Here is a 57,671-nt window from a genome sequence, read left to right on the forward strand (position 1 = left end):
TCGTTTGTTGTACAGCAAAGCGCAAGCAGCACAAGCACGATTTACAGCAACAGACATTCAAGCAGAAACGCAGATCGTTTTAGTGAAAATCTACGATGCGCAAAATGAAGTTTATGTGAGAAAGTTCCCATTTAAGAACTAAATCCTTCAACTTATACATTAAAAATCGGTCTCAAATTGGGACCGATTTTTTTGTTTTGAAAACTGTGGGAAAACAAGGGTGCTTTGGCAATTCAAACATTAATCGGAAGTCGTATTTTATTCTTCGAGACAGCAATCAGAGTTTGCTTTTGTTGTAGAAGTGCGTCAGGGGCCGGGTGCTTGTTCCTTATTAGGAACAGAGTTCTTTGAGATTTTACAAAGCAGATTATTCTTTTAAAAATTACGGTTTTTCCGTACTGAAAATTTCTGGGAATTTCGTAATAGGGAATGTCCCCACACCCTCCCGCCCCACAAGGCGAAGCACGGAAAAAAAATCGAGATTGGGTTACGGGAAATCCGCATATTTTTTGGAAGTAGTGAGATTGGAGTATTAAGATTGGAGTATTGAGTATTAAGACAGCGCGACATTCACCCTTTTACGTATCCTTTTTTTAGAAACTAGTCCCGATGGCTATCGGGATCGCGACGTTCACCACTAGACGTATCGTTTTCCCCAACCCAACCCACGTAATATCGGTGCCTGAGCCTGTCGAAAGCTAGTGCGATTTTTTAGAGGCTTGACACGTTCTGTGTTTTCCTCAACGGTACCCTATTGCGCAAAATTCTGTGAGGTTCAGTGTTTTCTGTGCGCTTAAAAAGCTGGTACGTGAGTTTGTCGAAGGCTAAGGGAGATTTTTGTATTAAGATTCGAGTCCCGATAGCTATCGGGATAGACTCAGCGACGTTCACCACTTAACGATTCATTTTCCCGCCCTTACCCGCGAATCGTCGGAGCCTGAGCCTGTCGAAGGCTAACCGCAAAGGACGCAAAGATTTACGCAAAGGTCGCAAAGAGGTTTTTGTTAGTATTAAGATGGGAGTATTAAGTATTAAGACTCAGCGACGTTCACCACTTAACGTATCGTTTTTTGGGTAAGTTAGTCCCGATAGCTATCGGGATAGACTTCGATGATTTTGCCATGTAACGTATCAGTTTGCCCAACCCAAACCACGTATCGTTGGTCTCTGACTGGGTCGAAGGCAGCTTGTCAAAGGCCAATCTTTCAATCTTTCAATCTCGAAATCTTTAAAATTTACGGTTTTCCCGTAAAATTTATTTCCGGGAATTTCGTAATAGGGAATGTTCCCACACCCTCCCGCCCCACAAGGCGAAGCACGATAAAAAAATCGAGATTGGGTTACGGAAAAACCGTATTTCTTGAGACAATTTTAATCAAATATGTTTTTGTTATCGGCGCCTTAAGTCGAGTGTTGGAGCAATGTCAATAAGTAACTCAGGTAGCTGCGACATAAGAGTTTTCGTTAGTTCGATTGAAATGCTGATTTTAGTTTTTGACGAAAAATGATTAGACTACTTTCCGTAGCTGATTCTACTAACTGAAATTTTAACCACCATCTTACGTTTTCAATGACATCTATTTTCTATGATTATTCGATATGTTCTTGTTGTATTCTGGTGCAAAAGCAAGCTTTCTATGGTTTGTATTTTATTGATTATGTCGCTGCCAATCAACTTTTAATTGACCTATTTATCGAACTCATTTTATTTTTGGATTGACACGTGGGTTAGGTTGGCCGCAATAGCGGTTGGCGTGGAAACCCCACAGCGCCGACCTCAGAAGGTGCGAGGAGTTGCAGCAAAAACGCGGGCGCCGCTGTTACGATTTTTCTTTGGTTAAAGTTCGTTGCGGCGCATTGCCCAAAAAATTAAAACCATTTTCTAGTGAAAAGGGAAATCAAGATCTTAGGGTCTAGCGTAACAATAAAACGAATTTTTTCTTGGTAATTGGGTTGCGCAATTTCCCAGCCGTTTGATGAGTTAACTGGTAAATACACTTCGAAGAAGTCGGTTACTAAATTTAGTCGAATACCGCTGTCGTAAATAAAAGTTGCGCTCGTGTTACGGCTTTTGGTAACGGCTGCGTCGCCGTACAATTCGATCCAGTTCCAAATACCTATTCCGGCATTTAGCGACGTAATCCATTGGTTGCTAAATCGTTGAGGTAAAATCGATTTAAATGCGGCGTCTGTTAGAATTATCTGTTGGCTAAAGATTCCAGTACTTTCAGAACGTCCGTAGTACATATAATCGAAAAGGTAGTCTGTGGGTCGGTCGATACCAAAGCTAAAGTAGTCGGATGTTGTTCGATTTGATAAAAACGTTCCACCGAAAAATCGCAATGAAAGTTGGTGGTTTTTAGTGAGAAGCTTTCTATAATCAACCTCCAAGGATACTTTGCTAAAATCTTGCGAAAGTTGAAAATCAGGAGTAAATGAAAAGTGTTTTAGCACTTCCGATTTACTGTAGGCGTATCGTGCGTTAAAAACGCTGTAGTTGTTAACGTCGTCGGGTGGATTTAAGAAATAGGGCTGTTTTTGAACGAAAACGTTTCTAACCAAGAGCAACTGTTTCTCGTTGTTTCGGAAATTCGGATTGCGCCATCTTAGAAAAACAGCTGGATTTAGTTTTAAATATGATGCTTCGGGTGCGTAATGAAGAAACGAACCGGCGAACTGATATCGTAAGTTGAACCAGTTACTGTTTCGAAAATTATGGTTTCCTGCAAAGGAGAAATGTCCGATAAGTCGTTGTGTATTTGGTGAATACATTGGATTCACGTCGAAATTAAACGGTTTATCGAGCATGGTTTTGTTGTGAAACCTTAGGCCGGGCGAAATTCCGTCGTACAAATTATACGATAAAGAAGGAACGTAAAGCACTTGATTAAAAAACGGTGCTTCCAGATCTTTCATGATTGCAAAGGTAAAAGGCTTGTTAAAGAGCGATTTATCGATTGCAGTGCTGTTGTTTCGTAGGTTGTATTCCGGAAACTCGTTTTTGTAGTTGAGAGCGAGTCTATTGGCTCCGTTTTTGGGTAATTTATACAGCGTATCGGTGTTGGTCCAAATCCATTTTTTTTCGACGATTTCTTTCTTTTTCAGCAAATAGATAGGAATTGGATATGAGGTTGTGCTGTTCGATTTTATTTTAAAGGAAATACTGTCTTTTTCTATGTGTATTTCGCTGAAAGTGAAGTCGGTTGCATCTCGATTGGCAACTAGGTTTTCAATTATTTTATCGGTTTTGTGATCTGATTTTTTAGATAATATATTGTTGAAAGACTCAAATGATTGTTCTTTTTGTGCAAGAAATTCTCGAATGCTCTCTGATACGCTGTTGTTGTTCAGGTATTCGTCGATGTATCGCAGTACTATGGCGAATTTAGCTCGGTTGGCAATGTTGTGATTGAATTTTATTTGCTGATCTGCAGGTAGATTGAGCGGTTGATCCAGGTTTTTACGTGCCATTAGCAGATAATGGTAGTGAAATTGGTCGTTAAACGACACTTTTGAAAGATTGAAGTTTGAGAACAATTTGTATTTGCTCAGCCGTCCTAGCATCTTTTGCTCGGAATGATAGGTGTCGATATATGCCATGAGCATGTAATGCGCAATTCCGTCGGTAAGAAAGCCGTTTGAGCGTTTATCGATTTCTGTATTTTTTTCCAGATATTTTTGGATGAATACTTTCGCGAATTGAATTTCGAAAACAAAATCGTCGGAAAATGGGCGCAGGAATTTAGGTAGCTGATTGAGTCCGTAGAACGGTCGCTGATCGTAATCGGCTTTGGTAACCAGAATTTTTCCTTGCAGATTTTTGTTCAGGAAATTTTCGGTAAAGTCGATGATGCGATTCATCGAAATGATTTTCTCGAATTCGTTTTTTCCGCTGAGCTTAATGTCGGTTACAACCATTAAATCGTTGTGCTGGACGGTGGTGAATCGGTTTTTTGCCGTGATGAAAAAATCGAAGTTTTTACTGTTATTTTGGATGAAAACGTTTTCACTTGTTGGTATCAAATCGGTTGTTAATTCGAGTTGATACGGATTGTTAACGGTGAAATGTACATTGGTAGGTGCTACGGCAGCGTCGGAACCGTTGTCGTTTTCGTAGGCTAAGAAACGACCGTCTTTAAAGGCGGCTGGCATTAAGAATACGTCGCGCAGCAGCAAACTGCCGTTTTTTTCGTAGCCGAAGCCATTGAATTTTGCGGATGGAATTCGAAGTTGGTAATCGAAAGTAAGTTCGACGGATTTTCCCGGTAAGAGCGGTTCTTTTAATACAATTTTTAGCAAATCTTTTCCGTTGCCCATTTCGGAGTAGCTTGCGACGGCTCCTGTAATTGCATTTATTCGTGTGTATCCTTTTTCTGCACGACCGGCAAGGAAGAAACTGCGCACAAACTCGTCGGAAAATCTTTGGGTTAGTGCTGATTTCTTTTGTGAATACGCGTTATTCCAATTGTAGAAAATAAGTTCGGTAAGTGGCTGCTGCGAATCGTTTTGGTAGGTGAATGTTTGTTTGACGTCAACAATCTTTTTTTCGATTGTTACATTTGCTTCAATAGAAGTTTGGTGCTGCGACCAGGCAACAACGGAAAACAATAATAAAGCGATTCGTAAAGCTCTTTGCAATAGCAACATGTTTTAGGGAATAGCCTACAGCCAAGTACAAAAACTCGTTTTGCCTTGCTTTATTGTATACGTACCTACAAAAATTAGAAGTTCGGACTCAGCGTGTATTTCTTGTAGAAATTGTCGAGTACTTCAACGACTTCATCTTCGGTGTCTACAATTTTGATCAAATCGAGATCCCCGGGGCTTACGGTCGCGTATTTTTCTACTAAAATGGTTTTAATCCAATCCATTAATCCACTCCAGAAGGTTTTTCCGACAAGAATTACAGGGAATTTTGCCACTTTTTTGGTTTGAATTAGCGTGATCGCTTCGAACATTTCGTCGAGTGTTCCAAAACCTCCGGGCATAACCACGAAGCCTTGCGAATATTTTACGAACATTACTTTTCGAACAAAGAAGTAATCGAAATTTAGGTTTTTATCGTGATCGATGTATGGATTGAAGTGTTGTTCGAAAGGGAGTTCGATGTTTAAACCCACAGAAGTTCCACCACCTAAGTGTGCACCTTTGTTTCCGGCTTCCATGATACCTGGTCCGCCGCCGGTAATTACGCCGTAACCCGCTTTACTGATTTTGAAAGCAATTTTTTCGGCCAATTGATAGTAGTGTTGATCGGGTTTGGTACGTGCTGAACCGAAGATAGATACACACGGACCGATGCGTCCCATGGTTTCGTAACCGTTAACGAATTCGGCCATAATTTTAAAAATGGCCCAGCTGTCGTTGGTACGGATTTCCGTCCATGTTTTTTGTTTTAATCGGTCTTGGATGATTCTATCGTCGTCGTTGTCGAAATCTTCTACTCGCATAGTTTAAATTTTAATGAGCTTTCGCAGAAAAATATCGTTTTCGAAAAAGCCGACCGCAAATTTAGTGAAAAAGCCTTGGTTTTAGTAAATGTTTTTGTGCGATATCTGCGGGTATTTGAAAGGTATAAGTGTACTTCGTCAGCAATTTTATAGAGAAGAAACGGACATACATATGCAAATTTGGTAATATCAGGAAAGCTGTAACACTATTTTTAGGTTTTCGTTCAAAACCGCAATTTCACTTTTAGAGAGTCGGCCTAATAGTCCTTTCGCAAAATTTTTGTCTATAGTAGCTATTTTTCCAGTTCTTACTAAAGATTCTTTTTTAATTCCGTTTGTACTATTCGGCTTGAGAATAAAATCAGTTTCTTCTTGCCTTGAGGTTTGAGTAGTGATAAAGCAAACAGTGATATCGAGATCGTTTTCAATGAAAACAATGGCGGGTCTTAATCTACTGCCGCTTAGATTGGTGAATGGAAATGTAATTGATTATGATATCTCCTTTAACCACGATACTGTTCTTTCAAATCATTCAAAGTGTAAATTTTTTCTTCGTCATGTAGGAAGTCGAAAGTCGCTGATTGTGAAGCAAGCTGTTGTAATCCTTCGTTGATTCTTCTTTCTTCGTATTTTTTCATGATGAAGTCGGCAAAGTTGAAAATTTCCAGTGCTTTATCTTTGGGCAGCTGAATTATAACCTGAGTTCGATTAAAAATCTTTGTCAGATTGCTCGAAATCAACAAGTTGTGAAATCAAACAGCAAGGAAAAGTAACAACTTCCACGCTAAACAGATGAACGGCTGTCTACTTCGTTAGATTTTTTTGCGATACTACAGTATCCCAAAACAAATCTGCCTTGTATTCAACCATTCATCTGTTTTCTGACCGCAATTTTTAAATCGAACTCAGGTTTATAGCTTGTATCGTTTTGTCAATCATAGCTTGGCGAGTCATTGCTTTTTTATCAAATTTACGATTTTTCGGATTTTATTTTATCTACCTAGGTATGCATTTGATAAATAATGTGTGTAATGTGCACGATTTTCTGCAACAGCGATTGGAAAAGAAAGCGTGCGGTGAACAAAAACGTACTGCTGCGTAGCGGATTTTGGCGACCAGCGGAAGCCGAAAGACCTGCTGCAGCAGTAGTTTTTGTTGCCGTACCTTTACTTGGAAAGCGCGATGCCCGGCGTTTTTGTTTCCACTGTTTCGCGCCGGGCAGTTGCCCCAATTATTAATGTCTTACAATCAGTTTTTCGGTTTTGGTTTCGTTGTTTGCAAACGTAAGGTTAACCAAATAAATTCCGTTTGGAAGCTGGTTTACATCAATTCGATTGCCGTTTATTTTTGTGGGAACAGATTTCCCATCGATGGTGAAAATTTCAGCTTTTGTGACCTCTTCGTTAAGCGAAATGCTGTTTGAAGCTGGATTTGGGTAGAAACTTGTTTTGTTCTGATCGAAATCGGAGGTACTTAATACTGTATCGATGAAGAATTTAGCCAGTGCAAAATCGGTTGTTCCTTGAGTTTCGCCTCCAATACCTGCTGCAATGGCTGTATTTCCGGAAACCAGCAGTCGTACAATACCATCAGCTGCATTGTTTATATCGATGGTTAGTTTTCCGCCATCGGCGAAGATAGGATCTAGCTCGCCGTTATTATTTACACGTACTGCTGTGAAATCGAAATTATTATCGTTGTTGAGATTTGAACTTCCGCTGATTAATAGTTTTCCGTTAGCATCTTCGTGCAAATCTTCTGGAAATCTAATTGTTTGGATGGCCAAAGGTAGATTACCGTCGTTATCTAAAGTGGTGTCAAATTCGCCGTTAGAATTAAATCGGGTAATAAGTGCTTCTTCGTTTTCACCTATGGATGAGCAAACGGTAATTTTGCCATTTGGGCTAGCGAGTAGTGCTACTGGGTAATCGTATTCTGGGCCACCGAATGTAGCCGATCCGTTACCATTGAAGGTGGTGTCGAGCGTTCCGTTAGAGTTGTATCGGAAAACAATTACATCGGCATCGTTACCGTTAAAGATGGTTCCGGCAGCGATTATTTTTCCCGACGCAAGGGCTTTGATCTTAAATAAATTTTCTTGTTCTTGTGTCGTAGAAGGTAAATTAGAAGTTCCACCGGTTCCAAATGTATTGTCAAAACTGCCGTTAGCGTTTAAACGAGTAAGTTTATAGTTCTCGGTGAAGCTAGATCCAATCGTATATATTTCGGTACCGGCAAGTAGTATCTTGCCATTGCTTAATACTTCGATATCATTGATTTTAGTGAAATTATCAGTAAAAAGAACAAAGCCGTTTGTTCCGAAACTTGTATCGACAGTTCCGTTTGGATTTATTTGTAAAACGTAAGAATAAACGTCGCCAGCAGCAATTATGATTTTCCCGTTTGGCAATATTTCAATATCGGTAATATTGTAGTACGGTGTTTGATTGAATAAGCGTAGAATTCCGTTATCAGCGAAAGAAGTGTCGAGAGTTCCGTTGGCATTGTATCTCAGTACAACCGAGCGCAATTCATCGTTAAAGAAAGCTACTCCAGCGACTACAATCTTGCCATCGGACTGTAGTTTGGCTACGTTCAACTCGTCGTAAGCAGAGTAAGGAAAGAAAAATTCTACTTTTCCGTCGGTGCTAAAACCGGTGTTTAGTGATCCGTTGCCGTTGATCTTGCAAAGGTATATTCTATCTTGAAAGAAAGATAAATCGGCATTTCCGGAAAACACGAGATTTCCGTCGTTGGCAATAGAAAAGTCGGCGATATTGTCGTTTAGATTAGAAAGAGTATATACCGTTTGCCCGTCGTTGTCGAATGTAGCGTCTGCGCTGCCGTTCGAGTTAAAGCGAAAAGCAGTTACTTTTCTATAGCTTATCGTATTTAAAGTGATTGAGGTTTCGGTAAAGTACATGTATTTTCCCGTAGGAAGTAATTTGAGGATGCCTTTGTTTGAGAAAAAGTCATCTGGAGCATTGGCTATAGCAATGCCATCACTATCGAAAGTGGTATCGTAATTTCCGTTAACTGTGAGTCGGATTAAGTAAACTCGTGGTAAACTGTTTGAGTAGACTTCGTTTGCGAAAAGCAGTTTTCCATCGGCTTGTGCAATAACATTTGACACACGTGCTCCTACAGTCCCTGTGAAGGTAAACAATCGAAAACCTGTAGTGTTGAATGTAGTATCTAGAGCACCAGCTGCGGTATATTTGGCAATGAAAGGTTGAGTGTCGTTTCCAAGATTTACACCGCTTACAACGATTTTGTCGTTATTTAAAATTGCTACCGAGTTTGTAATTTCTCCAGCTCCCACATTGGTTATCGTTGCACCATTTGTCCCAAAAGTTGTATCGATTGCACCGTTTGTATTAAGACGTGTCAAGCGGAAATCTTGTTGGTTTACATTGTAATAGGATAGAACTACAATTTTTCCATCGGCTTGTTGTGCAAAATCTACGAAGTAAACAAAGCTTGAATTGTTTTCTGTATCGGTAATAATCTGGCCATTTACGCCGAAAGAAGTATCGGGAGTTCCGTTGGTTAAATAACGTGCTACCGCAACGCCGGAACTGTCGCCACCACCAACAAGTATTTTACCATCCGATTGCAGTATTAGTTTTTGAAAGCCAGCCACACTTTCGTTTAGTACTCTTCCCGTACCATTGAAAGTAGTATCGAGTGTGCCGTCGGTATTGACACGAATTATAAACCCGTATACATGATTAAAGTTATTGAATCGGCCTGCGAGTACAATTTTTCCATCGGTTTGTGTCGCCTGACTGGTAATTGTGAAATCGGCTTGCCCGATATCTGTAAGTATTTTTCCGTTATTTCCGAATGTTACATCTAGATCGCCACTGTTTTGGGCAGATGATAGTCCGACTGAGAAAAGGAAACTCAGTAAAAAGGTAATTTTTTTATTCATAGAAATGTGCCATAGTGGCAATAGTTAGGTTTTAGCAAAAAGTTTTCAAAAGTAGTTTTTTTAAACATTATGGCTTCGGAAAAATCTTACAACTATATATATTTTTAATTTTTAAGGCAACTCGCTCTTCAGAAACTTCGCCGTATAACTCTTTTTGTCTTTTATAAGTTCTTCAGGTGTTCCAGTGGCTACAATCTTTCCACCTCCTTTTCCTCCTTCGTAACCTACATCGATCACGTAATCGGCAAGTTTAATTACGTCGAGGTTATGTTCGATAATCAAAACTGTATTGCCTTTATCAACCAATTTGTTGATGACATCCATCAATACGCGGATGTCTTCAAAATGCAAACCAGTTGTTGGTTCGTCCAGGATATAAAAAGTGTTACCCGTATCTTTTTTCGAAAGTTCACCAGCTAGTTTAATGCGTTGTGCTTCGCCGCCGGATAATGTTGTGCTCTGCTGACCTAAAGTAATATAGCCCAAACCAACATCTTGAATGGTTTTTATCTTTCGATAGATTTTTGGAATATTTTCAAAAAACGGAACCGCTTCATCTACAGTCATATTCAACACATCGGAAATCGATTTTCCTTTGTACCGAATTTCGAGCGTTTCTCTATTAAAACGCTTGCCCTGACAGGTTTCGCATTCCACATACACATCGGGTAAAAAGTTCATTTCAATGGTTCGAACTCCGCTGCCTTCGCAGGTTTCGCAGCGTCCGCCTTTTACGTTAAAGCTAAATCGGCCCGCTTTGTACCCACGAATCATACTTTCGGGTGTCATCGTAAACAAGTTTCGAATCTCCGAAAAAACATCGGTGTATGTCGCCGGATTACTACGTGGCGTTCGCCCAATCGGACTTTGATCAATGTCGATTACTTTATCCAAATGTTCTAAACCTTCGATTTTCTTGTACGGCTGAGGCTTTTTAACTCCGTTGAAAAAATGTGCATTCAGAATCGGATACAAGGTTTCGTTAATTAAAGTCGATTTTCCGCTGCCCGAGACGCCTGTAACACAAACTAATTTGCCGAGCGGTATCTCAATACTTACATTTTTGAGATTATTGCCCGTTGCACCAGTTAACTTCAAAGATTTACCGTTGCCCTCGCGTCTTTTCTTGGGAATTTGAATCGATTTTTTTCCGTTGAGGTAAGCAGCGGTTAGCGTATCGTGCGTTAATAATTCTTTCGCCGTTCCGATACTAATGATTTCACCTCCGTGTCGACCCGCTTTCGGTCCGATATCTACGACATAATCCGCGCGTAAAATCATGTCCTTGTCGTGTTCGACGACCAAAACGGAATTTCCGATATCGCGCAATTGTTCTAAAGAAGTAATGAGTTTTTCGTTATCGCGTTGGTGTAAACCGATACTAGGTTCGTCGAGGATATACAAAACACCAACTAATTGCGAACCAATTTGAGTTGCCAATCGAATGCGTTGTGCTTCACCACCCGACAGTGTTTTCGAACTCCGATTCAAAGACAAATAATCTAAACCAACATTTAGTAGAAACGCCAAACGGTCGTTAATTTCTTTGATGATTTCGGAACCAATAATGAGTTGTTTCTCGTTTAGTTTTTTAGAAATATCGCGAAAAACTGCTGCGAGATCGGAAATATCTAAAGCCGACATTTCAGCGATGTTTTTCTCATCAATTCGGAAATACAAAGCTTCTTTTTTCAAACGAGCTCCGCCGCAATCCGGACAAGGAATTTCGTCCATGAAATCTTTCGCCCAGCGTTTTATCGACGCGGAACCGCTTTCATCGTATTGATTTTTAATAAATTGCGCTATACCTTCAAATTCAATTCGGTATTCTTTAGTAACGCCTAAAGTGGTCGACTCTACTAAAAATCGATCTTTTCCACCATTTAGAATAATATCAATCGCTTCCGCAGAAATTTTCTCAATCGGATCGGTTAGTTTAAAACCAAATTTTTCGCCGATGGTTTCTAATTGTTTGAAAATCCAGCTTTGTTTGTACGGACCTAGCGGCAGGAATCCACCGTCTTTAATCGACATTTTAGTGTCTGGAACAATTTTTTTGAAGTTTATTTCGTTAATCGTTCCTAAGCCATTGCAGGTTTTGCAAGCTCCTTTCGGGGAATTAAACGAAAAGAGATTTGGCTCCGGATTTTCGTACGATATCCCCGTTGTCGGACACATTAAATTCCTACTGAAATAGCGAATTTCATGGCTGTCTTGGTCTAAAATCATTAAGACGTTTTCGCCGTGGCGCATCGCAGTATCAATACTTTGACTCAATCGTTTCTCGAGATCCGGCGAGCTATCTATCAACAATCGATCAACAACAATTTCGATGTCGTGTGTTTTGTACCGATCGAGTTTCATGCCGTGTACGATATCGCGTAACTCGCCGTTCACGCGTACTTTTAGAAATCCTTGTTTGGCAATTTGTACGAAGAGTTCAGCATAATGTCCTTTTCTCGCTCGGATCACGGGAGCCAAAACATTGATTTTCTTGCCAGCGAAATCTCTCAAAATCAAATCTTTGATTTGGTCGTCGGTGTAGCTTACCATTTTTTCGCCCGTATTGTAACTGTAAGCGTCGGCGGCACGTGCGTAAAGCAAACGAAGAAAGTCGTAGATTTCTGTAATTGTACCGACGGTTGAACGCGGACTCTTACTGGTTGTTTTTTGCTCAATGGCAATTACAGGCGAAAGTCCGTCGATTTTATCCACATCCGGACGTTCCAAACCGCCGAGAAACTGACGCGCATACGCCGAAAAGGTTTCGATATACCGTCGCTGACCTTCGGCGTAAATGGTATCAAAAGCTAAGGACGATTTTCCCGAGCCACTTAGTCCGGTGATGACTACGAGCTTGTCGCGCGGAATTTTTACGTCTATGTTTTTGAGATTATGGACTCGAGCACCAATAACCTCTATATGATTTTCTACTTCAGGCATTTTTTTAAAAAAGGCAAAAATACGGCTAATCTTTGCTAAAAACTATCTCAAAAACAAAGCTTCAAATAAAATATTCGTTCTTTTTTCGGCTAAAAGAAATGCCAATAATCGCACTTTGTTGAAGTTCTTTTGCTAGTGAAAATTCCGCGAAAGCGCTAGAAAACAATGCTCATTTATTGATCTTCAACAATCGTAAATTAGTCAATTGTTAAAGCTTTTAGTCGGTCGCGATACGCTTCTAAAGCAATCGATTTAGAAATAAAACCTTTGTACTGTTTCTTGTAAAGTACAGGCAAATATGCCAAACCGGTTAAGTCGAATTTATTCATTACAGCAGCCATCGACTCGTCGTTTTGAACCGAATACAAAACGGGTTTCATAATTTCTTGAACTTTAGTGTATTTGACTTTGAAATTACTGAAAATGATTTCGCGAATATCGTCGAAGTAAATCAAGCCAATAAGTTCTTTGTCGTGATTCGTAACTGCAAAAATCGATTGACTTGAGTGCGATACGTATTCTACCAATCGCTGTAAATTCTCATCCGGTTTCAGAACCATTTCATCGGGAATAATCAGTGAATTTAAATCGATTGTTGTAAGTATGTTTGAATCCTTATTTCCCGTGAACACTTGTCCTTTTTTAGCGAGATTTTTAACGTCAAGCGAATGCTTTTCGAATCGTTTTGCTACCGCTAAACTGATCGACGACACCATCATTAAGGGGACAATCAGATCGTAACCTCCTGTAATTTCGGCAATAAGGAAAATGGCTGTTAGCGGAGCATGAAAAACACCACTTAAAATCCCTGCCATTCCAACAATGGTAAAATTTCCGATCGGTAGCGATTGAATTCCCAAAACGTTAATCAGCTTCGCAAACAAAAATCCGGTGTACGATCCCATGAATAGGGAGGGAGCAAAGTTTCCGCCGTTTCCGCCACTGCCAATGGTTAAGCCCGTTGCAAAAACTTTGGTAAACAAGATTAATCCAACGAAAACTAAAATAGCAAATTTGTTGTTTTCCCACGATTCAAACAACGTTCCTTCGAGCAACAGCGAAGCCTTATCGGCAGAAAGAAGTCGAATACCTTCGTAACCTTCACCAAATAAAGGTGGAAATACAAATATCAAAACAGCCAATAAACTCGAACCGATCAGCGCTTTTTTATAGGGTTTCCACCGAATTAACCCGAAGACGCGTTCAACCCTTTGAAAATTTCGCATGTAAAAAACCGAGACAAAGCCCGTAAGTAAGCCCAAACCAACGTAATACGGAACGTTCTTGTAGTTAAACGAATTTTCAGAATTGAACGTCAATAAAATAGTGTCGTCTAATATAATGGCCGACAAAATCGCTCCCGTGGCAGCTGAAATCATAATCGGCGTAAAAGCAGCAATACTTACATCGACTAATAAAACTTCAATAGCGAAAAGTACGCCGGCAATCGGAGCTTTAAATGCAGCAGCAATTCCTGCCGCCACGCCACAGCCAATCAATAAGGTACGTTCTTTGTAGCCAAGTCGGTATTGTTGGGCGAAATTCGAACCAAAAGCGGCACCGGTAATTACAATCGGACTCTCCAAACCAGCCGAACCTCCTAATCCTACGGTGAGCGAGCTTGTCATGATTTGCGCATACATTTGCTTTCGCGGAACAATTCCTGCTTTTTTGGCAACGGCATACAAAATCTGACTCGTACCTTTTTCGATGCTGCCACCGAGTAATTTTTTTACAACTAAAACCGTTAGTAAAATACCGATGATCGGAAGTAAACCGTTCACAAACCCGAGATGCAGCTTAGAACTCAAATAGGTGGCAATTTCGAAAACTTTGTGCGCAAATGTTTTAAGTACGATTACAGCCGCAGTAACCGAAATACCTACCAAAACCGCGGCCAAGAATATAAATTGCTTGGCAGTTAAATTGGCTTTGGCCAGATGTATCGCAAATTCAAACCGTTTTTTTATCGTTCTAATCATGAGTTAAAATCCTGCTGTGGCGTCCTCGCCGCGCTTATCTGCTCCGGCGTGTTTGTTCCCTAACGAATCTATAAAAATAGCATCAACTTTCCCAATAACGGGGCTTTCACCGACTTTTATTTTATAGCCTTTGTTTTCAAGCGCTTGAAAATGTTCTTTTGGAAAATTTCTTTCGAATAAAACTTCGTCGGGCAGCCATTGGTGGTGAAATCGCGGACTATCAATCGCTGTTTGTATCGGCATTTTGAACTGAAGTACATTCAGTAAAGTTTGGAAAACGGTGGTAATAATGGTTGAACCTCCGGGCGACCCTAAGGCTAAGATAGGTTTGTTGTTTTTGAGTACAATTGTAGGCGTCATCGACGACAACATGCGTTTTCCGGGTTCAATTTTGTTGGCACTGCTTCCGGTAAGTCCGTAGCTGTTTGGAAATCCCGGCTTGGCGCTGAAATCGTCCATTTCGTTATTCAAGAAAAAACCAAGTTCAGGTAAATACAATTTTGAACCGAAGGCGCCATTTAGCGTGGTGGTAACGGCAACGACATTTCCGAACGAATCGGCTATAGAATAGTGCGTGGTTTCGTCGGATTCTGAAATCGTAATTGCGCCCGCTTCTATATCCTTCGACGCAGTGGCACGATCAAAGTTTATGTTGGCTGCCCGATCTTTCAGGTAATTCGAAGCAGTTAATTCTGCAACAGGAACATTTACAAAATCCGGATCGCCCAAAAACTTGCTCCGATCTGCGTAAGCGCGTCGTTCTAATTCGGTTAGCAACTGAATGTACGTTAAGTTGTTAACGCGTAAAGTGTCTAATTTGAAATTCTCGAGCATGCCAAAAAGTTGTGCCAATGCTACGCCTCCCGATGAAGGTGGCGGCATGCTGCAAATCGTGTATTCTTTAAAGGGGAAGCACAGCGGTTTTCGCCATTTGGCACGATAGTTCTTCAAATCGTTAGCCGTGATGATTCCTCCTCGTTTTCTCAGTGCCGAGACTAATTTTCGAGCCGTTTTTCCCGAATAGAATTCGGCTGAACCGTTTTTGGAGATTCGTTCCAACGTCCTTGCTAGTGCGCGAAAGGTAACTCGATCGCCAATTTTATGCTCGATTTTAAAAGGAAGCTCTTTTCCAGAAACTTCGATTATCGTTTTTTGATGTGTTCGCCACTGTTGGTATTGCAGTGCCGACATACGAACTCCTTTTCGCGCCAAGCGAATTGCCGGTTTAAAGAGTGTTTCGATAGGTAGCGAACCAAATTTCTTGTGAACTTCAAAAATCCCAGCGATAGTTCCCGGAACGCCAACAGCAAGCGCGCCTTTCGTACTTTTATCTGTATTTACGCTGCCATTAGCAGTTAAGTACATGTTTTCACTTGCCTTTTCAGGAGCCAACTCGCGGTAATCTAACGAACCTACCGAACCGTTGGCTTGCGCATAAACCATAAATCCGCCGCCACCAATATTGCCCGCGTACGGATACGAAACGGCTAAGGCCAATTCTACGGCAATCATAGCATCAAAGGCATTTCCGCCTTGTTTTAAAATTTCTGCTCCGATTTCAGAAGCTTCAATTCGTGCCGAGCTCACCGCAGCTTTCGAATAAATTTGCTGCTGCTGTGCGAATATTAGAAAAGGATAAAGTACCAGTACAATTTGCCAAGACTTCATAATTCGTTCAACTTTTTTTCGCAGAAAAACTGAATTTCAGGAAAAAACTTCGTGAATTCTTCTTCAAACAAAAAGTAATCGGCTGTAAGTTCTTCGGTTGCCGAACTCATGCCCGATAGAAACTTCGTTCTTGCGTCCATTTGTCGGAAAATATTTGATAATCCGTTAATCGATTCATAGGAAAGTAGCCAATTGTATTTGATCATGTACGGCACAATAGATTTGGCTTTAACCGTGAACAATTCGGCATTTTTATTGAGCAAATTGTAAAAGTTTTGCACGACTTCGTTGAGCGGTTTTTGGGAATACACGCTCCAGTTTTTCGCTAGGAAATGATCGTAATACAAATCAACAATCACGGGTGCATAGTGGTGGTAGGAGCCATGTAATCGTTTGGTGCTTTGTCTGAAAACAGGATGCGCATCGGTAAAGGTATCGATTTCCCGATGCAATAAAATACCGCGCTGTACGCCTTTTGGGAAATCCAAATACGCCTTTGTACGAATGCCTTCTGCAAGGAAATTTCCTAGCTGAACTTCGGTATCGCTGCCCGACAAATATAAATGTGCAAGAAAATTCATACGCCTAAATATAACCTTTTTTTAATTCGTATCGCCACTTTTTTCTTTTCTAGGCAGAGCGAAAACTTATATTTGTAAAAAAGTTAAAATCGATGACATTAATTAAATCTATCTCCGGAATCCGCGGTACCATTGGTGGTGCGATCGACGACAACCTAACGCCGATTGATGCTGTAAAATTCGCTGCCGCTTACGGAACATTTCTAAAGAAAACATTGGGTAAAGAAGACATCAAAGTGGTTATTGGTCGCGATGCGCGTATTTCCGGCCCCATGATTCACGCCTTAGTTGCCAATACTTTAATCGGTTTGGGAATCGACGTGATTGATCTCGGATTATCGACTACACCAACCGTTGAAGTGGCCGTTCCCTTAGAAAAAGCCGACGGAGGAATTATTCTTACCGCTTCGCACAACCCAAAACAATGGAACGCTTTAAAATTATTGAATGATAAAGGTGAATTTTTGAATGGCGCCGACGGTGCAGAAATTCTAAAAATTGCCGATGCAGGCGATTATCAGTTTGCCGATGTTGATTCGCTGGGCACTTTAATTGTTAACGATTCGTACATGGATATTCATATTGATGAAGTATTGAATTTACCGCTCGTGAATGTCGATGTAGTTAAAGAAGCAAAATTTAAAGTCGTTGTTGATGCCGTGAATTCCAGCGGCGGTATCATTGTTCCGAAATTATTGGAGGAAATGGGTGTTGAATGTGTGAAGTTGTATTGCACGCCCGACGGTCATTTTCCGCACAATCCGGAACCTTTGAAAGAACATTTGTCGGAAATCATGAAATTGGTTGTGGAAGAAAAGGCCGATTTCGGAATTGTTGTAGATCCCGACGTAGATCGACTTGCTTTTGTATCCGAAAACGGCGAGATGTTTGGCGAAGAATATACGCTCGTTGCCATAGCCGATTACATCTTGTCGAAGAATCCTGTAAATACCGTTTCTAACTTATCGTCGTCTCGTGCTTTGCGCGATGTTACGCTAAAACACGGCGGAACCTATTTTGCCAGTGCGGTTGGCGAAGTGAATGTTGTGGAACTGATGAAAAAACAAAATGCGGTGATTGGCGGAGAAGGCAACGGCGGAATTATTTATCCGGACTTGCATTACGGACGCGACAGCATTGTTGGAATTGCTCTGTTCTTAACACATTTAGCCGAAAAGAAAATGAAAGTTTCGGAACTTAGAGACAGTTATCCGGCGTATTTTATGAGTAAGAATAAAATTGAACTCACGCCAAGCATCAACGTGGATGCGGTTTTGAAGCAAGTAGAGGAGAAGTACCAATCGGAAGAAGTTTCTACTGTGGACGGTGTGAAGATTGATTTCGAAAACTCTTGGGTGCACTTGCGAAAAAGCAACACCGAACCGATTATTCGAATTTATACCGAAGCTGGTTCGCAAGCCGCGGCGGATGAACTGGCTGTTCGATTTGTATCGGAATTAAAAGCTTTCGCCGGAATTTAAAGCACGATCGTTTTATACCACAAAAAAGCCTCCAAATCGGAGGCTTTTTTGTGTACTAATTTATAATTCCATTTTCTTAAGTTCTTCGTAACTGCGGTTCAGACGGCGCAATAGTATTCCGTAAATCAATTTGTAAATCAGCCAGAAAATAAGCGTTAAAACCGCGGTGATAAGAATCAAGATGATAATTGCTGTAATCATTACCGTGAGAGGCATTTGTCCGTTGCCGTCGTGCATCACACTTTCTGTGGTGTAACCGTGATAGAATCCGAAACTACAAACAACGATAAACAATACAGCGAATGAAATTAGGTTAAAAGCGATGTAGCGCTTTACCACTCGTCGGGTGTTGATGATGTTGGTAATGAGTTCTTTGGTACTGCTTACAACAGATATCTTGCGGTAATTCTGATAAAAACGGTAAATGAACCAAACAACGACAAGGTAAAATACAATACTGCAAGCCATGTAAAACTCGTAAATTCCCCATTTCTGTAGTAACTCGCTACTTTCGTCGTGCGTTTTGCTCAGCGACAGCGTGATGCCCAAAATAATACCTAGCAATAACTCGCAAATGGAAACAATAAAAATCCATTTCACAATCGACGACGATCGCAATTTCAGCATGTTGCTCAACTCATTCTCACCGATTTGCGTGAACGAGTTGGTCGACTTCTGCCAGTCTTTCTTTAATAAATCCAATCCTTCCATCTGCTTGCTACGGATTTAATATTTTTTTCAATTTCCCCTTAATTCGATTCATCTTTACACGTGCATTTACTTCTGAAATCCCCAGCGTTTCGGCGATTTCATGATAATCTTTGTCTTCTAAATACATGAAAACTAGAGCTTTTTCAATGTCGTTCAATTGCTGCACCGCGCGATACATCAGCTTAATCTGTTCTTCTTCTTCATAGTTGTACTGCTCTTCTTTGATAAACAAATTGGCCGTTTCCACATCCGAAGTTTGAATGCTGCGCTTGTCTTTTCGGTACAAGGTAATCGCGGTGTTTAAAGCTACCCGATACGCCCAAGTCGAAAATTTACTTTCGCCTCGAAACTTTGGGTAAGCTTTCCACAATTGAATTGTAATCTCTTGGAAAAGATCTTTGTGCTGATCTTCGTCTTGCGTATAAAGCCGACAAATTTTGTGAATCAAATTCTGATTCATTTTCAGCTTCTCTACAAAGTCTTTTTCTAAAGATTGCTCCATCGTTCGATTAGTAGGTTTTCACTCATTTTTGTTACAATTTCGCTTTAGATTTTATCATTTCGATTTGAGGCAATCAATAAATTAATAAACTTTCCGTAGCTCGAAATACCGTCTTTTTGACTGTTGAATTTAAGGAAATTATCGTAAAAAGTTTCGAATATTTTTTCCACGAAAGTGGACTTTCCCTTCCAAAACGCATCGGCTTCTTCAAAATTTCGAAGGACTCCCTGATTAATCGATTTCTGATAGAAATTTAAAACAACCGGATTCTTAAACTTCCACATATTCAAACAATAACGCAAGGCTGTGGCATGAGCCGCATACTGCAAGTGTAAATCGGTTGCCGCTGACGTAACTTGAAAAGCGTAAAAATTACATTCACTTTCGCTACCAACACCCAGCTGATGCGCCATTTCGTGCGCAATCGTAAAACTTCGGTTAAAGTTAGGCGACTCGCAATTGTACTGCGCTTCGCCCGAAAACGGATTCAAATAGCCCGTAAATCCCATGTAACTTAAGGCCAAACTGTACGACGACTTTTTGACACTTGGCGTTTCATAGTTCAATGCGTAATCGGGTAAATACCAGTATTTCAAAACAGTATTTTCAACCGCTGCATCTGAAACGGTTTGCCGAACGGCTGTTGATTTATTCTTAGTAATTTCAAATTGCAGCCGATTGCTTTCGCGAATCAGTTTTCGCGTTAACGCATGCAATTCGGTATCGCTGTATTCCAAATTCCAGTTTTGTTTTTCAGCGAGCGAAGGTCCGTAGTAGTTGAACGCCCACAGTACGTGAAACAGCAAATACAAAATGGCGCACGTACGCAGCAACAACGGAAATACAATTTGAATGAACTTTTTCCGGTTCCGAATCGTTGAGATTAACAAGTACAATCCTAAAAGGGTGTAGGCAATATCGCCAATCGAAAACGAAAAATAGCCCGTAAACGTTCGGAAAGTCGTAGCGATTTTGGGATAAAAGCTCGTTTGATAGAACGCAATAAAAGTATTCGAGTTGCCAAGGATTTTCACAACTAGCACAACAACAAGCAAATACGAAAGGCTGCGCGCTAAATTGCCGTAACGCGGGCTGTACAATTCTAAAAACTGCTTTAATTTCTCGACCTGCTTCACTTGCTTGTTGTATTTTCGTGGCTCAAACCGCCATTTTATGAACGAGCAAGTTAGAAATTTAGTTCCAAACCCGATTTGGAAAAACTTCGCAGATTTAAACGCTGTGCCACGACCGTCGAAACAAGAAGCCCGAGTGATTGCTTTTATGCAAGAATTTGGCAAAAAGTTGAACTTGGAAACCTACACCGACGAGGTTGGTAACGTCATTATAAAAAAACCGGCGACTCCGGGTATGGAAAATCGGCAAACTGTTGTGCTGCAAAGCCATCTGGATATGGTGCACCAGAAAAATGCCGAAACAGTTTTCGATTTTCAAACACAAGGTATCGACATGTATGTGGATGGCGATTGGGTGCGAGCGCGCGGAACCACATTGGGCGCCGATAACGGACTAGGTGTTGCCACCATCATGGCTGTTTTAGAAAGTACCGATTTGCCGCATCCGGCTATCGAAGCCCTGTTTACTATCGATGAAGAAACAGGAATGACCGGCGCCATGAATCTGCAAGGCGGCGTGCTCACAGGCGATATTCTCCTAAATTTAGATACCGAAGAAGACGATGAAATCGACATTGGCTGCGCCGGCGGATTAGACGTTACCGCACAAGCCGTTTACAATTCGGAACCTACGCCCGAGCATTCGCTTGCGTTTAAACTTATAGTGCGCGGTTTGCAAGGCGGACACTCCGGCATGGACATCCACAAAGGCTTGGGTAACGCCAACAAAATCATGAACCGATTGCTGTTTGGCGGCTTCGACAATTTTGGTTTGCAAATTGCAAGTATAGTGGGCGGAAGTTTGCGCAATGCTATTCCGCGCGAGAGCGTAGCGCATTTTGTGATTGCACAGTTGTACGACGGTGCTTTTCAATTAGACATTCAAGAAATTATAGACGACATCAAAGCTGAATTTGCAACCACCGAACCGCAGTTGGAAATTGAATTGGTTCCGGCCGAGCTACCCGAAACGGTTATGGATGTTGCGGCCCAGGAAGCTGTGTTACGTGCTATTTATGCGGCGCACAACGGCGTATATCGCATGAGTGCCGACATGCCCGATTTGGTGGAAACCTCGAATAATGTCGCCAAAGTAACCATTGAAAACGGACAATTGAGCATTCAGTGTTTAACGCGCTCGTCGGTTGAAACTTCGAAATACGATTTAGCTAATGCGTTGAAATCGGCTTTTGAGTTGGCGGGTTGCGAGGTTTTGTTTTCGGGCAGTTATCCGGGTTGGAAGCCCAAACCTGAGTCGGATATTGTGCAATTGCTCGCCAAAACGTACACCGATTTATTTGGTTCGAAACCGCGTGTTGTAGCGTGTCATGCCGGTTTAGAGTGCGGTATTTTAGGCAAGAATTATCCAAAGATGGACATGGTTTCGTTTGGTCCGACGATTTTAGGAGCGCATTCGCCCGACGAGCGTGCCTCAATTACTTCGGTTCAGAAATTCTGGAAATTGTTTAGTACGGTTCTGGCGAATATTCCGGAGAGGAAGTAGTTTTTTAGAAGTTAGAGACGAGAGGCGAGAGGCTGGACACGAGTCCCGATAGCTATCGGGATAGACTTCGTGAGTTCACCACTTTACGTATCGTTTTTCCACCCGAACCCATGTATCGTCGGTGCCTGAGCTTGTCGAAGGCCGGTGCGATTTTTTGGTGGCTTGACACGTTCTGTGTTTTCCTCAACAGTTCTATATTTCGAAATAATCTGTGAGCTTTGGTGTTTTCTGTGCGGTTAAAAAAGCTGGTGCCTGAGCCTGTCGAAGGCCAATCTTTCTTTTTCCCTTTTTTCTATTTTTTCTATTTTTTTATTTGCAACTCCCCCCGGGTGAGCGACAGCAGCGGCATTCTTTGCGGCGTTATCGTATTTCCACCATCCGTGCGCCGGAAAGATACAGCGGATGGCGCGACGGCGGTTCAGTGAAACGTTTGCGAAGCGCTATCCCTGCACCGCCGGCACCCCCAAATAAAAATTTACGTAAAAAACGCCGCGCTGTACTTCGGTAACTAGCGTTCAATCCGTTTAATTCTCTGTAATCGTGTATGTTGTGGTGGTGCGCTCGCTGCAGTTGAAAAAACCTAAAGGATAATTATCCGGATTAGTGGTGTTAACAATGTTTCCGCGAACCGTAGCTGGAGGCGATTGAAACGGACTACCGCCATTACTTCCCGCAACACTCAACAAAATGTTCATGTAGTTGTAATACCGCTCGGATATGCCCATGAAACTGATGTCGATCGTCTGACCCACTTCTAAATTCTCGTCTGTGAAATAATCAAAAATTTGGTTTCCTTGATTAAAACGATCGTCGGTTACTTCAAAAAACGGAATAGCCGCATACGATGCTTTGTAACGAAACAAATAAAAATCGACACTAGGCGCCGGATCGGTATAAAACGCCTTAATTTCAATGTCCTCGCCGGTAAATCCGCCCGCTAAATTCTGTTCGATCTTATCAATCACCGGAACTCGTTTCAAGGTTTCGGTAGCGGTGTAGGTTTGCCCATCGACAACCACCGTTAAGGTGTACACCTCGTCGATTTGCGGAACAAAAGTCGTACAAATGTAATTGCCTGTATTGGGCTGATTCACAAAATCAAAGGTTTGCCCACTTTGCGAACGTACAGTAACCACCGCGCCTTGAACGGTGGGTATCAGCTGACTGTTGTACGGTGCGGTTTTCGATAACTTAATGGTTTGCACATTGCCCGCCGTGCCTTTTTCCCACTGGATCGATGCATCGATGACGAGTTTCTCAGGAGCTGTGTCTAAGCCTACAGTTATTACTTCTTCGCAACTCATCAAACTAAAAGCCGCTAAACAAAAAAGGATATATATTTTTTTCATGATTTCTTAGAATTTAAAGTTATAACTCACCGCCGGAACTGCTCCGAAAATAGAGAAGCGTGCTGCCTCGTTACGCCCAGTGAATTCGTTTTGCGAAAAGCTAATCGAAGCGGCGTTCATCCGATTGTACACGTTATACACGCTAAAAACCCATTCGCTTTGCCAACCTTTCTTTTTGTCGGGTTTTGGTGTATAAGTAACTGCTAAATCCAAGTGGTGAAACGTCGGAAGCCTATCGCCGTTTCGCAAGCCGTAACTCGGAACGGTAATGCCTTGGTATTGGTATTGTCCGTTCGGAAAAGTAGCTGGTTGTCCGGTTTGTAGGATGAAGTTGGCCGAGTACGTCCATTTTTTAGACGGCACATAACTTCCGGTAACGGCCAAGTTGTGCGTTTTATCAAATACAGACGAGTACCATTGTCCGTTGTTGATACCGGTTTCCGTGGCGTTACGTCCCGGAGTTCGTTGTTCGGATTTCGACAAAGTATAAGAAACCCAGCCGTTGATTTTCCCCGAGTTTTTTCGCGCCAAAATTTCCAAACCGTAAGCGCGGAGCTCGCCGTTAAGAATCACTTGCTCCAAAGCTTCGTTCGCAATTAAGTCGGCTCCGTCGATATAATCAATGCGGTTTTGCACGGTTTTGTAAAACGATTCAACTTCCAGCGAATAATCTCCGTTTCTGAAATTCTTAAAATATCCAACAGCAGTTTGATCGGCAATTTGCGGTCGGATGTACTGGTCGCTGGGTGTCCAAACATCAAGTGGTGTCGGAGAAGCCGTATTGGTTACGAGTTGCAGGTATTGTACCATGCGGTTGTAACTGGCCTTTACCGAGGTATCGCCGTTAAAAGCGTAGGATACTGAGAATCGCGGTTCTAGGAAATCGTAAGTTTTAATCACTTCTCCCGAATCGTATACACGTGTGCCGATTGGCGTGGCTTTTTCGTAAATCTGCAATTCTTGGTTAAAAATCACCGGATTGTTATCGGCGTATAAATTCACGGTCGATTGTCCCATGCGATAAAACTGACTGTAACGTAAACCGTAATAAAAGCTCAGTTTTTGCGAGGCTTTGTGTTCGGCTTCCAGGTAAGCTGCGGGTTCGAATGCGTATTTTTTATCGAGTTGTCGGCGGTTAATTCCCGACGATTCGCCTACCGGAATAATCGTTCCTGGGTTAAAATCGTAGTAAATACCGTTCACGCCGTATCCCAATTTCCAGGTATCGCTTAAATAGTGTTTAAAGTCGTATTTCAGGTTGTAGTTTTTGATACCCGAATCGTATTTGAATCCGATGAAATCGAGCGTAAGTCCATAGTAGTAATCGCTGTAAATTGCCGATAAGTTACTGAATAACTTGTCGTTATAAATGTGGTTCCAGCGTAAATTTAGCGTGGCGTTTCCGTAAATGTTCTCAAAGCTACCCGAAAGGTTAAAAACATCGCGACCAAAGTAACCCGAAAGGTACAGGCTGTTGTTGTCGTTTAGTTTGTAGCTAATTTTGGTGTTGAGGTCGTAAAAGTAGGCGCTGTTGCGGTTATCGGTAAGTTTCAAGAACAGGTGTGCGTATGAAGATCGACCGGCTACCAGAAACGAACCTTTGTCTTTGTCGAACGGACCTTCAGCAAGTAACCTGCTCGCAATCAATCCGATTCCTCCTGTCATCGAGAATTTTTTGGAATTACCGTCTTTTTGATAAATGTCTAATACCGATGAGGCTCTTCCGCCAAAGCGCGAGGGAATTCCGCCCTTATACAATTTTAGATCTTTTATCGCGTCGGGATTAAACACCGAAAAGAATCCAAATACGTGCGAGGAGTTAAAAATAACCGCTTCGTCTAGCAGGATGAGGTTTTGGTCGGCACCACCACCGCGTACGTTAAATCCCGAAGCACCTTCGCCGGCATTGGTGACGCCTGGGAGCAGAAGAATCGACTTAATTACGTCGACTTCCCCCAAAACAACAGGCATTTTTTTGATGGTTTCGATCGAGAGTTTGTTCACGCTCATTTCCGGCCGTCGGATCACGGCTTTCGGTTTTTCTGTGATCACAACTTCTTCCAGTTCCTGACCTTCGGGTGTTAAACTGATGTTTTTACGCAAGTCGGAAGTTAACTGAATATCAATAACTTGAGTTCCGTAACCCACATAGCTGATTTCCAGTTTGTAGTTTCCTTCGGGTAACGTGATCGAGTAAAACCCGTATTCGTTGGTGGCGGCGCCCGATTTGGTTTCGGGAGCGTACAAATTCACGCCGATTAGCGTTTCGTTGGTCGATGAATCGGTGATGGTACCACTAATGGTGTGCGATTTTTGCCCAAAGCTACATTGAACTACCAGTGCTAAGGCAAGTAGAAATTTTGATTTAAACATAGTTCGTTTTTGATTTTGACGCTGCAAAGATGCACACTATTAACGCCTCAAGTGTTGTGTTTTGTTTAACGATTTTAAAATTTAAGATTTTTTTGTGATATGCCCTTATAAGTCCGACACCCAAAGCGCCGAAACGGATTTTTGGAAAGTATCTTCTTTTTTTGGGCGCGCCGGCAAACGAGTCGTCGCTGCGCAAAAGTGGTTCACGCCGTCACGTGTTCCGCTAAATCTTTTAGGCAAAACGGCAGTGGAAAAGCGTAATGCCTAAAAGGATATCGCTGCACCCGTTCGCGCGGGGAAGGTGCGCAAGGGAAAAATAGAAAAAAGTGAAAAAAATGGAAAAATAGAAAGAATGAAAAAATGGAAAAAAGCGAGAGAAGCTAAAAAGCTAACAGCTAACAGCTAACAGCTAAAAAGCTAAAAAATAGAAAAAAGCGAAAATGGAGCACGATGTTTCACAAAGTTTTTCACGATGTACGCAATGCTGCCTTCGATAAGCTGCCTTCGACAAGCTCAGGCACCGACGATACGTGGTTTGGGTTGGGCAAAACGATACGTGTATTGGTGAACGTCGCGAAGTCTAGCTTCTAGTTTCTAGCTTCTAGTTTCTCAAAAAAATCTCCATTAGCCTTCGACAAGCTCAGGCACCGGCCTACGATACGTGGGTTAGGGCGGGAAAACGACACGTAAAGTGGTGAACGTCATGAAGTCTAGCTTCTGGTGTCTAGCTTCTAACTTCCCCAAAAACGATACGTAAAATGGTGAACGTCACAATCCCAATAGCTATCATTACTAGCTTCCCCAAACGATACTCCTTACAAGATATATCCGAAGACAATTCCTAAAATAATCGCCAGTAGTTTTGCGAAATTAAACTTGTGATTTTCAGATGTTTCAAAGATTATTGTCGACGAAATATGGAACAATATTCCCACGACAACCGCCGAAAAATAGTGCTGTAGCGACTGTATTTGCTGCAAATTCGACGCTAAAAACGTTCCCAACGGCGTTGCAACGGCAAATCCCAACATGAAAAGGATAACCACAGTGTTCGATAAATTGGCTTGTCGGAAAAATTGCGTTAAAATAACGGCGATTGGCAAATGGTGAACGGCAATTCCCCACGCCAATTCCGATTCGGCGGCCACCGGAATACCTTCGATAAGTGCGTGAATACCCAACGAAACTGCCAAAATGAGCGGAACACGAGTCATTGATTTGCCTCCGTGAACATGCCCATGCTCGGCGCCTTTCGAAAAATACTCCAAGATGATTTGCAGCAGAATTCCAGACATAATTAACAAACCAATGGTCGAATATTCCGACTCATACGAACGACTGTAAATCTCAGGAAGTAAGTGCAAAACCGTGAGCGAAAGCAGAAAAGCGCCGCTAAAAGCAAGCAACAGTTTTAGTCCGGTTTTCTTTTTCGGTTTGTATAGAAATCCGATTATCAGCCCGAGAACTACAGAAAGAAAAGGAATCAGTAATGCTGTCATTTAAATAAGAGTATCAAGCGTTCGCTGCTTAGCGGATGGTACTTTCTAAGTTTGTAATCGCCAAAAACATCAAGCAAATGAATGCCCGCCTGTTCCATAAGTTGTTCGAAATCGGCTAATCGAAGCGCCTTAACTTTTTCGGTAAATGCATATTGTTTTCCTTGATCTTCAAAGCGAATTTCCTTATAAATATACCCGTCGATTTCAAAGCGCTTAATGTGAAACGCAATGCCGTCAACTTCTTTTACTTCTTCCGGAACTAAGTGTGGAATCACAAAATCGACATTCATAAAATCGATGACGCCAAATCCGTATTCGTTAAGCGAATCGCGAATGGCTTCGAGCGTTTTCAGGTTATCGTTGTCGTTTTCGAAGTAACCAAAACTGGTAAACAGGTTGAAAATTGCATCGAATTGACGGTCGAACGGTTCACGCATGTCGTGTACAACAAATTGCAGCGAATCGTTTTCAAAAGCTTTTGCCTCATCAATGCTGTTGTGCGATAAATCGGCGCCAACCACGCGGTATCCCAGCTGATTCAAATAACGAGAATGTCGTCCTTTTCCACAAGCCAAATCGAGTATTTCGGCATGCTCAGGTAAATTTAGATATGCTGTTATATTGTCGATAAAGAGTCGCGCCTCCTTATAATCGCGATCTTTATAAAGAATGTGGTAGTAGGGAGTATCGAACCACGAAGCGTACCAATGAGTATCTTCTGGAACCGTATTGTTGGTCATTCCGCTTATTTTGGTGCAAATTTACGTTATTTTTGCAAGGTTTTTTTGACGAAAATAAGTCGAATTACACCTTCGTACATGTCAGATAATTTTAAAATGATTGCCAAAACGTTCTTTGGATTCGAGCCTTTGCTGGAAGCCGAACTGCGTAATTTAGGAGCACAGCAAGTAGAATCGGGCACGCGAGCCGTTAGTTTTGTGGGCGATAAAGGTTTTATGTACAAAGCCAATCTCGCTTTGCGTACGGCTTTGAAAATTCTGAAACCGATAAAGTCGTTTCGTGCACTAAACGAAAAAATGCTGTACGAAGGGATTCAAAAAATCGATTGGTCAGAGTTTTTACGTGTAGAATCGAGTTTTGTGATCGACGCGACAGTACATTCCGACTTTTTCAAGCACTCGGAATTTGTTGCACAAAAAACCAAAGACGCTATTGTAGATCAGTTTCGTGAACGTCAAGGAGCACGCCCAAGTGTTGAAAAGCGTTTCCCTGATTTGCGGATTAATGTACACATCGACCGCGAAACGGTAACGGTTTCATTAGATTCATCGGGTGCGTCATTGCACCAACGCGGCTATCGTACGGCTACTAACATAGCGCCCATCAATGAGGTTTTGGCAGCGGGTATGTTGTTGCATGCAGGCTGGCGCGGACAATCCGATTTTCTCGATCCGATGTGCGGAAGCGGCACTATACTGATTGAGGCAGCAATGATTGCGTGCAATATTCCAGCAAACCTCAATCGAAAAGAATTTGCCTTTGAAAAATGGCGCGATTGGGATTTTGAGTTATTTGAAACCGTTTTGGATTCGTTGATGAAAAAGGTTGTCGATTTTGATTTTTCGATGATCGGTTTTGATAAAGCGCCAAGTGCAGTGGCTAAAGCTACCGAAAACGTAAAGCAAGCCAATCTTTCGGAATACATTTCTATAAAGCACTTAAACTTCTTTGAAACGGAGAAAGGAACCGACGAGCCTTTATTTATGTTATTTAATCCGCCTTATGGCGAACGTTTAGATATCGATTTGGAGCGTTTTTATCGCGAGCTGGGTGATACGCTCAAGCAGCACTACGCCAATACTTCAGCCTGGTTTATTACGGCGAATTTAGAAGCCTTGAAATTTGTTGGGTTGAAACCGTCGCGAAAAATCAAATTGTTTAATGCTAATTTGGAAAGCCGATTGGTGAATTACCAAATGTACAGTGGAAGTAAACGTTTAAAGTTCAATCAAAATTCCGATGAAAAAATCAACTAAAGCCTTTGTTTTTCAGGCCATATCTTTTGCTTTCTTCTTTATAATTTGCCGTGTTATTTTAGGCGAGTTTTCCGATCTAGAACCTATTTGGAAAGCAGTTACCTCGGCAGTAGTGGCCACAATTCTAGCACCTAAATTTCAAGCTGTGAAAACCTCGCAGGGCGAACGTTTGTTTGTTTCGTGGCTTTTTCTAAAGGAAGTAAAAGAAATAAAATAGTTGTTATTTCTTTTTCTTTTTCTCGGCAGAAACGCCTTTATCTTTCTTATACAGCGGTAAGAAATAACTTACGGTATAGTTGAAGCCAACGCCAAAGCGGTCGTTGTAGGTACGATTATAACCAGGAATATACAGGTTTTCGAATCCGCTTGGGTCTTTCTCTTGTATCATAATGTTTAGTCGGAAGCTAAAGCCTACGAAGACATTCGTGAACACTTGTGCTTTAATGCCGGCAACCGTTTCAATCCAGTGCGCTGTTAGCCCATTGTATTCGCGGTTAACGTCGATGAAATCGCCATTTCCAAAATACGGATTAGGGTTATAAACCTTGTAACTATTAAGCGTTTGCGAAAAGGTACTAAAGCCGTAGCGCAATCCGACATTTACCATGTTTTCGAGTTGCAGCCAGTTTTGATGCGTGTTGTAATCGAAACCTATTTTAAGGTACTGGCCGCGCGTTGTAGCGTTAATCTGTGGTTCGCGCGTATCTCGCTTTTCTGTACCGATTTCCGCGGCAGCGAAATACCGCTTCGATAACCGAAAGTCGCCAGTAAATTCAACACCTTGGTAGTCCTTATCGTAAAGACTTCGCGTTAAGCGGTGTAAATCGATGCCCACGCGCAAGCCATAACGATCCTTGAATTTAGGTAGCGAATCGGTAGTTTGCGACCAACCCAGCATCGAAAAGAGCAGGAAAAAACTAGAAATATATTTTAACGTGGATTTCATTTTCGGTTTCGATGTCTGATTGTAAAATTTCAATACTGTTGATCCACACATTACCACTAGTAACTGTGATTGGTGCCAACGGATTAGTTGGCGGATTTAATTTATAAGTGGTTTTATATCCGCAAGCTCTCGATACATACGCATTTAGTCGGCTGTAGTTGATTACAATTTGGTCTTCAAAAATTAAATCTTGGTTCGGACTGTTGTAATTCAACGTTAGGTTATAAACGACTTGGTCGGCTTCGGTATTGAGCGGAAGACCGATCCTGTTCCCGTTCGATAAAAAGCGTTGTTCCGAAACCGGCGAATCTATAGGGATACTCTCATTCAATACTAAAGCTTCTTCTTGACCTTCGCCAATAACATATAAATTAGTCAGGTTTTTAAGTACCGCCGGATTGTTTGTATCGTAAAATTCAATCAGTAACCGCGGCGTTGTAGATTGCCCGGGATCGCAAATGTCGTCCTTCTCACAAGAGCTGAACGATAAAACCACAATACAAAATAGGAGTAACTTTTTCATGAAGGCTTGTAAAGACTAATTTTTAAGCGATAAAAGTACAACATTTTCTACGTGATGTGTTTGCGGAAACATATCAACTGGTTTTACGCGTACTACTTCATATTTCTCATCTAAAAGTGCTAAATCTCTGGCTTGCGTAGCCGAATTACAGCTTACATATACCACTTTCTGCGGAGCTACTTTTAAAATCTGAGCCACAACATCTTTGTGCATCCCATCGCGAGGCGGGTCGGTTATAATTACGTCGGGTTTGCCGTTTTGCGCAATAAAATTGTCGGTAAAAATATCTTTCATATCGCCGGCATAAAACACGCAATTGTCTATTTTATTGTTTGCGGCGTTCAACTTCGCATCGGCAATGGCGGCAGGAACAGCTTCAACTCCCACTACTTTTTTTGCTTTTTTGGAAACAAATTGTGCAATGGTTCCAGTTCCGGTATAAAGGTCGTACACGATTTCTTCTCCGGTTAGTCCGGCAAAATCGCGTGTAACTTTGTACAATTCGTACGCTTGTTCGCTGTTGGTTTGGTAGAACGACTTAGCATTTATGCGAAACTGCAAGCCTTCCATTTCTTCTACGATGTACTCGCGACCCGACCAAACCAAAATATCTTGGTCGTAAATGGTGTCGTTTGCTTTTTCGTTTACGACATAAAGTAACGAAGTGATTTCCGGGAAACTGGTTTGCAAGTACGTCATTACCTGTGCAATACCGTTTTTATCATTTTCAAAAAACTGCACCAAAACCATTACTTCACCTGTTGAAGTGGTTCGAATCATTAGCGTTCGCAACAATCCAGCGCGATTTCTCGGATCGTAAAACGCCAGTCCGTTCTCATCTGCGTAAGCGCGCAATCCATTTCGAATGGCGTTCGACGGATCGGCTTGCAACTGACAATCAGTTATATTTAGAATTTTATCCCACATCTTTGGAATATGAAATCCAAGCGCGTTCCGATCGTTGAAAACCGTATCCGATTGCATTTCCTCAGGCGAAAGCCAGCGGCTGTTTGAGAAACCAAATTCCATTTTATTACGGTAGAAGTAGCGTTTTTCGGAACCTAAAATAGTTTCAAATTCGGGCAAGTTAATCTTACCAATACGCTCCAAGTGGTTTTTAACTTCATTGAATTTGTAATCCAACTGTTTTTCGTAGCTCATGTTTTGCCATTTGCAACCGCCACAAATACCAAAATGTTTGCAGGCCGGCTCAACGCGATCACTCGAGTATTCATGAAAGGCAACAGCTTTACCTTCGTAGTAACTGTTCTTCTTCTTGTAAATCTGAACATCTACTACATCGCCCGGAACCACATTCGGAATAAATATAACCCGACCGTCGGGTGCTTTTGCCACGCACACTCCTTTAGCACCGGCATCCTGAATAGTTATTTTCTCGAAAAGTTTCTTGTCTGAGTTACGTTTTCTTCCCATGCGGCAAAGGTAAACCTTTCCTTAATTTTTATCGTATATACTCCAAAATCCATGTAGAAAAAATCGTACAAATTCGATAATTGTACAACAAAGAATTCTACCACTTTTACAAACTTGAATCGTTTTATGAGACTTTACGAAACCTTATCACGACTGCCTTTTATCAAAAACGGATACGCACGAAAGTTCTTATTCGTTGCATTCATGGGAATACATATTCCTATTTTGGGATTAACATATTATCTAGCCTTAAAGCACGATGAATTTAACCCAACAACGGCACTAGTCATCTGTTTGATTTGTACGTTGTTAGCAACAGCTATAACTTTGTATGTTTTAAATGGTCTAGTGCGCCCGATTAAAAAGCTGGTTGATGCTATTAACCGCTATAAAAAAGATAGGAGTATCGCTGCCATTGATGTCAATACCGACGATGAAGTCGGCCAGCTAATCAATCACACCCTTGATGCGATGCGAAACAATGAAGAATTGCTCCGCCAAAAGCAAGATTTGATGCATTTGTTCTCGCACGATTTGAAAAATTTTGCACTGAATCCCGAATTGCTGGCAACAGAAATTATCGAATCTAATCCAAGTCCAAGCATAAAACATTCTGCGGAATTAATTCTGCAAACCGCACAGCGACAAAAACAGTTTTTGGCCAGCTTTGTTACGCTAATCCAAGAAGAAGAAAAGTTATCAAAACTTACGTACAAAGTTAAATCAGTAAGTGGCGCAGCATTAGTAAGCGACCTACGAACAGTTTTCGCGAACAAAGCAGCCGAAAAGAATGTAAGTTTGGTTTTCTCCGGCGAATCGGTCTCCGGACACATTAGAATGGATCGCGATGCCTTGCAATTTGTACTTCGCGCTTTGGTCGATAACGCCATCAAATACACCCCAACAAACGGAACTGTTACCGTTTCGTTCTCTAAACAAAATCATTATTTTACAGTAAGTGTTGCCGATACTGGAATTGGCTTTAACGACAAACAAGCGCAAACACTGTTCGATAAGTTTTCACCACTTATTCGACGCGGAACCGAAAACGAATCCTCTTCCGGTATTAGTTTGTATCTCGCCAAACAAATTATGAAGAAAGCGGGAAGTGATATCGAAACGCGCAGCAACGGCGAAAACCAAGGCGCTACTTTCAGTTTTTCGCTCAGAACCTACCGAGTTCGCTAAGAGGGCCGTTTTTCAACCCATCTCGCTTCGTAGCGCATACAATTATTAAATTCGCAATTTCGTGACGCCGTTACAAAGGCATTTTCTATTTTTACAGTCACATTTCAAGAATTTTTTAAAACTGCGGTTATGAACGTATTGGAACAATCAAGTACTCAACATTTCATCGATATCGAAGATCGCCACGGCGCACACAACTACCATCCATTACCTGTAGTTCTCAGTCGCGGCGAAGGCGTTTTTGTTTGGGATGTCGATGGGAAAAAGTATTTCGACTTCCTTTCGGCGTATTCTGCGGTTAATCAAGGACATTGCCATCCAAAAATTATTAGCGCATTAGTCAATCAGGCGCAAACGCTCACCTTAACATCGCGTGCTTTTTACAACGATAAACTCGGTGCCTACGAAAAGTTTATCACTGAATATTTCGGTTACGACAAAGTTCTACCGATGAATACCGGCGCCGAAGCCGTGGAAACTGCCTTGAAAATTTGTCGCAAGTGGGCCTACGAAGTAAAGAAATTACCCGAAAATTCCGCACAAATTATCGTGTGCGACGGTAACTTCCACGGTCGAACAACCACTATAATTTCTTTTTCAGGCGACACCAACGCACGAAAAAATTTCGGGCCATATACCGAAGGCTTCATCCGAATTCCTTATAACGACGCAGCTGCGCTTGAAAATGCATTAGCAAACAATCCGAATGTTGCCGGATTTTTAGTTGAACCCATACAAGGCGAAGCCGGCGTTTACGTGCCCGATGCCGGTTATTTAGCCGCAACGAAAGCACTTTGCCAAAAACATAACGTTCTTTTTATTGCCGACGAAGTTCAAACCGGAATTGCCCGAACCGGACAGTTACTCGCCGTTTGTCACGAAGGAGTTAAAGCGGATATACTCGTACTTGGAAAAGCTGTTTCAGGCGGCGTTTATCCAGTAAGTGCCGTTTTAGCCGACAACGCAATCATGAACGTCATTAAACCCGGACAGCACGGCTCAACCTTTGGTGGAAATCCGTTGGCAGCAGCGGTTGCCGTAGCCGCGCTCGAGGTTGTGCGCGATGAACATTTGGCTCAAAATGCTGCGCGTTTAGGCGAAATGTTCCGTCGAGAAATTGGTAAATACGTCGAGAAATCCAATATCGCTAGCTTGGTTCGTGGAAAAGGTTTGCTTAACGCCATTGTAATTAACGACACGGAAGAGAGCGATACCGCATGGAATATTTGCGTGCGTATGGCCGAAAACGGCTTGCTAGCCAAACCAACTCACGGAAACATCATTCGCTTTGCGCCACCTTTGGTTATGACCGAAGAACAGCTGCTCGAATGTGTGGGCATAATCACAACAACATTACAAGAATTTGAATAAGTAATAAGAATCGGTTTTATAGCCGATTTTTTTTTTGGGCGTTCCGGCGCAGTGGTTTGCTTCGCAGTCGCGTAGTGGCGCCGTCGGTTGCTTGTTGCAATAAGCTTTGCTGCCGTGCCGTTTGCTAGTATTTTGGTCGGCTTCCTGCGGTCGCCACCCAAAAAAACAGCAAACGAGCACACCAGCTGTGCTTATTTCCACGCCGCCACCTAACGCAGAGAAATTCGGAACAAAAAACATAAAACAAGCCGTTACAATAAGTAACGGCTTGTTTATGCAAATAAGCTTTCTTTTACATTCCTTGCATCGCTTGTTGCAACGCCGCAGGGTCATTCATGATAGCCCATCCAAAAGTTGCAATAGCGAAAATAATACTGAGTAAGGCTAAAATGTTTAAAATTAATCCGATGATAGCTAAAACGCGTCCGGTCTTTAAAGTGCTGTAGTTGTCATATCCTTCCGGATTAGCCGCAAACAAGGCTTTGTCTTTCTTAGCAAGTACCAAGGCAATAATTGCAAATATTAATCCAACACAATAAAAACAACAGCCGGGAATAGAGATAATTCCTAAAACTAAAACCGCTGTTGCGTTGGGTAGCTTTCTTTGTTCCATAATTTAAAAGATAAAGGTTAGTTTGTAAATATAGAAAATTGTCATTGAAATTGCTGTGAAAATAGCTAAACGAATATTAAATCGCGCAATTTTTTCACCCGGACGTAACACTTGCGTAACAACGCCAACAACCAACACTAAAAAAGGGTAAATGGCAGGATAAATTTGCAAAGCCGAATAGAAATCGCCGCGAAGTATAAAAGCAAGAGCACGCTGCATGCCACAGCCAATACAATCAAATCCTATGAGTTGTTTGAAAAAGCACGGCAGCATTAAATCTTCTAATCGCATGCCCAAATGTCTAAAAAAACTTTTAAAAATAAAGGGCAGTTCTAAACTTCTCGTACTTTTGAATCATGAAAATAGCACGTATAATTATTTCGTTCTTAGCAATTGGTGTAGCCTTGTACGAACAATCCGAGACAAAGCCAAATTTGCTAATCGTAATTCCGGCTGTGCTCGTATTCGTATTTGGTATGATGCCGCTTTTCAATACACCAAAAAAAGATGAAACAAACGACTAAACATTCGTTCAAAACAGGCGATCGCGTTCAAGTACTCGACGATGCCGTTGAAGGCGTCATCACGGCCATCGATACCGATTCCATCACCATCGAATCAACCGACGGCTTTCTCATTAAATACCAACCGAACGAGCTAATTAAAATCGGTGAAACCAAAATAGCCGTAAGTTATCAAGACATTCGTTTTGCTAAATCAATCAAGGATGTTCCTCAAAAAGTAAAAAAATCGCCGTTTAAAGATAAAGTGCGTGCTACACCCTCGTTCGATTTACACATCGAAAAAATTGTACAATCTCATAAAGGAATGAGCAATTTCGATATTCTTAACTTACAACTCGAAACCGCACAGCGACACATCGAATTCGCAATAAAAAATCGGATTCCAAAAATAGTACTGATCCATGGAGTAGGAGCGGGCGTGCTAAAAACGGAGTTGGAATATCTATACCGAAAATACGACCAAATTATCGTCAGCGAAGCCAGTTACCAATTGTACGGACAAGGCGCCAGTGAACTGTATTTCAAACAGAACAATTAACGACAAATACCTGCGATTAGTTGGTTTGCAACTCGCCGAACAAATAGTTGTCGCCAAACGTAAAATTTAACGCTTGCTCGGTGTCTTTTAAAATAACACGTTGAAACCGTATCGTATGGGTAAAAATTCCAGCAGTTTCCGTTGTTTCCACTGTGATTATTCCCGATTGATTGGCAATTCCGCTCTCCGAAATGTAAGACTTTTCGATGGAAGGCAGGTTGTTATTGCAAATCAAATCGGCATTCAAATTTGTTCGATATACATTAAAAATCACACGATCATTGTCGTCAAGTAAAGCCGTCCGCGGACTTCCACTCGTAGTGGCTTGGTTTACAATCAAACTGTTATATGTTTCCGGACTCAAATTTAAAGCGAGTAACTGCAAGCCCGAACTTTTAAAAAGCAAATTGTTGGCTGTACACGATTGAATATCAATATTTTCAAATGTAGTTGGTCGGTAAATGTTGCTTCTTACATAACTGCCAAACAGTATGGTTTCATTGCGTTGTGTAATGCCATTTCCACGATCAAATACAATATCTCTAAAAATCAAATTGTGGCTAAATCCCGTAATAATATTAGAACCCGTCGTCGTTGTCGGATTTACAACACCCGTGGTAATCTCAAGCGTTCCACCGGTTGCGGTCCACTCTTCCAACACCTGAGGTTGCGCGGGCGGAACAACCGAACACAAGGTTGCCTCAGTAACTTCGCCGTCATACAATCGGTACGTTACCTGCGCTGCAGTAGGAATTTGCAACAAAATCGGATTGTCTGAGGTTGTGATTCGATTCGGGAAATTTGTCTCATTTAATTCGATAATTAAAACTTCGTTGCCGTTAATTTTATAGATAAAAAAATCATCGGTTCCTTCGCCGCATTCACGGGCAGTTGCTGTTTCAAAATCGAACGCTTCAACCGAAACGTTCCCATCATCGCAACCAAAAAACGAAGCTGCAAGCAACAAGACAAAAAGTACTTTCTTCATGTTCATAGAATTCGGCGCAAAGGTAAGATTTTTATGCTTTCAGACGGGCGGCGTTTGTGCAGCAGCAGACTTATTTTTACATTTGACACATGAATAAAATATATTTCGACAATGCAGCTACTACTGCATTACGTCCTGAAGTTATTGATGCCATTGTAGAATCGCTTCGAAACGATTTCGGCAATCCTTCTTCCACTCATGCCTACGGACGCTCCGCTAAAAGCTCCATTGAACTGGCACGGAAATCAATTGCGAATTTACTCGGCTGTACAGCTAATGAAATAATTTTTACTTCTGGTGCAACCGAGGCTAACAACTGGATTATTCGTTCGGCGGTGCGCGACCTAAAGCTGCAGCGAATCATCTCCAGTAAAATGGAGCACCACGCCGTTTTATATGCAGTAAAGGAAATTGCGCAAGAATACGGAATTGAACTCGTGTTTGTAGACAACGACAAAAACGGACACATCAATCTCCAACAACTAGCCGAATTATTACAGGATAAAAAGCAAACTTTGGTTTCGTTGATGCACATAAACAATGAAACGGGCTGTATTTTACCTATCGATGAGGTGGCACAACTCGTAAAGGAAAACGGTGCGTACTTTCATTCCGATACCGTGCAATCGGTCGGAAAACTAAAAATCGATTTACAGCAAACTCCAGTCGATTTCATCACGGCATCTGCGCACAAATTCCACGGTCCAAAAGGAATCGGTTTTGCCTTCTTCCGCAAAGGTTTGTTAACCAATCCAATATTTTTCGGTGGCGAACAGGAAAAAGGTTTGCGCGCAGGGACCGAATCTGTTCACAACATCGTTGGCATGCAAAAAGCATTAGAACTGGCTTACGAACGTCACGACGAAGAAAAAGCACACATCACAGAATTAAAAAGCTATTTCATTTCCCGCCTGCGCGAAGTCTACGGCGAAAGTGCACACATTCACGGACACGAAAACACGCTCTATAATTTAGTAAACGTGGGCTTGCCTATTTCACAAGAAAAAGCGTCGATGTTGTTGTTTATGCTCGATATGAAAGGATTTGCGATATCTCGCGGCAGCGCGTGCCAGAGCGGCAGTCCAAAACCCTCACACGTACTTGCAGAAATGCTCGACGACGAAACAATCAAATTCCCTAATTTGCGCGTTTCATTTTCACACGACAATACTAGGGAAGAAATTGATTTGCTGGTAAGCGAGTTACAAAAGCTATAAATCTACACGCTTCGTCCGCGTATCAGACGAAACAGAATAGCAATAACAGCAAAGACCAACAGCAGGTGAATAATCGATCCTAAGTTGGCGAAAAAGAATCCCAATGCCCATAGTATCACAAGGATAACGGCTACGGTGTAAAGTAAGTTGCTCATAACGGGTAGTTTTAAAAGTTATTTTCTAGTAAATCGCTGAGTTCTAGATCTGCGAAAAGACGTTGTATGCGTTCTAAATGCAGGTAGGTAAACTGCAAGTGTTTTTCCAAAGCGGCTTTTAGGAATTCGTTGGTACTTTGCGAAATCTTTTCTTCCAAATCGGCTTGTGCCAACTTTTCAAGACGGTAAATCGCGCATAATTCTGCTAAATAATCGATTCGCTGAGGTAGTTCCGGAACCATAGTTCGCTTCTTTGATACAAAGGAGCTTCTTTTTCGTAAAAAATTTCTTACGAAATTATCGGATTGTTTTACAAATGCATTTTTGGCGCGTCATCGAAAGTTTTGTTATTCACATGCAGTGAAACTTAAGAAGTACCACTTTTCGCCTCGTTTTTCACAAGACAATTTTTGTTTTCACCTATTGAAATTCAGGGCAAGCAGGTAAGCACACAGTAACGCATAGAATGTGGGTTTTGTCGATTGAAAGCTGTAAATTCTATGTTTACACTGCAGCAAATTTGAGTGCTACTTATAGCAGTTCACGGACGGTAATCTACTTCGAACTAGCTTCCTTTCGAAGATTTTGTTTCTGAACATTTAGTCATCTGCAATAGCGATTAACCAAAAATGACAGCTTTAAAGTGAGTTTGATTAATACGTGAAATTCCTGATAATAGCAAAAAACACGAGCGCCGCTTATAAATCTTGTTTCGGTGCAGTGCAAAAAAAAATCGCAACAAAACTGCTGCGATTTTTATTATTTGAAAATGATTTTTTACAAGTGAATGACCTCGCCGTAGGCATCGGCAGCCGCTTCCATGATGGCTTCGCTCATCGTTGGGTGCGGGTGAACCGATTTGATGATTTCGTGACCTGTAGTTTCGAGCTTGCGCGCTACTACAGCTTCAGCGATCATGTCGGTTACACCGGCGCCAATCATGTGGCAACCTAACCATTCGCCGTATTTCGCATCGAAAATTACTTTTACAAAACCATCTGGTGTGCCCGATGCTTTTGCTTTTCCGCTCGCTGAAAACGGGAATTTCCCAACTTTGATTTCGTATCCTTTTTCACGTGCTTGTTTTTCAGTTAAACCTACAGAAGCAATCTCTGGAGTTGCATACGTACAGCCCGGGATATTGCCGTAATCAATTGGCTCAACATGTAAACCTTTGATTTTTTCCACACAAATAATTCCTTCGGCTGAAGCTACGTGCGCCAAGGCTTGGCCTGGAACAATATCGCCGATCGCGTAGTAACCGGGAACGTTTGTTCGGTAAAATTCGTCGACTAAAATCTTATCCTTATCAGTTTTAATTCCAACGGCTTCTAAACCAATATTTTCGATATTCGATTTAATTCCAACAGCCGATAACAAAATCTCTGCTTCGAGAATTTCTTCGCCTTTTGCTGTTTTTACCGTTGCTTTAACGCCCGGTCCCGAAGTATCGATTTTCTCCACTGAAGCATTGGTCATAATATTTACACCTGCTTTTTTCATGGAGCGTTCCATTTGTTTTGAGATGTCTTCATCTTCAACCGGAACAATGTTTGGCATGTATTCTACGATGGTAACTTGAGTTCCCATTGCGTTGTAGAAGTGCGCAAATTCAACTCCAATAGCACCAGAACCAACTACAATCATCGATTTAGGTTGTTTCTCGAGCGTCATTGCTTTACGGTAACCAATTACCTTAACACCATCTTGAGGTAAGTTTGGCAATTCGCGGCTTCGTGCACCAGTTGCAAGAATAATGTGGTCGGCGCTGTATTCGGTTTCTTTTCCATCGGCCGATTTTACCGAAACTTTTTTGCCAGGTTTTACAGTTCCGTGTCCGTCGATGACATCGATTTTATTCTTCTTCATCAAGAACTGAATGCCTTTGCTCATTCCGTCGGCAACGCCACGAGATCGCGCAATTACAGCATTAAAATCTTTATCGAATTCTTTTATAGTTAATCCGTAATCGGAAGCGTGCTTTAGGTAGTCGAAAACCTGAGCCGACTTCAACAATGCTTTGGTTGGAATACAACCCCAATTCAAGCAAATTCCGCCGAGGCTTTCTTTCTCGATTACGGCTGTTTTAAAGCCGAGTTGTGACGCGCGAATGGCAGTTACATAACCACCCGGACCGCTTCCTACTACTATGATATCGTACTTCATTTTGATATTTTTTTGCTGATGCGAAAGTAATGATTTATTGTGATTTTCGAATTCGTTTTACGCGCTCTGTACATCAAATTGTGCATCGTATAGATTTTTGTAAAATCCGTTTTCACGCAGCAGTAATTCGCTGTGCGTTCCCGATTCTACCACCTTGCCTTTGTGCATGACTACTATAATATCGGCATTTACTATGGTTGCTAAACGGTGTGCGATAACAATCGATGTACGATCTTTGGTAATTTTCTCCGTAGCGCGTTGTATTAATTCTTCCGAGTAGGTATCGATGCTAGAAGTAGCTTCGTCCAGAATTAAGATGCTTGGGTTAGAAACGTAAGCACGTAGGAAAGCAATAAGTTGCCGCTGACCAGAGGAGAGCATTACACCGCGTTCTTTCACATTATAATCTAATCCGCCGGGTAAAGACGCGATAAAATCGGCTACACCAATTTGTTCCGCAGCTTGCAAAACGCGCTCGCGACTGATATCGTCGTTAAATAAGGTAATGTTGTTGTACAGTGAATCGGCAAATAGGAAAACATCTTGCAAGACTACAGCAATTTGTTTGCGCAGCGATTCGATGGTATAATCGTTAATGTTGTGATTATCGATGGTTATTTTTCCGGAATCGAGTTCGTAAAAGCGATTCAATAAGTTTATGATAGTCGATTTTCCTGCGCCAGTTGAACCAACGATGGCCACTGTTTGTCCGCTTTGAACTTCCAAATTCAAATCGCGAATTACGGGTTCGTTTGCAACATAGCTGAATTGTACGTTTTCAAATGTAATATTGCCAGCAAAAGGTTGCGCCTGAATCGTTCCAACATCTTGAATTTCATCAGAAGTATCTAAAATATCAAACACGCGATTGGCGGCAATCATACCCATTTGCATCTCGTTGAATTTATCGGCAATTTGTCGCAGCGGATTGAATAGCATTCCGATAAACATCGTGTATGAAGACAAATCGCCGAAAGTCGTGAACTGATCGCCGCCCAGCATGCGTTGTCCGCCGTATACGACCACTGCGCCAAGTGTTAACGATGAAATGATGTCGGCTATCGGGAAGAAAATCGAGTTATACCAAACCGTTTTTATCCACGCTTTGTTGTGTTTGTCGTTTATTTCACTGAATTTCTCTGCTTCGATTTGCTCGCGGGTGAATAATTGAACGATTTTCATGCCCGTAACACGTTCTTGTACGAAGGTGTTTAAAGCGGCTATTTGCGTTCGAACAACTTCAAAGGTTACTTGCATTTTCTTTTGGAAAATTCGCGTTACCCAAACCAAAATCGGCATCGCCACAAAAACGATCAGCGTGAGTTGCCAGTTCATAAAAAACATAAAGATGAGAACGACGATCATTTTCGACAAATCGCTCATAATCATGAACAAACCTTGGCTAAATATTTTTGCGATGGCTTCGATATCGGAAACGGTTCGTGTAACTAATTGTCCGACAGGCGCGTTGTCGAAGTATTTCATTCGAAAACCGAGTAAGTGTTTAAATAGTTTTTCGCGAATGTCTTTTACGATATCCTGTCCGAGCCAGTTTGCCCAATACACAAAGTAAAATTGCGCTGCAACTTCGAGCAGTAAAACCACGGCCATTAATCCCAAGTAAAAAGCTAAGCCGCTTTCGTCTTTTGATTGTATGTAATTATCTACGGTTTCTTTAAGTAAATACGGGCGTAAGGCAGCAAACAACGAGAGCAATAACGCCCAGACAATAACGCCGTTAAAGCGAAATTTATACGGCTTGGTGTACACCATAATCCGCTTGAATACATTGGTATCAAAGGCTTTAGCTTTCATTTGTAGCTGTAGTTTTTAGGTGTGATGTAGGTTGTAGTTCCGCAAAGTTGTAAGCAACTTCTGTAAGATACAAACCATGTGCGGGTACCGAAGTACCGGCTTCGCTTCTGTTTTTCGAGTCGAGAATACGCTGGAAGTCGGCTAGTGTCAGTCGCTCAAATCCCAAATCGAGTAAGGTTCCGGTGATTGCTCGAACCATATTCCGCAAAAATCGATTTGCCGTGATTTCGAATACAAGCTTGTCGCCATTTTGCTTCCAAACGGCTTTGGCGATCGCACAATTAAAGTTATTAACTTCGGTTTTCGTTTTTGAAAAGCACTGAAAATCGGTGTGTTGCAAAAGAAGTGCTGCCGCCTCATTCATGAGCTCTAATTTTGGCATGCGCTTCAAAAAGAAACTAAAATCGGTTAAAAACGGATTTTTACTGGTGTGTATGTGATACTCGTACGTTCTCGACAACGCATCGAAACGGGCGTGCGCTCGCGGATGAACTTCGAAAATATCGTGAACGGCAATGGAATCGCTTAGGAGGGCATTTACTTTATAACACAGCTCTGCCACTGGAATTGCAGTAGGGAAATCGAAGTGGGCAAACATTTGTTTGGCGTGCACTCCAGTATCGGTCCGGCCAGCGCCGGTTAAGCTTATCTCGGTTCGAAGCAATGTTTCGAGTGCGCGAGTAAGTTCGGCTTGTACCGAAGGCGATTTTGGCTGGATTTGCCAACCGTGGTAGTTCTTACCGAAATAGGAAAATGAAATAAAATAGCGCAAGTATGTCGGGCTGTAAATGATTGCCAAATTTACGAATATTCAGCCAATTGATTAAGCAGCGAGATACGATATGATATTTTTAACAGCGATTAGAAATGGATTCAGATGTTTATGCGCTATTTTGCTGAACGTATTGCAATAAGCTTCGATTTCGAACTGTGAATAATTTTTCGATTTGCGGATTTTTAAGATTAATGTATTGATAAACATTGTTTTAGAAGAATTGCTTTTTTGCGAATTATTGAAAAACAGTAGTTTGATATTATTTTCAAATAGCCGTTAGGTTTTCTACATTTACCAAAAACAAACAAAAGCTGTGAACGATTCGCTTAAGCATTTAGGAAAACGCCGTCAACTTATTGAACTGCTTCGAACTAAAGGAATTTCGGACGAGACAGTTTTGGAGGCGATGTTGAAGATTCCGCGACATCTTTTTTTGAATTCGAGTTTTGAAGACTTTGCTTACGAGGATAAAGCCTTTCCGATTGCGGCCGGACAAACGATTTCGCAACCCTACACCGTTGCGTTCCAGTCGCAGTTGTTGCAGGTAAAACCTGAAGAGAAGATTTTAGAAATCGGTACCGGTTCCGGATATCAAACCGCCGTTTTGTGCGCCATGGGTGCAAAAGTGTATTCGGTCGAGCGGCAGGTCGATTTGTTTAAGCAAACGTCTTTGTTGTTGCCTAAGTTGAATATTCGGCCGAAACATTTATCGTTTGGCGATGGGTATAAAGGCTTACCCACGTTTGCTCCTTTCGATAAAATTATAGTAACTGCGGGTGCTCCCGTGGTTCCGAATGCCTTGCTGTCGCAATTAAAAATTGGTGGCAGATTGGTAATTCCCGTTGGAGTAAACGATCAAATTATGACCTTGTATATTCGACAAACCGAATTGCGATTCGAGAAGCACGAATTTGGGAATTTCCGTTTTGTTCCATTGCTAGAAAATAAATCCTGATGAAAAAGTGGCTGTTGTTTGTGTTTATTGGTGGTAAAGTGTGCGCACAAGGTTACACCAGTTACTTTACTGGTAATTCGACAAACGTGACAACGGTTCCGCTTGCGGGCTATTGCTTGATGGGTGGTGCGACGGAAAACGACAATGCCATGACCTGGTTATTACAACGCGCTAACGGCGGCGATGTGGTGGTGTTGCGAAGTTCGGGTTCGGACGGGTATAACGATTATTTTTATTCGGATTTGGGTGTGAACGTTAACTCGGTGGAAACACTTGTCATTACGAGTGTTGCCGGCGCTACGAATCCATATGTGTTGAATAAAGTTGCTCAGGCAGAGCTCATTTGGATTGCTGGTGGCGATCAGTTTAATTACGTTTCGTTTTTTAAAGACAATGCGTTGGAAACGCTTTTAAATGCGCACATCAACGAAAAAAATGCTCCGATTGGTGGCACTAGCGCGGGTATGGCTATTTTAGGTGCACATTATTTTTCAGCGCAAAACGGTTCGGTTACGAGTGCGCAAGCGACCTCGAATCCGTTTCATCCGAATGTTACTATTGGTTCGAATGATTTTTTACAGATTCCGATTTTAACGAATACAATCACCGATACGCATTTTGATAATCCGGATCGCCGCGGACGTTTAGCCGCTTTTTTAGCGCGATTGGTATCGGAAAATCAGGAACGAAAGTTCGGTATCGCCTCGAACGAATATGTTTCGGTTTGTATCGATGAAAACGGAATAGCTCGTGTTTTTGGAGATTTTCCGAATTACGAAGAGTACGCCTTTTTTGTACAACCGAATTGTACGGAAGAATTTGTTCCGGAAATATGTACGGCAAATAACGCACTTACGTGGAATAGAAACGGAGAAGCTTTAAAAGTATATCGCGTTCCCGGCACGCAAAACGGCATTCACACCTTTAATTTAAACGACTGGAATTCCGGATCGGGTGGAAATTGGTTTAATTGGCGTGTTGTGAATGGCAGTATAGCGGTTACTAGTGCCGTGAATCCGCAGTGTTTTTTGGCACAACCGGAAGTTATTGCTGATGGTGAAATTGGCGTTGCTCCAAATCCGGTGCACGATTGGTTGCATTTTGATCGCTTGGTTTCCGCCGTTTCTATTTTTGGATTAGACGGAAAATGCTTGTTTGACAGCAAAAACGCTGTCGTACAGTCGGTTGATTTTAGCGGAATGCCCGCAGGTTATTACGTGCTTTCCTTTGAATTTGAAGGAGTGCGCTATTATCGAAAAATTCTCAGGAATTGAAAGCTTTTTTGATGCGATCTAAATCGCGTTTGGTATCCGAAGCTTTTAAAGTTTCGCGTTTGTCGTAGGTTTTTTTACCACGAGCCAATGCAATATCGAGTTTTGCCAGACCTTTTTCGTTGGTGAACAAGCGTAAAGGAACAATGGTTAATCCTTTGGTTTGCACGCTTTTGTATAAGCTGCGGAGTTCGCGTTTTTGCAGCAGCAGCTTACGTTCGGAGCGCGATTTGTGGTTAAATTGATTTCCGAACGTGTATTCTTCTATGTAGGAATTGATTAGAAAAAGTTCGTTGTTATGAAATTCGCAAAAGCTCTCGGTAATGGTGGCTTTTCCGGCGCGAATCGATTTGATTTCGGTTCCGGTTAAGACAATTCCTGCCGAGTAAGTTTCGAGAAGTTCGAAATCGAAACGGGCTCTTTTATTTTGAATGTTTACTGTCTTTTGCATAGCGAGTGCAAAGGTATGAATACGGAAGGAAAAACAACACGTTTAAGAAGCGCACAATTTTTTAATAACGATTGCCGCAGCCCCGATTGTAATGAAAATACAGCCGTAGCGGTGGCGTGTGCAGGCGTTTTTGCAGCAGCGACCAACGGAAGCTGTTGCAAAAGCAGCCGAAACCGACAACGCTAGGTTGTATTGCAATGGAAAGCGGGAATTGCTGCCCAAAAAAAACTATTCAACTAGATTCTTCCGTAGTACATGGCTTTTACGATGCCGTCGGCGAGACCAATTTTGGGTACGTAAATACTGCGTGCGCCGCTCCATTTCATGGCATTTAGATACACTTTCAAGGCGGGTAAAATTACGTCGGCGCGATCTGGATTTAAGCCTTTTTCGTAAATCCTTTGCTCGTATGTTAAAGCGCTCAGTTCTGTCATTTGCGCGTTGAGGTAAAAGTAGGAGAGTGGCTTTTCTTGCGTTTTGCCCGACATCTTAAACAATTTATTGATGTTTCCGCCGGATCCAATTAACGAAACTTGCTCTAAATCAGTCGTATGTGTTTTAATCCATTTTTCGACCTCTTGCCAAACAATTTCCGAAACCATGTTGTTGATTAAGCGCACCGTTCCCACTTTAAACGATTTTGAAGCGACCATTTTACCGTCTGAAAAAAGCGAAAATTCGGTGCTTCCGCCGCCTACGTCGACATACAAAAATGCGCGATCGGTTTTAAGTAGGAAGTGTAAATCAGTCGATGCGATGATGGCTGCTTCCTTTTTTCCATCGATGATTTCGAGTTTGATGTCGGCTTTCTTTTTAATAATTTCAACTATTTCCGAGCCGTTATAAGCTTCGCGCATGGCCGAGGTGGCGAATGCCTTGTATTTTTCGACGCGGTGCACTTTCATAAGGAGCTTGTAGGCTTTCATGGCATCGACCATTCGATCGATGTTTTCTTCGGAGATCTCGCCCACGGTAAAGGCTTCTTGACCGAGTCGGATGGGCACACGCACCAACGATGATTTACTGAATTGCGTTTCCTTACCGTGTTCTTCTACGATGTTGGCAATGAGCAAGCGCATGGCATTTGATCCTACGTCGATCGCAGCGTATTGTTTTACATGAATCATCCGACAGGTTTAAAAATGATTATTGGATTCTAACAGGCTTTCGTAATATTTGTACGTCTCGAATTGCGCTCGGAACATTGGGTTTGTTCCTCGCGGACGGTATTTGTTGGCGAGATTTTCGGCATGTAAACGCGCTTTTACGTTTCCTTTCCAACCCACATCGAAGCTCGCAATAAGTTCTTCTTTAACTTGTTGGTCGTAAATCGGGCAACTCACTTCGACACGCATGTCGAGGTTTCGCGTCATGAAATCGGCCGACGAAATATAAACTTCCTGATTCATGTCGTTACAGAAGATGTATACGCGACTGTGTTCCAAAAAGTTATCGACAATACTAATAGCTTCAATGTTTTCGCTCATGCCTTTCACGCCTGGAACTAAACTGCAAATTCCACGAACTAGAAGCTGAATTTTTACCCCTGCGCGACTTGCATCGTACAGTTTATCAATCATTTTTGGGTCGGATAAGCTGTTCATTTTCAATTTAATGAAAGCGGGTCGACCCAAACGCGCATACATGATTTCGCGGTCGATGAGTTTGTTGAAGCGCGAACGCGTGTGGTGTGGCGAAACGATGAGGTGTTTGTAGCGATACAAACGATAGTTCACGTGGAAAAATTCGAATATTTTGGAAACGTCTTTTAAAATTTGTTGATGCGCGGTGAACAAGGTCACATCTGTGTAAATTTTGGCGGTACTTTCGTTGAAATTTCCGGTTGAAATGAGGCCATAGCGGCGCAATTTGCCGTGTTCGATACGTTCGATCATGCAAATTTTTGAATGCACTTTTAAACCTTGAATTCCGAAAATGAGTTCAATGCCTTCGGTTTGCATTTGCTCGGCATACGAAATATTACTTGCTTCATCGAAACGCGCTTGCAACTCAATTTGTACTACAACGCGTTTTCCGTTACGAGCTGCGTTGATGAGCGAGGAAATGACTTGCGAATTTTTTGCGAGTCGGTATAAAGTAATTTTAATGCAGGTTACTTTCGGATCGAGCGCCGCTTCGCGAAGGAATTTTATAACGTAAGAAAATGTTTGATACGGTGCGTTGAGCAGGTAATCGCGTTGGCTGATTTGTTCGAGAATACTGCCTTCGAGACTCAAACCGGGAATGGGAAGTCCGGGCATGGGTTTGTAAAGTAAGTCGTAGCGACCTAAATTCGGGAAATCCATATAATCTCGGCGGTTGTGGTAGCGTCCGCCTGGAATTACGCTGTCTTCTGAGTCGATATGCATTTTCTCGAGAAAGAATTTCAGCGTATCTTTTTCGATGGATTGATCGTACACAAAACGTACGGGCTCGCCAATACGTCGGTCTTTCACGCCAAGTGCAATTTTCTCCATCATACTTTTACTCATGTCGGAGTCGATTTCGAGCTGCGCATCGCGTGTGATTTTAATCATGTGAGCCGAAACGCGTTCGTAATCGAAAATATTGAAGATGTGGTGTAAATTATAGCGAATTACATCGTCGAGCATGATGATGTATTGCTTGTTATCTTCGGCAGGCAGTACCACAAAACGGTTGATGGTTTTGGGAATTTCGATAATGGCGTAGCGTACTTCGGGTTTTCCTGTTACGATACCGAGTATACTTTTTCCGCGTTCTTTCATCACGAGTTTCACCGCTAGGTAGCCACTGGTGTCTTTAAGAATCGGAAATTCGGCAAGATCGTTTAAGATTACGGTAACCAGCGCTGGCGCAACTTTCTGGATGAAAAAATCGTGAATAAATATTTGTTGGCTTTGCGAGAGCTGTGTTTCATTGAGCATAAAGATGCCTTCTTTTTCGAGTTCTTTCTCAATGATATCGAGTATGCGCAAGCTTTCCGACTGCTGTTGAATAACAATTGTTGTAATTTCTTTCAGCAAATCTTTAGCGGCAACGCCTCCGAGAATTTTATGGCCCGTTTTTCCAGATAGGCTTAAACGCCGAATGGCAGCATAGCGTACTCTGAAAAATTCGTCGAGATTGTTGGAAAAAATACCTAAAAATCGGAGTCGGTCGAGTAGGGGAACGTTTTGATCTCCAGCTTCTTGTAGCACACGCGCATTAAAGGCTAACCAGCTTTTTTCGCGGTCGATGTATCGGTTTTGTACGTCGTTCATCGGATATCTTTTGGAAACAATTTTAAGGTCACTTTTACTTTGGTGAATTCAGCCCAAGAGTCTTTGTCGAGCTCTAATTCGAGAAAGCCTGAAGTTGGAATATGTTCGGTGAAGTTGGAATCGAATTTCTGAACAAATTCGGTTAGGGCTTCGTTGTGGCCTACTACCAAGGCGTCGTTACCGTCGTCGTTAAAACTGCGGATAACTTTCTCGAGATCGCGGCCATTAAAGGTGTATAAACTGTTTTTGTAGTTCACGTTTGTCCACTTCATATCGGCGTAATCCAAATAGTACTGTAAGGTTTGTTGGGTTCTTTTCGCCAGACTACAATACATGGTGAGATCATCGGGAAGTATGCGGAACAAATGTGGGCTCAAGGCTTTAATATCGGCAATTCCACGAGGAGCTAAACGCCGTTCAAAATCAGGCAGTCCGTCTTCGTAGCTACTTTTCGCATGCCGCAATAAATACAGTTTTCTCATCTCTTTAAGCTGTCGGCTAAAGATATGAAATCGAGTAGGGATGAGCGTTAAGAAAGATTAAAATTCGCTGTGGATTTTCATCGATCTAGCGTAAAATTCTCAAAACGAAAGTGCTAGGGCGCCACGCGATAGCGTTTCCAGCTGCCGTTTTCGTTCTCAAAAACAATGCGATCGTGGAGTCGACTCGGGCGACCTTGCCAGAATTCAATTTTTGTAGGTTTCACCAAATAGCCGCCCCAATGTTCGGGTGTTGGAATTTCGTCGGGATATTTTTCGTTGAGCTGTTCTAATTTCTGAATCAGTTCTTCTCGGGTGGCTTCCGAACTTTGTGGCGACGCCCATGCGCCGAGTTGGCTCTCACGCGGACGCGATTGAAAGTACGCATGTGTTACTTCGCGACTTGTTTTTTCTGCCACGCCTTCAATAATTACTTGACGTTCTTGTTCTTCCCAAAAAAACGCCAAACACACCTGCGGATTTTCAGCTAACGCACGCCCTTTCGCCGATTCGTAATTCGTGAAGAATACAAATCCGTTTTCGTCGTAACTCTTCAATAAAACGACGCGCGCTCGCGGATAGCCAGTAGCTGTAGCTGTTGCAAGTGTCATGGCATTGGCTTCGTAAGTGCCAGTTTCGGCAGCAGCTTTAAACCAGTTTTCAAATAAATCGAAAGGAGAATTAGGTAGATCGTTTTCCACTAAAAAACCTTTGTCGTATACTTTTCTAAAATCGCTTAAATCGGCCATGATTACAAATTAAAATCTACTTCAAAGTTAAAGCTTTTGCCGTCGTCGGCTAAATGAACATCGGGAAAAATGGTTTCGGCTTCTGTTTTGAAAAGTTCGATGCCGTCGTAACGTGTCGAGTAATGTCCGAGGATCAATTTTCGAACTCCAGCCAATTTAGCAATGTTCGCAGCTTGTGCAGCCGTAGCATGTTTGGTGCGTTCGCAGAGATGTATTTCGGTATTAAGAAATGTGGATTCGTGATAGAGAACGTCGACATCTTTAATCAGGGTAGCGAGTTCTTCAAAATACTGTGTATCGGAGCAGTAGGCGTAACGCAAACTTCGTCGCGGATCGAGTGTGAGATCCCGATTTGGAATAATACTTCCGCTTTCGGTTACATAGTCTTTACCTGCTTTTAAATTGTGCATCTGGCTAGCATCGACTTTAAATTCGCGTAAGGCATCGGCATTTAGTTTCCGTTCGCGTTGTTTTTCTTCAAATAAAAATCCGTTGGTATACACTCGGTGTTGTAACGGAATTGTTGAAACGCGAACTCTTTCATCTTCGAAAATGATTTCCGGTTCTGTCGACGTAAGTTCGTGAAAGTACAGCGGGTATTGTGTATACGCCTTGGCGAGTTTGAGCTGAAGTAAAATTACTTCCTTAATGCCTTCTGGACCGTAAACGTGTAGTTCGGTGGTTCGATTGAGTAGGGCAAACGACGAAATCAATCCGATTAAGCCATAAAAATGATCGCCATGTAAATGCGATATAAAAATATGATTGATTTTTCCGAACTTAATTTTGTTCCTTCTCAAGGCAACTTGTGTTCCTTCGGCACAATCGATTAAAAAAACACGATCGCGGATTTCTAAAACCTGAGAGGTCGGATTAGAGAACGTTCGTGGAGTAGCTGCGTAACAACCTAATATGGTTAAATTCAAGGTATTGTTTGTTAAAATCCTAAATCGCGCTCTATTTCGTCCATTTCAATGAGGTCTAGCGCTTCTTGTCGGGTTGGTACTACTACCAATTCTTTAGGCATCTCGGTAAAGTTTACGTTTTCACAGACAATGACAAACGACTTTTTCCCTTTAGCATGCATGCGACAAAGCGGAGTGAACTCGATCAGGTGTTTTTTGGTGAGCGATTGATGTGCAGATAAATCCACAACTAAATTCTTGTCGGAGAACGATTTGTGTTCGTGAGACACCTTCATGATAAAAGCGGTAAGATCACCTTGGGTATCTTTTAAAATGTTGGTATGTCCGTGTGCTTCTACTTTCATGGCTTCTGAATTCTAAGCAGCAAATTACGATATTTTAACGAATTTTCTCAGCTAATAAGTAAATAACTGCCATACGGATGGCAACACCGTTTTCCACCTGGTTTAAAATGATTGATTGTCCGGAATCAGCGACTTCCGAAGTAATTTCCACACCGCGATTGATCGGTCCGGGATGCATAATAATAATTTCTTTGGAAAGCGATTCCAACAGTTCTTTGTTTATTCCGTAACGCATGGCATACTCTCGACTGTTCGGAAAATAACTAAAATCCATACGCTCGTTTTGTACTCGTAGCATATTGGCAACATCGCACCATTCCAAAGCCTTTCGCAAGTCGGTTTCAACCGTAACACCCAAGCTCTCTATAAATTTAGGAATCAACGACGAAGGTCCGCATACTTTCACTTCTGCGCCAAGCATTTTGAGAGCAAAAATGTTCGATAACGCTACACGTGAGTGCAAAATATCTCCAACAATAACCACTTTTTTTCCACCAACTTCGCCGAGTTTTTCGCGAATGCTGTAACTGTCGAGTAAGCCTTGTGTTGGGTGTTCGTGGGCACCGTCGCCGGCATTGATGATACGCGCGTTGACGTGTTTTGCCAGAAAATGTGCTGCTCCGGCGTATGAATGTCGCATGACAACCATGTCGACTTTCATCGCCAAGATATTATTGACTGTATCAAGTAAGGTTTCTCCTTTCTTTACAGACGATTGTGCAGCAGAAAAACTTATTACATCGGCAGAAAGGCGTTTTTGTGCTAACTCAAAAGAGAGTTTTGTACGGGTCGAGTTTTCAAAAAAGATGTTTGCTACAGTGATATCGCGCAGCGACGGTACTTTTTTTATCGGTCGGTTGATTACTTCTTTAAATTGATCGGCTGTTTGAAAAATCAGCGCGATGTCTTGCGGTTGCAAGTATTTGATGCCCAGCAGGTGATCGACGCTTAGGGTGCTCATAATTCAGTTTGGGTTCGTTTTAAGTAAACAGCATTTTCACTAGAATCGCTTCCCCAGGAAACGACAACACGTTCGTTGTTAATGGCATCAACCTGACGACCGCGGTAATCGGGTTGTATAGGTAAGTCGCGACTAAAACGGCGGTCGATTAATACCAAAAGTTCGATAACTGCCGGTCGGCCAAAGCTTTGAATGGCGGTAAGTGCCGCTCGAATACTGCGTCCGGTAAACAATACATCGTCAATAAAAACAACTTTCTTGTCTTCGACCAAAAAATCAATTTGCGTTTGATTGGCTTCCAGACTTTTGTTATGACGTCTGAAATCATCTCGAAAAAAGGTGATATCCAACAAACCTGTTTTCAGATTTTTAACCTGATACTCGTTTTGCAGTAAGGCAGAAATTCGTTCTACGAGAAAGCTTCCTCGCGGCTGAATACCAATTAAAACGGTGTTGGAAAAATCGCCGTGTTTTTCAAGAAGCTGGCAGGCCAAGCGATTCAGAATCACTTCTATTTCTTTGCCGTTGAGTAGCAACTTGTGGCTCATTTCACTCTTTTGTTGTGTTGGTCAAAGGTAAAAATTATACGCCGCTGTGCAATTATAAATCGGCTAGATTTCCAACAAATTTAGTGTTGTTTTTAATCGTTCCATCGGGAAATGTCACAGCATAAACCTGAAAATCTTGTAAATCGGTATTCGGTTAAACTTTGTAGCTTCGCTGAAATTCGCCCAACATGCAGCAAAAGCACCTCAAGCACATTAAATATATTTTCATTTTAGCTGCTGCCTTATTGGTATCGTTGTCGGTAATTTCTTTCGTGCGATCCGGCAATATGGCAAACGCCTCGCGCTTAGTGAGTCATACCAACAACGTCATGTTTCAGGTAAACGATTTGTTTTCGCATTTAAAAGATGCCGAATCTTCGCAACGTGCTTACGTGCTTAGCCATGAGCCTGTCTTTAAACAACAATATTCACAGGCAGTAAAAGCCACTTTAGCGGCATACAACAAATGCACCGCGTTAATAAGCGATAATTTTGATCAGCAACAGCGCATGCTCGAACTCAAGCAAAACATCGATCGTCGAATTCGTTTCATGAATGCGATCATGCGCGACGCCGATTCCATTAAAATATCGCCGAAACGCTGGCTGGTAGCGCGTTCTATCATGGAAGAAATTCGTGCATTGAATAAAGAAATCATCAACGAAGAAATTATTTTACTCAAAAAACGGCAAGCTTTGCTGTCGCAAGAATCGACCCTAGCGCCACTGCTCACGGCTGTTTTAAGTATTTTAAGTATCGTAATCGTTGTGTTTTCTTATTTGGGAATAACACGCGAACTGGCACGATCTAATGCTTTTCAAGAAGATTTGGCCCAACGAAACTTAGAGCTGGCCAACCGAAACATCGAACTCAAAAACATGAACAAAGAGTTGGAGTCGTTTAACTACATTTCATCGCACGATTTGCAAGAGCCGCTTCGTAAAATTCAAACGTTTTTGTCGCGCGTGGTCAATCAAGATTCGAGTGAAGTAAGCGAACAAACCAAGTATTATTTGCTTCGCGCGCAAGATGCCGCCAAGCGCATGCAAGATTTAATTCAAGATTTGTTGTCGTATTCGCGTTTAAATGCCGAGCAATTCAAAGCCGAGAAAGTAGATTTTTTCGATTTAGTTGCCAAAATTCAAACGCAGAATCAGGAGGAAATCGAAAGTACTGGAACAACCATTGTTGTGAGCGGAACGCCTGAAATTGAGGTAATTGTAAAGCAGTTTCCGCAGCTGTTGGTAAACATATTTTCGAACGCCATGAAGTATGTTGCCCCTAATGTGAAGCCGTATATTACGGTTCAAAATCGCGTGGTTACTGCTAAAGAAGTGTCGGCGTTTGGTTTTAATCCGCAGGCTACCGAGTACTATCAAATATCAGTTTCCGACAACGGCATTGGCTTTAATGAAGCTTTTAAGGATAAAATTTTCGATTTGTTTCAGCGGCTGCATCCGGCATCTGCGTATTCCGGAACAGGCATTGGCTTGGCCATTGTCAAGAAAATTGTCGACAACCACAACGGTTTTGTCACGGTAAGCAGTTCCGAAAATCAGGGATCTACTTTCTTTGTTTTCTTGCCGAAGAGTGTGTTGTAATTGTTAGGGCAACCCGGCGTCGTCGATTCCTCCTCGCCGTCCCGCTGTCCGCTGTATCTTTTGCCTTCGTACCTTCGGCAAAAGGATATCGCTTCCATCGGTGTTGCGGAAAAGAGTGCGCAACGATACGTGAAACACGTTTCGTACAAAACTCCGTTTCTTACCTAAGAAAAAGCAATAAATACGATGATTTATCGACAATGTTTGGGTCACCAAATAAAAACTGCGAATTTCTATTACGAATACATCTTCGCGCGAAGTTCCTGTACTTTCGGATCGTCTAAATAGTCGTCGAAAAGCATGTAGCGGTCTATCGCACCGTTTGGTGTAAGTTCTAACATGCGGTTACCCACAGTTTGTGCAAACTCGTGATCGTGCGTAGTTAACAAAACCGAGCCTTTAAAGTTTTTTAGTGAATTATTGAATGCCGTAATCGATTCCAAATCAAGGTGATTCGTTGGTTCGTCGAGCATAAGTACATTAGCGCGTTCCATCATCATGCGCGAAATCATACAACGAACTTTTTCGCCACCCGATAAAACACGAGCTGTTTTCAAAGCTTCCTCCCCCGAGAAAATCATTTTCCCAAGAAAACCTCTTATATAAACTTCGTCGCGTTCTTCTTCGGTTTTTGCGTACTGACGTAACCAATCTACCAAAGTATAATCGTTGTCAAAAAATGCGTGATTATCGAGCGGTAAATACGCTTGGTTGGTTGTAACACCCCATTCAAAAGTTCCCGCATCGGCTTTCATATTACCGTTGATGATTTCGTAAAAGGCTGAGGTAGCACGCGAATCTTTCGAAAACACGATTATTTTATCGCCTTTTGCCATGTTTAAATCCACATTCTGAAACAAAACTTCGCCATCTAAACTAGCCGACAAACCTTTGATGTTCAAAATCTGATCTCCAGCTTCGCGCTCTTGATCGAAGATAATCGCCGGATAACGTCTGCTTGAAGGCTTGATTTCCGAGATATTTAATTTGCTAATCATCTTTTTACGCGATGTAGCTTGTTTCGATTTTGCTACGTTGGCGCTAAAACGACGAATGAATTCCTCTAATTCAGCTTTCTTTTCTTCCGCTTTCTTGTTCTGTTGCGCGCGCTGCTTTGCCGCTAATTGCGATGATTCGTACCAAAAGGTATAGTTGCCCGAATAGTGGTTTATCTTTCCAAAATCAATATCCGAAATATGCGTACAAACGGCGTCTAAAAAGTGGCGGTCGTGCGAAACAACAATTACTGTGTTTTCGTAGTTTGCTAAGAAGTTTTCAAGCCATTGAATCGTTTCAAAATCTAGGTCGTTTGTTGGCTCATCCATAATCAATACGTCTGGATTTCCAAAAAGCGCTTGTGCTAAAAGTACGCGTACTTTCAGTTTTCCATCCATATCGGCCATAGGCGTGTAGTGAAATTCTTCGCCAATACCCAAATTCGATAAGAGTGCAGCCGCGTCTGAATCGGCGTTCCAACCGTTCATTTCTTCAAATTGTACCTGAAGTTCGCCAATACGATCGGCATTTGCATCGTTATAATCGAGATACAACTCATCCATTTCTTTCTTTACGGCAAACAACACATGATTACCCATAAGTACCGTTTCCAAAACAGTATGTTCGTCGAACATGTTGTGGTTTTGGTTTAAAACCGACATACGTTTTCCGGGTTCTAGCGAAACGTGTCCGGAAGTCGGGTCCATTTTTCCGCTTAGAATTTTCAAAAACGTCGATTTTCCTGCACCATTTGCACCAATGACTCCGTAAATATTTCCGTGTGTAAAGGTTGTGTTAACCTCGTCGAAGAGAATACGTTTGCCAAATTGTACCGATAAGTTGTTTACTGTAAGCATACTCGAAAAAATTGGCTGCAAAAGTAGTGTTTATAAACGGTTTCGACAAGTACGAGCAATATGGTAAAGTGTTGTTATTTAACGGAGCATTAACAATTGAGTTTAGGTTGTACGGCTATTTTTGTTTCATGAGTTTGGGATTCATACATTTTTTTAGCAAATACCGCCTGCAACTCGCAGCGAGCATTTACGCAGTTTTATGTTGCAGTTGTAAATCGGACTTCGATAAAGATAACCACACAGCTTATTTCGGAGGTCTAGTAACCAAAGCCACAGGCGAATACGTTTTGTTTTGTAAGAACGACAAGGTGATTGATACCATCAAATTAGATGCTAATAATCGTTTTTTCGCGAAGTTCGATTCGCTACCAGAAGGCTTATATACGTTTAAATACGAACCTGAATACCAGTACGTATATTTCGATAAAAACGACTCGATTTTGGTACGTATCAATCCTGAAGATTTTGACGAGTCTATCGTTTATTCCGGGCGAGGCGCTCAAAAGAACAACGTTTTAATGGATTTGTATCTCAAGAACGAACGCGACAAAGACGTACTTTTCGATTACTTCGACACTGATTACAAGCTTTTCAGTGCGAAAATTGACTCATTAAACGTGTTGAAGCAAGATTTTTACAGCAAGAAGAAAAAAGAAATAAAATGGTCGGACGGCTTTGATAAGTTTGCGCGTGCTATGATCGATTACAACCACTTTAGTAAAAAGGAAGTGTATCCGATCGTTCACCAAATGCGTACCGGTCACAAAATCTTAAACGACCTGCCGAAAGATTATTACGAGCATCGAGAAAACGTAAATTTTAACGATACCGATTTAATTGGCTATGCACCGTTTATCAGTTACCTGAATTTTATGTTGAACAATGTTGCAATGTCTTCAGCACACGATGCCGATGATTTGCGCGATCAATC

At 41.9% G+C, this 57,671-nt stretch carries 51 protein-coding genes (1 of these 51 running past the window's edge); 14 read left to right on the top strand and 37 right to left on the bottom strand.

Features of this window, described 5'->3' with window-relative positions:
* Window positions 1-1,869: 1,869 nt before the first annotated feature.
* The 9 genes from ACOVQQ_RS01830 to ACOVQQ_RS01870 all read right to left on the bottom strand — a co-directional run bounded on the left by ACOVQQ_RS01830 (window position 1,870) and on the right by ACOVQQ_RS01870 (window position 16,558).
* Complete coding sequence (locus ACOVQQ_RS01830) at window positions 1,870-4,647, bottom strand: aminopeptidase (RefSeq protein WP_421816682.1); 2,778 nt, start codon at window positions 4,645-4,647, stop codon at window positions 1,870-1,872.
* A 74-nt stretch (window positions 4,648-4,721) separates the two neighbouring features.
* Window positions 4,722-5,450: a TIGR00730 family Rossman fold protein gene (locus tag ACOVQQ_RS01835; protein ID WP_094487004.1), complete on the bottom strand. Its 729-nt coding sequence runs from the start codon at window positions 5,448-5,450 to the stop codon at window positions 4,722-4,724.
* 189 nt (window positions 5,451-5,639) lie between these two features.
* Entirely contained in the window at window positions 5,640-5,936 is a 297-nt protein-coding gene (locus ACOVQQ_RS01840; RefSeq protein WP_421816724.1) for a type II toxin-antitoxin system PemK/MazF family toxin, read from the bottom strand.
* A 17-nt stretch (window positions 5,937-5,953) separates the two neighbouring features.
* On the bottom strand, window positions 5,954-6,088 hold the full coding sequence (locus ACOVQQ_RS01845; protein ID WP_421816683.1) for a hypothetical protein: 135 nt from the start codon (window positions 6,086-6,088) through the stop codon (window positions 5,954-5,956).
* 596 nt (window positions 6,089-6,684) lie between these two features.
* A complete protein-coding gene (locus ACOVQQ_RS01850) occupies window positions 6,685-9,384 on the bottom strand; it encodes a T9SS type A sorting domain-containing protein (protein ID WP_421816684.1) in 2,700 nt (899 codons plus the stop codon).
* Window positions 9,385-9,495: 111 nt separating this feature from the next.
* The gene (gene uvrA / locus ACOVQQ_RS01855; protein ID WP_421816685.1) at window positions 9,496-12,327 is read right to left on the bottom strand and encodes an excinuclease ABC subunit UvrA; all 2,832 of its coding nucleotides are present in this window, start codon (window positions 12,325-12,327) and stop codon (window positions 9,496-9,498) included.
* A gap of 197 nt (window positions 12,328-12,524) precedes the next feature.
* Window positions 12,525-14,309, bottom strand: coding sequence for a chloride channel protein (locus tag ACOVQQ_RS01860; RefSeq protein WP_421816686.1), 1,785 nt, complete (start codon window positions 14,307-14,309; stop codon window positions 12,525-12,527).
* 3 nt (window positions 14,310-14,312) lie between these two features.
* Window positions 14,313-15,977, bottom strand: a complete 1,665-nt coding sequence (gene ggt, locus ACOVQQ_RS01865; protein WP_421816687.1) for a gamma-glutamyltransferase — start codon at window positions 15,975-15,977, stop codon at window positions 14,313-14,315.
* Window positions 15,974-16,558 (bottom strand): ACP phosphodiesterase, encoded by a 585-nt coding sequence (locus tag ACOVQQ_RS01870; protein WP_421816688.1) that lies wholly within the window; start codon window positions 16,556-16,558, stop codon window positions 15,974-15,976. Before ACOVQQ_RS01870 ends, ggt begins: the two co-directional genes overlap by 4 nt.
* 92 nt (window positions 16,559-16,650) lie before the next feature.
* Here ACOVQQ_RS01870 and glmM point away from each other — a divergent pair, with 92 nt between their 5' ends.
* Window positions 16,651-18,039 carry a phosphoglucosamine mutase gene (gene glmM / locus ACOVQQ_RS01875; RefSeq protein WP_421816689.1) on the top strand — a complete coding sequence of 463 codons (1,389 nt, stop codon included), beginning with the start codon at window positions 16,651-16,653 and terminating at the stop codon, window positions 18,037-18,039.
* 60 nt (window positions 18,040-18,099) lie between these two features.
* Here glmM and ACOVQQ_RS01880 read toward each other — a convergent pair whose 3' ends face one another.
* Genes ACOVQQ_RS01880 through ACOVQQ_RS01890 form a run of 3 tightly spaced genes read right to left on the bottom strand, consistent with a single transcriptional unit; the run spans window position 18,100 to window position 20,388 of the window.
* Complete coding sequence (locus tag ACOVQQ_RS01880; RefSeq protein WP_421816690.1) at window positions 18,100-18,750, bottom strand: hypothetical protein; 651 nt, start codon at window positions 18,748-18,750, stop codon at window positions 18,100-18,102.
* A gap of 7 nt (window positions 18,751-18,757) precedes the next feature.
* Entirely contained in the window at window positions 18,758-19,252 is a 495-nt protein-coding gene (locus ACOVQQ_RS01885) for an RNA polymerase sigma factor (RefSeq protein WP_094487118.1), read from the bottom strand.
* A gap of 44 nt (window positions 19,253-19,296) precedes the next feature.
* Window positions 19,297-20,388 carry a DUF3810 domain-containing protein gene (locus ACOVQQ_RS01890; protein ID WP_421816691.1) on the bottom strand — a complete coding sequence of 364 codons (1,092 nt, stop codon included), beginning with the start codon at window positions 20,386-20,388 and terminating at the stop codon, window positions 19,297-19,299.
* Window positions 20,389-20,425: 37 nt separating this feature from the next.
* On the opposite strand from ACOVQQ_RS01890, the gene ACOVQQ_RS01895 reads away from it, so the two are divergent.
* Window positions 20,426-21,889, top strand: a complete 1,464-nt coding sequence (locus ACOVQQ_RS01895) for an aminoacyl-histidine dipeptidase (protein WP_421816692.1) — start codon at window positions 20,426-20,428, stop codon at window positions 21,887-21,889.
* Between the two features lie 524 nt (window positions 21,890-22,413).
* Here ACOVQQ_RS01895 and ACOVQQ_RS01900 read toward each other — a convergent pair.
* The gene (locus tag ACOVQQ_RS01900) at window positions 22,414-23,238 is read right to left on the bottom strand and encodes a DUF4249 domain-containing protein (RefSeq protein WP_421816693.1); all 825 of its coding nucleotides are present in this window, start codon (window positions 23,236-23,238) and stop codon (window positions 22,414-22,416) included.
* Between the two features lie 6 nt (window positions 23,239-23,244).
* Window positions 23,245-25,611, bottom strand: a complete 2,367-nt coding sequence (locus ACOVQQ_RS01905) for a TonB-dependent receptor (RefSeq protein WP_421816694.1) — start codon at window positions 25,609-25,611, stop codon at window positions 23,245-23,247.
* A 450-nt stretch (window positions 25,612-26,061) separates the two neighbouring features.
* On the opposite strand from ACOVQQ_RS01905, the gene ACOVQQ_RS01910 reads away from it, so the two are divergent.
* Window positions 26,062-26,202, top strand: coding sequence for a hypothetical protein (locus ACOVQQ_RS01910; RefSeq protein WP_421816695.1), 141 nt, complete (start codon window positions 26,062-26,064; stop codon window positions 26,200-26,202).
* 224 nt (window positions 26,203-26,426) lie between these two features.
* Here the strand turns inward: ACOVQQ_RS01910 and ACOVQQ_RS01915 are convergent, their stop codons facing one another.
* Both ACOVQQ_RS01915 and ACOVQQ_RS01920 read right to left on the bottom strand, forming a co-directional pair.
* The gene (locus tag ACOVQQ_RS01915; protein WP_421816696.1) at window positions 26,427-27,110 is read right to left on the bottom strand and encodes a ZIP family metal transporter; all 684 of its coding nucleotides are present in this window, start codon (window positions 27,108-27,110) and stop codon (window positions 26,427-26,429) included.
* On the bottom strand, window positions 27,107-27,850 hold the full coding sequence (locus ACOVQQ_RS01920) for a class I SAM-dependent methyltransferase (RefSeq protein WP_421816697.1): 744 nt from the start codon (window positions 27,848-27,850) through the stop codon (window positions 27,107-27,109). The genes ACOVQQ_RS01915 and ACOVQQ_RS01920 overlap by 4 nt, the downstream gene beginning before the upstream one ends.
* A gap of 78 nt (window positions 27,851-27,928) precedes the next feature.
* Here ACOVQQ_RS01920 and ACOVQQ_RS01925 point away from each other — a divergent pair, with 78 nt between their 5' ends.
* Entirely contained in the window at window positions 27,929-29,107 is a 1,179-nt protein-coding gene (locus ACOVQQ_RS01925; protein ID WP_421816698.1) for a THUMP domain-containing class I SAM-dependent RNA methyltransferase, read from the top strand.
* Complete coding sequence (locus ACOVQQ_RS01930) at window positions 29,091-29,324, top strand: hypothetical protein (RefSeq protein ID WP_298144836.1); 234 nt, start codon at window positions 29,091-29,093, stop codon at window positions 29,322-29,324. The genes ACOVQQ_RS01925 and ACOVQQ_RS01930 overlap by 17 nt, the downstream gene beginning before the upstream one ends.
* Before the next feature lie 3 nt (window positions 29,325-29,327).
* On the opposite strand, the gene ACOVQQ_RS01935 is transcribed toward ACOVQQ_RS01930, so the two are convergent.
* The 3 genes from ACOVQQ_RS01935 to rlmD are packed head-to-tail and all read right to left on the bottom strand — an operon-like array spanning window position 29,328 to window position 32,010.
* A complete protein-coding gene (locus tag ACOVQQ_RS01935; protein ID WP_421816699.1) occupies window positions 29,328-30,053 on the bottom strand; it encodes a DUF6048 family protein in 726 nt (241 codons plus the stop codon).
* The gene (locus ACOVQQ_RS01940) at window positions 30,025-30,576 is read right to left on the bottom strand and encodes a DUF6452 family protein (RefSeq protein WP_421816700.1); all 552 of its coding nucleotides are present in this window, start codon (window positions 30,574-30,576) and stop codon (window positions 30,025-30,027) included. The genes ACOVQQ_RS01935 and ACOVQQ_RS01940 overlap by 29 nt, the downstream gene beginning before the upstream one ends.
* A gap of 15 nt (window positions 30,577-30,591) precedes the next feature.
* Window positions 30,592-32,010: a 23S rRNA (uracil(1939)-C(5))-methyltransferase RlmD gene (gene rlmD, locus ACOVQQ_RS01945; protein WP_421816701.1), complete on the bottom strand. Its 1,419-nt coding sequence runs from the start codon at window positions 32,008-32,010 to the stop codon at window positions 30,592-30,594.
* Window positions 32,011-32,136: 126 nt separating this feature from the next.
* Here rlmD and ACOVQQ_RS01950 point away from each other — a divergent pair, with 126 nt between their 5' ends.
* Window positions 32,137-33,198 (top strand): ATP-binding protein, encoded by a 1,062-nt coding sequence (locus ACOVQQ_RS01950; RefSeq protein WP_421816702.1) that lies wholly within the window; start codon window positions 32,137-32,139, stop codon window positions 33,196-33,198.
* A 129-nt stretch (window positions 33,199-33,327) separates the two neighbouring features.
* Window positions 33,328-34,569 carry an ornithine--oxo-acid transaminase gene (gene rocD / locus ACOVQQ_RS01955; RefSeq protein WP_421816703.1) on the top strand — a complete coding sequence of 414 codons (1,242 nt, stop codon included), beginning with the start codon at window positions 33,328-33,330 and terminating at the stop codon, window positions 34,567-34,569.
* Window positions 34,570-34,861: 292 nt separating this feature from the next.
* Here the strand turns inward: rocD and ACOVQQ_RS01960 are convergent, their stop codons facing one another.
* Together ACOVQQ_RS01960 and ACOVQQ_RS01965 are read right to left on the bottom strand one after the other, a co-directional pair.
* Window positions 34,862-35,182, bottom strand: a complete 321-nt coding sequence (locus ACOVQQ_RS01960; RefSeq protein ID WP_421816704.1) for a CCC motif membrane protein — start codon at window positions 35,180-35,182, stop codon at window positions 34,862-34,864.
* Window positions 35,183-35,185: 3 nt separating this feature from the next.
* Complete coding sequence (locus tag ACOVQQ_RS01965; RefSeq protein ID WP_094487392.1) at window positions 35,186-35,473, bottom strand: DUF2752 domain-containing protein; 288 nt, start codon at window positions 35,471-35,473, stop codon at window positions 35,186-35,188.
* Window positions 35,474-35,538: 65 nt separating this feature from the next.
* Here ACOVQQ_RS01965 and ACOVQQ_RS01970 point away from each other — a divergent pair, with 65 nt between their 5' ends.
* Window positions 35,539-35,706 carry a hypothetical protein gene (locus tag ACOVQQ_RS01970; RefSeq protein ID WP_421816705.1) on the top strand — a complete coding sequence of 56 codons (168 nt, stop codon included), beginning with the start codon at window positions 35,539-35,541 and terminating at the stop codon, window positions 35,704-35,706.
* Window positions 35,690-36,244 carry a DNA mismatch repair protein MutS gene (locus ACOVQQ_RS01975; protein ID WP_421816706.1) on the top strand — a complete coding sequence of 185 codons (555 nt, stop codon included), beginning with the start codon at window positions 35,690-35,692 and terminating at the stop codon, window positions 36,242-36,244. Before ACOVQQ_RS01970 ends, ACOVQQ_RS01975 begins: the two co-directional genes overlap by 17 nt.
* A gap of 16 nt (window positions 36,245-36,260) precedes the next feature.
* On the opposite strand, the gene ACOVQQ_RS01980 is transcribed toward ACOVQQ_RS01975, so the two are convergent.
* Window positions 36,261-37,232 (bottom strand): hypothetical protein, encoded by a 972-nt coding sequence (locus ACOVQQ_RS01980; RefSeq protein WP_421816707.1) that lies wholly within the window; start codon window positions 37,230-37,232, stop codon window positions 36,261-36,263.
* Between the two features lie 89 nt (window positions 37,233-37,321).
* Here ACOVQQ_RS01980 and ACOVQQ_RS01985 point away from each other — a divergent pair, with 89 nt between their 5' ends.
* Window positions 37,322-38,449, top strand: coding sequence for a cysteine desulfurase family protein (locus tag ACOVQQ_RS01985; protein ID WP_421816708.1), 1,128 nt, complete (start codon window positions 37,322-37,324; stop codon window positions 38,447-38,449).
* 2 nt (window positions 38,450-38,451) lie between these two features.
* On the opposite strand, the gene ACOVQQ_RS01990 is transcribed toward ACOVQQ_RS01985, so the two are convergent.
* The 5 genes from ACOVQQ_RS01990 to truA form a co-directional block, all read right to left on the bottom strand.
* Window positions 38,452-38,604 carry a lmo0937 family membrane protein gene (locus tag ACOVQQ_RS01990; protein ID WP_108721086.1) on the bottom strand — a complete coding sequence of 51 codons (153 nt, stop codon included), beginning with the start codon at window positions 38,602-38,604 and terminating at the stop codon, window positions 38,452-38,454.
* Between the two features lie 11 nt (window positions 38,605-38,615).
* Entirely contained in the window at window positions 38,616-38,846 is a 231-nt protein-coding gene (locus ACOVQQ_RS01995; RefSeq protein WP_421816709.1) for a DUF892 family protein, read from the bottom strand.
* 535 nt (window positions 38,847-39,381) lie between these two features.
* Window positions 39,382-40,770, bottom strand: coding sequence for a dihydrolipoyl dehydrogenase (lpdA, locus tag ACOVQQ_RS02000; protein WP_421816710.1), 1,389 nt, complete (start codon window positions 40,768-40,770; stop codon window positions 39,382-39,384).
* Window positions 40,771-40,827: 57 nt separating this feature from the next.
* Window positions 40,828-42,585, bottom strand: coding sequence for an ABC transporter ATP-binding protein (locus ACOVQQ_RS02005; protein ID WP_094487386.1), 1,758 nt, complete (start codon window positions 42,583-42,585; stop codon window positions 40,828-40,830).
* Window positions 42,575-43,384 (bottom strand): tRNA pseudouridine(38-40) synthase TruA, encoded by an 810-nt coding sequence (gene truA, locus ACOVQQ_RS02010; protein ID WP_421816711.1) that lies wholly within the window; start codon window positions 43,382-43,384, stop codon window positions 42,575-42,577. The genes ACOVQQ_RS02005 and truA overlap by 11 nt, the downstream gene beginning before the upstream one ends.
* 289 nt (window positions 43,385-43,673) lie before the next feature.
* On the opposite strand from truA, the gene ACOVQQ_RS02015 reads away from it, so the two are divergent.
* Window positions 43,674-44,315 (top strand): protein-L-isoaspartate(D-aspartate) O-methyltransferase, encoded by a 642-nt coding sequence (locus ACOVQQ_RS02015; RefSeq protein WP_094487384.1) that lies wholly within the window; start codon window positions 43,674-43,676, stop codon window positions 44,313-44,315.
* Complete coding sequence (locus ACOVQQ_RS02020; RefSeq protein ID WP_421816712.1) at window positions 44,315-45,589, top strand: Type 1 glutamine amidotransferase-like domain-containing protein; 1,275 nt, start codon at window positions 44,315-44,317, stop codon at window positions 45,587-45,589. The genes ACOVQQ_RS02015 and ACOVQQ_RS02020 overlap by 1 nt, the downstream gene beginning before the upstream one ends.
* On the opposite strand, the gene smpB is transcribed toward ACOVQQ_RS02020, so the two are convergent.
* The 9 genes from smpB to pyrR form a co-directional block, all read right to left on the bottom strand.
* Complete coding sequence (smpB, locus tag ACOVQQ_RS02025; protein ID WP_298144785.1) at window positions 45,579-46,037, bottom strand: SsrA-binding protein SmpB; 459 nt, start codon at window positions 46,035-46,037, stop codon at window positions 45,579-45,581. The two genes, ACOVQQ_RS02020 and smpB, sit on opposite strands and share 11 nt — an antisense overlap.
* Before the next feature lie 236 nt (window positions 46,038-46,273).
* The gene (locus ACOVQQ_RS02030; RefSeq protein ID WP_298144782.1) at window positions 46,274-47,164 is read right to left on the bottom strand and encodes a rod shape-determining protein; all 891 of its coding nucleotides are present in this window, start codon (window positions 47,162-47,164) and stop codon (window positions 46,274-46,276) included.
* A 9-nt stretch (window positions 47,165-47,173) separates the two neighbouring features.
* Window positions 47,174-49,279 carry a polyphosphate kinase 1 gene (ppk1, locus tag ACOVQQ_RS02035; protein WP_421816713.1) on the bottom strand — a complete coding sequence of 702 codons (2,106 nt, stop codon included), beginning with the start codon at window positions 49,277-49,279 and terminating at the stop codon, window positions 47,174-47,176.
* A complete protein-coding gene (locus ACOVQQ_RS02040; protein WP_421816714.1) occupies window positions 49,276-49,761 on the bottom strand; it encodes a SixA phosphatase family protein in 486 nt (161 codons plus the stop codon). Before ACOVQQ_RS02040 ends, ppk1 begins: the two co-directional genes overlap by 4 nt.
* 113 nt (window positions 49,762-49,874) lie before the next feature.
* Window positions 49,875-50,507 (bottom strand): pyridoxamine 5'-phosphate oxidase, encoded by a 633-nt coding sequence (gene pdxH, locus ACOVQQ_RS02045; RefSeq protein WP_421816715.1) that lies wholly within the window; start codon window positions 50,505-50,507, stop codon window positions 49,875-49,877.
* A 2-nt stretch (window positions 50,508-50,509) separates the two neighbouring features.
* Window positions 50,510-51,433, bottom strand: a complete 924-nt coding sequence (locus tag ACOVQQ_RS02050) for a ribonuclease Z (protein ID WP_421816716.1) — start codon at window positions 51,431-51,433, stop codon at window positions 50,510-50,512.
* 11 nt (window positions 51,434-51,444) lie between these two features.
* Window positions 51,445-51,777 carry a ribonuclease Z gene (locus ACOVQQ_RS02055; RefSeq protein ID WP_298144771.1) on the bottom strand — a complete coding sequence of 111 codons (333 nt, stop codon included), beginning with the start codon at window positions 51,775-51,777 and terminating at the stop codon, window positions 51,445-51,447.
* 34 nt (window positions 51,778-51,811) lie between these two features.
* Window positions 51,812-52,738 (bottom strand): aspartate carbamoyltransferase catalytic subunit, encoded by a 927-nt coding sequence (locus ACOVQQ_RS02060; RefSeq protein WP_421816717.1) that lies wholly within the window; start codon window positions 52,736-52,738, stop codon window positions 51,812-51,814.
* Window positions 52,735-53,286: a bifunctional pyr operon transcriptional regulator/uracil phosphoribosyltransferase PyrR gene (pyrR, locus tag ACOVQQ_RS02065; protein ID WP_421816718.1), complete on the bottom strand. Its 552-nt coding sequence runs from the start codon at window positions 53,284-53,286 to the stop codon at window positions 52,735-52,737. Before pyrR ends, ACOVQQ_RS02060 begins: the two co-directional genes overlap by 4 nt.
* A 188-nt stretch (window positions 53,287-53,474) precedes the next feature.
* On the opposite strand from pyrR, the gene ACOVQQ_RS02070 reads away from it, so the two are divergent.
* A complete protein-coding gene (locus ACOVQQ_RS02070) occupies window positions 53,475-54,887 on the top strand; it encodes a sensor histidine kinase (protein ID WP_421816719.1) in 1,413 nt (470 codons plus the stop codon).
* A 236-nt stretch (window positions 54,888-55,123) separates the two neighbouring features.
* Here ACOVQQ_RS02070 and ACOVQQ_RS02075 read toward each other — a convergent pair whose 3' ends face one another.
* Window positions 55,124-56,740 (bottom strand): ABC-F family ATP-binding cassette domain-containing protein, encoded by a 1,617-nt coding sequence (locus tag ACOVQQ_RS02075; RefSeq protein WP_421816720.1) that lies wholly within the window; start codon window positions 56,738-56,740, stop codon window positions 55,124-55,126.
* 11 nt (window positions 56,741-56,751) lie between these two features.
* Here ACOVQQ_RS02075 and ACOVQQ_RS02080 point away from each other — a divergent pair, with 11 nt between their 5' ends.
* Window positions 56,752-57,671, top strand: the 5' portion of a protein-coding gene (locus tag ACOVQQ_RS02080) for a TlpA family protein disulfide reductase (RefSeq protein ID WP_421816721.1). It continues 619 nt past the right edge of the window; only the first 920 of its 1,539 coding nucleotides appear in the window; its start codon is at window positions 56,752-56,754; the stop codon falls past the right edge of the window.

The sequence above is a fragment of the Flavobacterium sp. genome, assembly GCF_049240005.1.
Taxonomy (GTDB): domain Bacteria; phylum Bacteroidota; class Bacteroidia; order Flavobacteriales; family Flavobacteriaceae; genus Flavobacterium.

Bases quoted from the DNA above. Each gene is read 5' to 3' on its own strand.
- ACOVQQ_RS01830 (WP_421816682.1), bottom strand. From the start codon at position 4,647: ATGTTGCTATTGCAAAGAGCTTTACGAATCGCTTTATTATTGTTTTCC.
- ACOVQQ_RS01835 (WP_094487004.1), bottom strand. From the start codon at position 5,450: ATGCGAGTAGAAGATTTCGACAACGACGACGATAGAATCATCCAAGAC.
- ACOVQQ_RS01845 (WP_421816683.1), bottom strand. From the start codon at position 6,088: ATGAAAAAATACGAAGAAAGAAGAATCAACGAAGGATTACAACAGCTT.
- ACOVQQ_RS01850 (WP_421816684.1), bottom strand. From the start codon at position 9,384: ATGAATAAAAAAATTACCTTTTTACTGAGTTTCCTTTTCTCAGTCGGA.
- uvrA (WP_421816685.1), bottom strand. From the start codon at position 12,327: ATGCCTGAAGTAGAAAATCATATAGAGGTTATTGGTGCTCGAGTCCAT.
- ACOVQQ_RS01860 (WP_421816686.1), bottom strand. From the start codon at position 14,309: ATGATTAGAACGATAAAAAAACGGTTTGAATTTGCGATACATCTGGCC.
- ggt (WP_421816687.1), bottom strand. From the start codon at position 15,977: ATGAAGTCTTGGCAAATTGTACTGGTACTTTATCCTTTTCTAATATTC.
- ACOVQQ_RS01870 (WP_421816688.1), bottom strand. From the start codon at position 16,558: ATGAATTTTCTTGCACATTTATATTTGTCGGGCAGCGATACCGAAGTT.
- glmM (WP_421816689.1), top strand. From the start codon at position 16,651: ATGACATTAATTAAATCTATCTCCGGAATCCGCGGTACCATTGGTGGT.
- ACOVQQ_RS01880 (WP_421816690.1), bottom strand. From the start codon at position 18,750: ATGGAAGGATTGGATTTATTAAAGAAAGACTGGCAGAAGTCGACCAAC.
- ACOVQQ_RS01885 (WP_094487118.1), bottom strand. From the start codon at position 19,252: ATGGAGCAATCTTTAGAAAAAGACTTTGTAGAGAAGCTGAAAATGAAT.
- ACOVQQ_RS01895 (WP_421816692.1), top strand. From the start codon at position 20,426: ATGAACGAGCAAGTTAGAAATTTAGTTCCAAACCCGATTTGGAAAAAC.
- ACOVQQ_RS01900 (WP_421816693.1), bottom strand. From the start codon at position 23,238: ATGAAAAAAATATATATCCTTTTTTGTTTAGCGGCTTTTAGTTTGATG.
- ACOVQQ_RS01905 (WP_421816694.1), bottom strand. From the start codon at position 25,611: ATGTTTAAATCAAAATTTCTACTTGCCTTAGCACTGGTAGTTCAATGT.
- ACOVQQ_RS01910 (WP_421816695.1), top strand. From the start codon at position 26,062: ATGTTTCACAAAGTTTTTCACGATGTACGCAATGCTGCCTTCGATAAG.
- ACOVQQ_RS01915 (WP_421816696.1), bottom strand. From the start codon at position 27,110: ATGACAGCATTACTGATTCCTTTTCTTTCTGTAGTTCTCGGGCTGATA.
- ACOVQQ_RS01920 (WP_421816697.1), bottom strand. From the start codon at position 27,850: ATGACCAACAATACGGTTCCAGAAGATACTCATTGGTACGCTTCGTGG.
- ACOVQQ_RS01925 (WP_421816698.1), top strand. From the start codon at position 27,929: ATGTCAGATAATTTTAAAATGATTGCCAAAACGTTCTTTGGATTCGAG.
- ACOVQQ_RS01930 (WP_298144836.1), top strand. From the start codon at position 29,091: ATGAAAAAATCAACTAAAGCCTTTGTTTTTCAGGCCATATCTTTTGCT.
- ACOVQQ_RS01935 (WP_421816699.1), bottom strand. From the start codon at position 30,053: ATGAAATCCACGTTAAAATATATTTCTAGTTTTTTCCTGCTCTTTTCG.
- ACOVQQ_RS01940 (WP_421816700.1), bottom strand. From the start codon at position 30,576: ATGAAAAAGTTACTCCTATTTTGTATTGTGGTTTTATCGTTCAGCTCT.
- rlmD (WP_421816701.1), bottom strand. From the start codon at position 32,010: ATGGGAAGAAAACGTAACTCAGACAAGAAACTTTTCGAGAAAATAACT.
- ACOVQQ_RS01950 (WP_421816702.1), top strand. From the start codon at position 32,137: ATGAGACTTTACGAAACCTTATCACGACTGCCTTTTATCAAAAACGGA.
- rocD (WP_421816703.1), top strand. From the start codon at position 33,328: ATGAACGTATTGGAACAATCAAGTACTCAACATTTCATCGATATCGAA.
- ACOVQQ_RS01960 (WP_421816704.1), bottom strand. From the start codon at position 35,182: ATGGAACAAAGAAAGCTACCCAACGCAACAGCGGTTTTAGTTTTAGGA.
- ACOVQQ_RS01965 (WP_094487392.1), bottom strand. From the start codon at position 35,473: ATGCGATTAGAAGATTTAATGCTGCCGTGCTTTTTCAAACAACTCATA.
- ACOVQQ_RS01970 (WP_421816705.1), top strand. From the start codon at position 35,539: ATGAAAATAGCACGTATAATTATTTCGTTCTTAGCAATTGGTGTAGCC.
- ACOVQQ_RS01975 (WP_421816706.1), top strand. From the start codon at position 35,690: ATGAAACAAACGACTAAACATTCGTTCAAAACAGGCGATCGCGTTCAA.
- ACOVQQ_RS01980 (WP_421816707.1), bottom strand. From the start codon at position 37,232: ATGAAGAAAGTACTTTTTGTCTTGTTGCTTGCAGCTTCGTTTTTTGGT.
- ACOVQQ_RS01985 (WP_421816708.1), top strand. From the start codon at position 37,322: ATGAATAAAATATATTTCGACAATGCAGCTACTACTGCATTACGTCCT.
- ACOVQQ_RS01990 (WP_108721086.1), bottom strand. From the start codon at position 38,604: ATGAGCAACTTACTTTACACCGTAGCCGTTATCCTTGTGATACTATGG.
- ACOVQQ_RS01995 (WP_421816709.1), bottom strand. From the start codon at position 38,846: ATGGTTCCGGAACTACCTCAGCGAATCGATTATTTAGCAGAATTATGC.
- lpdA (WP_421816710.1), bottom strand. From the start codon at position 40,770: ATGAAGTACGATATCATAGTAGTAGGAAGCGGTCCGGGTGGTTATGTA.
- ACOVQQ_RS02005 (WP_094487386.1), bottom strand. From the start codon at position 42,585: ATGAAAGCTAAAGCCTTTGATACCAATGTATTCAAGCGGATTATGGTG.
- ACOVQQ_RS02020 (WP_421816712.1), top strand. From the start codon at position 44,315: ATGAAAAAGTGGCTGTTGTTTGTGTTTATTGGTGGTAAAGTGTGCGCA.
- smpB (WP_298144785.1), bottom strand. From the start codon at position 46,037: ATGCAAAAGACAGTAAACATTCAAAATAAAAGAGCCCGTTTCGATTTC.
- ACOVQQ_RS02030 (WP_298144782.1), bottom strand. From the start codon at position 47,164: ATGATTCATGTAAAACAATACGCTGCGATCGACGTAGGATCAAATGCC.
- ppk1 (WP_421816713.1), bottom strand. From the start codon at position 49,279: ATGAACGACGTACAAAACCGATACATCGACCGCGAAAAAAGCTGGTTA.
- ACOVQQ_RS02040 (WP_421816714.1), bottom strand. From the start codon at position 49,761: ATGAGAAAACTGTATTTATTGCGGCATGCGAAAAGTAGCTACGAAGAC.
- pdxH (WP_421816715.1), bottom strand. From the start codon at position 50,507: ATGGCCGATTTAAGCGATTTTAGAAAAGTATACGACAAAGGTTTTTTA.
- ACOVQQ_RS02055 (WP_298144771.1), bottom strand. From the start codon at position 51,777: ATGAAAGTAGAAGCACACGGACATACCAACATTTTAAAAGATACCCAA.
- ACOVQQ_RS02060 (WP_421816717.1), bottom strand. From the start codon at position 52,738: ATGAGCACCCTAAGCGTCGATCACCTGCTGGGCATCAAATACTTGCAA.
- pyrR (WP_421816718.1), bottom strand. From the start codon at position 53,286: ATGAGCCACAAGTTGCTACTCAACGGCAAAGAAATAGAAGTGATTCTG.
- ACOVQQ_RS02070 (WP_421816719.1), top strand. From the start codon at position 53,475: ATGCAGCAAAAGCACCTCAAGCACATTAAATATATTTTCATTTTAGCT.
- ACOVQQ_RS02075 (WP_421816720.1), bottom strand. From the start codon at position 56,740: ATGCTTACAGTAAACAACTTATCGGTACAATTTGGCAAACGTATTCTC.